The organism is Sphaerochaeta sp. (assembly GCF_050256055.1).
In the GTDB taxonomy this organism is placed as follows: Bacteria; Spirochaetota; Spirochaetia; order Sphaerochaetales; family Sphaerochaetaceae; genus Sphaerochaeta.
Genome location: NZ_JBFWIJ010000010.1, coordinates 1 through 57671, shown reverse-complemented (window position 1 = coordinate 57671; position 57671 = coordinate 1). Strand labels below are relative to the sequence as shown.

At 51.7% G+C, this 57671-nt stretch carries 45 protein-coding genes and 1 tRNA gene (1 of these 46 running past the window's edge); 29 read left to right on the top strand and 17 right to left on the bottom strand.

The annotated features are described in order from the left end of the window. The 3 genes from AB7C91_RS05855 to AB7C91_RS05845 form a co-directional block, all read left to right on the top strand. Positions 1–1035, top strand: the 3' portion of a protein-coding gene (locus AB7C91_RS05855) for an acetate kinase (protein WP_332447876.1). 303 nt of this gene lie to the left of the window's left edge; the window shows 1035 of its 1338 coding nt (coding positions 304–1338); its start codon lies off the left edge, out of view; it ends in the stop codon at positions 1033–1035. A gap of 135 nt (positions 1036–1170) precedes the next feature. Next, positions 1171–1842 carry a response regulator transcription factor gene (locus AB7C91_RS05850; RefSeq protein ID WP_428589836.1) on the top strand — a complete coding sequence of 224 codons (672 nt, stop codon included), beginning with the start codon at positions 1171–1173 and terminating at the stop codon, positions 1840–1842. A gap of 4 nt (positions 1843–1846) precedes the next feature. Beyond that, the gene (locus tag AB7C91_RS05845; protein WP_332447878.1) at positions 1847–3571 is read left to right on the top strand and encodes a HAMP domain-containing sensor histidine kinase; all 1725 of its coding nucleotides are present in this window, start codon (positions 1847–1849) and stop codon (positions 3569–3571) included. Here AB7C91_RS05845 and AB7C91_RS05840 read toward each other — a convergent pair. Beyond that, entirely contained in the window at positions 3565–4191 is a 627-nt protein-coding gene (locus AB7C91_RS05840) for a hypothetical protein (protein WP_332447879.1), read from the bottom strand. The two genes, AB7C91_RS05845 and AB7C91_RS05840, sit on opposite strands and share 7 nt — an antisense overlap. A 91-nt stretch (positions 4192–4282) precedes the next feature. Here AB7C91_RS05840 and yqeC point away from each other — a divergent pair, with 91 nt between their 5' ends. From yqeC to AB7C91_RS05825, 3 genes are all read left to right on the top strand, one after another. Continuing rightward, on the top strand, positions 4283–4987 hold the full coding sequence (gene yqeC / locus AB7C91_RS05835; protein ID WP_332447880.1) for a selenium cofactor biosynthesis protein YqeC: 705 nt from the start codon (positions 4283–4285) through the stop codon (positions 4985–4987). After that, the gene (gene yqeB / locus AB7C91_RS05830; RefSeq protein WP_332447881.1) at positions 4984–6786 is read left to right on the top strand and encodes a selenium-dependent molybdenum cofactor biosynthesis protein YqeB; all 1803 of its coding nucleotides are present in this window, start codon (positions 4984–4986) and stop codon (positions 6784–6786) included. The genes yqeC and yqeB overlap by 4 nt, the downstream gene beginning before the upstream one ends. Positions 6787–6887: 101 nt before the next feature. Further along, positions 6888–7856 carry an XdhC family protein gene (locus AB7C91_RS05825; protein ID WP_428589831.1) on the top strand — a complete coding sequence of 323 codons (969 nt, stop codon included), beginning with the start codon at positions 6888–6890 and terminating at the stop codon, positions 7854–7856. On the opposite strand, the gene AB7C91_RS05820 is transcribed toward AB7C91_RS05825, so the two are convergent. From AB7C91_RS05820 to AB7C91_RS05795, 6 genes are all read right to left on the bottom strand, one after another. Beyond that, positions 7844–8917, bottom strand: a complete 1074-nt coding sequence (locus AB7C91_RS05820) for a lipid II:glycine glycyltransferase FemX (protein ID WP_428589828.1) — start codon at positions 8915–8917, stop codon at positions 7844–7846. The genes AB7C91_RS05825 and AB7C91_RS05820 overlap by 13 nt on opposite strands. A gap of 63 nt (positions 8918–8980) precedes the next feature. Next, complete coding sequence (gene phoU, locus AB7C91_RS05815) at positions 8981–9634, bottom strand: phosphate signaling complex protein PhoU (RefSeq protein WP_428589825.1); 654 nt, start codon at positions 9632–9634, stop codon at positions 8981–8983. Between the two features lie 26 nt (positions 9635–9660). After that, positions 9661–10425, bottom strand: coding sequence for a phosphate ABC transporter ATP-binding protein PstB (gene pstB / locus AB7C91_RS05810; RefSeq protein ID WP_332447885.1), 765 nt, complete (start codon positions 10423–10425; stop codon positions 9661–9663). After that, the gene (pstA, locus tag AB7C91_RS05805; protein ID WP_428589821.1) at positions 10422–11861 is read right to left on the bottom strand and encodes a phosphate ABC transporter permease PstA; all 1440 of its coding nucleotides are present in this window, start codon (positions 11859–11861) and stop codon (positions 10422–10424) included. Before pstA ends, pstB begins: the two co-directional genes overlap by 4 nt. Further along, positions 11854–12714, bottom strand: coding sequence for a phosphate ABC transporter permease subunit PstC (gene pstC, locus AB7C91_RS05800; RefSeq protein WP_332447887.1), 861 nt, complete (start codon positions 12712–12714; stop codon positions 11854–11856). Before pstC ends, pstA begins: the two co-directional genes overlap by 8 nt. Positions 12715–12723: 9 nt before the next feature. Beyond that, positions 12724–13554: a phosphate ABC transporter substrate-binding protein gene (locus AB7C91_RS05795; protein ID WP_332447888.1), complete on the bottom strand. Its 831-nt coding sequence runs from the start codon at positions 13552–13554 to the stop codon at positions 12724–12726. Between the two features lie 131 nt (positions 13555–13685). Between AB7C91_RS05795 and AB7C91_RS05790 the strand changes: the two genes are divergently transcribed. The 3 genes from AB7C91_RS05790 (at position 13686) to AB7C91_RS05780 (ending at position 15866) form a co-directional block, all read left to right on the top strand. Then, entirely contained in the window at positions 13686–14063 is a 378-nt protein-coding gene (locus AB7C91_RS05790; RefSeq protein WP_332447889.1) for a desulfoferrodoxin family protein, read from the top strand. A 4-nt stretch (positions 14064–14067) separates the two neighbouring features. Next, positions 14068–14571: an isochorismatase family cysteine hydrolase gene (locus tag AB7C91_RS05785; RefSeq protein WP_332447890.1), complete on the top strand. Its 504-nt coding sequence runs from the start codon at positions 14068–14070 to the stop codon at positions 14569–14571. Between the two features lie 83 nt (positions 14572–14654). After that, positions 14655–15866, top strand: coding sequence for a nucleoside-diphosphate kinase (locus AB7C91_RS05780; RefSeq protein WP_332447891.1), 1212 nt, complete (start codon positions 14655–14657; stop codon positions 15864–15866). On the opposite strand, the gene AB7C91_RS05775 is transcribed toward AB7C91_RS05780, so the two are convergent. Then, positions 15814–16923, bottom strand: coding sequence for a PAS domain-containing protein (locus AB7C91_RS05775; RefSeq protein WP_428589815.1), 1110 nt, complete (start codon positions 16921–16923; stop codon positions 15814–15816). The genes AB7C91_RS05780 and AB7C91_RS05775 overlap by 53 nt on opposite strands. Positions 16924–17085: 162 nt before the next feature. Here AB7C91_RS05775 and AB7C91_RS05770 point away from each other — a divergent pair, with 162 nt between their 5' ends. From AB7C91_RS05770 to AB7C91_RS05755, 4 genes are all read left to right on the top strand, one after another. Beyond that, entirely contained in the window at positions 17086–17907 is an 822-nt protein-coding gene (locus AB7C91_RS05770; protein ID WP_332447893.1) for an LCCL domain-containing protein, read from the top strand. Positions 17908–17996: 89 nt separating this feature from the next. Beyond that, positions 17997–18746: a CPBP family glutamic-type intramembrane protease gene (locus AB7C91_RS05765; protein ID WP_428589812.1), complete on the top strand. Its 750-nt coding sequence runs from the start codon at positions 17997–17999 to the stop codon at positions 18744–18746. 3 nt (positions 18747–18749) lie between these two features. Beyond that, the gene (locus AB7C91_RS05760; RefSeq protein WP_428589809.1) at positions 18750–19697 is read left to right on the top strand and encodes an alpha/beta hydrolase fold domain-containing protein; all 948 of its coding nucleotides are present in this window, start codon (positions 18750–18752) and stop codon (positions 19695–19697) included. Next, positions 19694–19987, top strand: coding sequence for a hypothetical protein (locus AB7C91_RS05755; protein WP_428589806.1), 294 nt, complete (start codon positions 19694–19696; stop codon positions 19985–19987). The genes AB7C91_RS05760 and AB7C91_RS05755 overlap by 4 nt, the downstream gene beginning before the upstream one ends. Here the strand turns inward: AB7C91_RS05755 and AB7C91_RS05750 are convergent. Then, complete coding sequence (locus tag AB7C91_RS05750) at positions 19956–22082, bottom strand: putative bifunctional diguanylate cyclase/phosphodiesterase (RefSeq protein ID WP_428589803.1); 2127 nt, start codon at positions 22080–22082, stop codon at positions 19956–19958. The two genes, AB7C91_RS05755 and AB7C91_RS05750, sit on opposite strands and share 32 nt — an antisense overlap. 125 nt (positions 22083–22207) lie before the next feature. On the opposite strand from AB7C91_RS05750, the gene AB7C91_RS05745 reads away from it, so the two are divergent. Both AB7C91_RS05745 and AB7C91_RS05740 read left to right on the top strand, forming a co-directional pair. Continuing rightward, the gene (locus tag AB7C91_RS05745; protein WP_332447898.1) at positions 22208–22672 is read left to right on the top strand and encodes a hypothetical protein; all 465 of its coding nucleotides are present in this window, start codon (positions 22208–22210) and stop codon (positions 22670–22672) included. Between the two features lie 51 nt (positions 22673–22723). Beyond that, positions 22724–23605 carry an AEC family transporter gene (locus AB7C91_RS05740; protein ID WP_332447899.1) on the top strand — a complete coding sequence of 294 codons (882 nt, stop codon included), beginning with the start codon at positions 22724–22726 and terminating at the stop codon, positions 23603–23605. On the opposite strand, the gene AB7C91_RS05735 is transcribed toward AB7C91_RS05740, so the two are convergent. Beyond that, positions 23594–25138 carry a 4Fe-4S binding protein gene (locus tag AB7C91_RS05735; protein ID WP_332447900.1) on the bottom strand — a complete coding sequence of 515 codons (1545 nt, stop codon included), beginning with the start codon at positions 25136–25138 and terminating at the stop codon, positions 23594–23596. The genes AB7C91_RS05740 and AB7C91_RS05735 overlap by 12 nt on opposite strands. A 131-nt stretch (positions 25139–25269) precedes the next feature. Between AB7C91_RS05735 and AB7C91_RS05730 the strand changes: the two genes are divergently transcribed. Genes AB7C91_RS05730 through AB7C91_RS05720 form a run of 3 tightly spaced genes read left to right on the top strand, consistent with a single transcriptional unit; the run spans position 25270 to position 29039 of the window. Further along, positions 25270–26472 (top strand): serpin family protein, encoded by a 1203-nt coding sequence (locus AB7C91_RS05730; protein ID WP_428589799.1) that lies wholly within the window; start codon positions 25270–25272, stop codon positions 26470–26472. Positions 26473–26529: 57 nt separating this feature from the next. After that, positions 26530–27858 (top strand): MFS transporter, encoded by a 1329-nt coding sequence (locus AB7C91_RS05725; RefSeq protein ID WP_428589900.1) that lies wholly within the window; start codon positions 26530–26532, stop codon positions 27856–27858. Then, entirely contained in the window at positions 27855–29039 is a 1185-nt protein-coding gene (locus AB7C91_RS05720) for a hypothetical protein (protein WP_428589796.1), read from the top strand. Before AB7C91_RS05725 ends, AB7C91_RS05720 begins: the two co-directional genes overlap by 4 nt. Here the strand turns inward: AB7C91_RS05720 and AB7C91_RS05715 are convergent. After that, a complete protein-coding gene (locus AB7C91_RS05715) occupies positions 29029–29703 on the bottom strand; it encodes a lysophospholipid acyltransferase family protein (RefSeq protein WP_332447903.1) in 675 nt (224 codons plus the stop codon). The genes AB7C91_RS05720 and AB7C91_RS05715 overlap by 11 nt on opposite strands. A 46-nt stretch (positions 29704–29749) precedes the next feature. Next, the gene (locus AB7C91_RS05710; protein ID WP_332447904.1) at positions 29750–30958 is read right to left on the bottom strand and encodes an MFS transporter; all 1209 of its coding nucleotides are present in this window, start codon (positions 30956–30958) and stop codon (positions 29750–29752) included. 212 nt (positions 30959–31170) lie between these two features. Here AB7C91_RS05710 and AB7C91_RS05705 point away from each other — a divergent pair, with 212 nt between their 5' ends. Genes AB7C91_RS05705 through AB7C91_RS05690 form a run of 4 tightly spaced genes read left to right on the top strand, consistent with a single transcriptional unit; the run spans position 31171 to position 35885 of the window. Then, the gene (locus AB7C91_RS05705; RefSeq protein WP_332447905.1) at positions 31171–32301 is read left to right on the top strand and encodes an aldo/keto reductase; all 1131 of its coding nucleotides are present in this window, start codon (positions 31171–31173) and stop codon (positions 32299–32301) included. Between the two features lie 58 nt (positions 32302–32359). After that, a complete protein-coding gene (locus tag AB7C91_RS05700; protein WP_428589792.1) occupies positions 32360–33283 on the top strand; it encodes an ADP-ribosylglycohydrolase family protein in 924 nt (307 codons plus the stop codon). A 17-nt stretch (positions 33284–33300) separates the two neighbouring features. After that, positions 33301–34272: an aldo/keto reductase gene (locus tag AB7C91_RS05695; protein ID WP_428589789.1), complete on the top strand. Its 972-nt coding sequence runs from the start codon at positions 33301–33303 to the stop codon at positions 34270–34272. A 32-nt stretch (positions 34273–34304) separates the two neighbouring features. Next, positions 34305–35885: a RecQ family ATP-dependent DNA helicase gene (locus AB7C91_RS05690; protein ID WP_428589786.1), complete on the top strand. Its 1581-nt coding sequence runs from the start codon at positions 34305–34307 to the stop codon at positions 35883–35885. Here AB7C91_RS05690 and AB7C91_RS05685 read toward each other — a convergent pair. Next, positions 35879–36856, bottom strand: coding sequence for a LacI family DNA-binding transcriptional regulator (locus AB7C91_RS05685; RefSeq protein ID WP_332447909.1), 978 nt, complete (start codon positions 36854–36856; stop codon positions 35879–35881). The genes AB7C91_RS05690 and AB7C91_RS05685 overlap by 7 nt on opposite strands. A gap of 86 nt (positions 36857–36942) precedes the next feature. Here AB7C91_RS05685 and AB7C91_RS05680 point away from each other — a divergent pair, with 86 nt between their 5' ends. The 5 genes from AB7C91_RS05680 (at position 36943) to AB7C91_RS05660 (ending at position 52158) form a co-directional block, all read left to right on the top strand. Next, positions 36943–37995 (top strand): UDP-glucose--hexose-1-phosphate uridylyltransferase, encoded by a 1053-nt coding sequence (locus AB7C91_RS05680; protein WP_428589783.1) that lies wholly within the window; start codon positions 36943–36945, stop codon positions 37993–37995. Continuing rightward, a complete protein-coding gene (locus AB7C91_RS05675) occupies positions 37995–39269 on the top strand; it encodes a galactokinase (protein ID WP_332447910.1) in 1275 nt (424 codons plus the stop codon). The genes AB7C91_RS05680 and AB7C91_RS05675 overlap by 1 nt, the downstream gene beginning before the upstream one ends. A 701-nt stretch (positions 39270–39970) precedes the next feature. After that, positions 39971–47377, top strand: a complete 7407-nt coding sequence (locus tag AB7C91_RS05670) for a hypothetical protein (protein WP_428589780.1) — start codon at positions 39971–39973, stop codon at positions 47375–47377. A gap of 12 nt (positions 47378–47389) precedes the next feature. Continuing rightward, positions 47390–49960, top strand: coding sequence for a hypothetical protein (locus tag AB7C91_RS05665; protein WP_428589777.1), 2571 nt, complete (start codon positions 47390–47392; stop codon positions 49958–49960). A gap of 575 nt (positions 49961–50535) precedes the next feature. After that, complete coding sequence (locus AB7C91_RS05660; RefSeq protein WP_332447913.1) at positions 50536–52158, top strand: InlB B-repeat-containing protein; 1623 nt, start codon at positions 50536–50538, stop codon at positions 52156–52158. A 79-nt stretch (positions 52159–52237) separates the two neighbouring features. On the opposite strand, the gene thrC is transcribed toward AB7C91_RS05660, so the two are convergent. From thrC to rpmB, 3 genes are all read right to left on the bottom strand, one after another. After that, on the bottom strand, positions 52238–53506 hold the full coding sequence (gene thrC / locus AB7C91_RS05655) for a threonine synthase (protein ID WP_428589774.1): 1269 nt from the start codon (positions 53504–53506) through the stop codon (positions 52238–52240). Between the two features lie 9 nt (positions 53507–53515). Beyond that, positions 53516–55912 carry a bifunctional aspartate kinase/homoserine dehydrogenase I gene (gene thrA / locus AB7C91_RS05650; protein WP_428589771.1) on the bottom strand — a complete coding sequence of 799 codons (2397 nt, stop codon included), beginning with the start codon at positions 55910–55912 and terminating at the stop codon, positions 53516–53518. A 117-nt stretch (positions 55913–56029) separates the two neighbouring features. Further along, positions 56030–56260 carry a 50S ribosomal protein L28 gene (gene rpmB / locus AB7C91_RS05645; RefSeq protein ID WP_332448089.1) on the bottom strand — a complete coding sequence of 77 codons (231 nt, stop codon included), beginning with the start codon at positions 56258–56260 and terminating at the stop codon, positions 56030–56032. A 233-nt stretch (positions 56261–56493) separates the two neighbouring features. Between rpmB and AB7C91_RS05640 the strand changes: the two genes are divergently transcribed. Continuing rightward, positions 56494–57000, top strand: coding sequence for a hypothetical protein (locus AB7C91_RS05640; protein WP_428589768.1), 507 nt, complete (start codon positions 56494–56496; stop codon positions 56998–57000). Here AB7C91_RS05640 and AB7C91_RS05635 read toward each other — a convergent pair. After that, positions 56888–57529, bottom strand: a complete 642-nt coding sequence (locus tag AB7C91_RS05635) for an endonuclease III (RefSeq protein WP_332448087.1) — start codon at positions 57527–57529, stop codon at positions 56888–56890. The two genes, AB7C91_RS05640 and AB7C91_RS05635, sit on opposite strands and share 113 nt — an antisense overlap. 61 nt (positions 57530–57590) lie before the next feature. On the opposite strand from AB7C91_RS05635, the gene AB7C91_RS05630 reads away from it, so the two are divergent. Next, positions 57591–57663: transfer RNA gene (locus tag AB7C91_RS05630), tRNA-Pro, on the top strand. The last annotated feature ends 8 nt before the right edge of the window (positions 57664–57671 follow it).

Sequence of the window (57671 nt, the reverse complement as noted above, 5' to 3'; positions counted from 1 at the left end):
TCAGCTTTGGTCACCGATGAAGTCATTGAGCAATTAAAGAAGGTGATTCCCCTCGGACCACTGCACATGCCGGCCAACATCATGGGCATCGAAGCCGCACGCAAGGCCATGCCCGATGTTCCGCAGGCGATCATCCTTGACACTGCCTGGCACCAGACCATGCCCGAGGAAGCCTTCATGTATGCCGTCCCGTACGAATGGTACACCAAGTACAACGTCCGACGCTACGGGTTCCATGGAACCAGCCATCTGTACTGCGCAAAACGTGCAGCGGTACTGCTCGGCAAGGAGAATAAGGACACCAACGTCATCATCTGCCACATCGGCAACGGAGCTTCCGTCTGTGCAGTGAAAAACGGCGTATGCATCGACACCTCCATGGGGCTGACCCCGCTTGAAGGGTTGGTCATGGGATCACGATCCGGAGATATCGATCCTGCAATCATCCCCTACATGATGGAAAACACCGGGATGAGTGCCAAGGAGATGGATACGGCACTGAACAAGAAAAGCGGTTTGATCGGCCTTTGCGGCAAGAGTGACCGTCGAGATGTCCTGAAAGCCAGCCAGGAAGGGGACAGGAAAGCCAAGCTTGCCATCGACATGGAATGCCGGAGGATCAAGAAATACATCGGCGGTTACGCCACGCTGCTTGGCGGTACGTTGGATGCGATTGTATTCACTGCAGGCGTGGGAGAAATGGCGCGTCACATCCGACTTGGTTCCTGCGAAGGTCTTGAAGCCATCGGCGCAAAGCTCGATGCGCACAAGAATGAGGTTTGCTTCAGCCGCAACGGAGAATTCGAGATCAACACCGATGATTCCAAGGTAAAGATTTTCGTCATTCCCACCGATGAGGAACTGGTGATGACCGAAGATGCCTACGCTTTGATGAACGGTACCTACGATGTGCATACCAACTTCCATTACTCCTTCGAGGAAAAGGATTATGTAAACAAGGGAAGGGAACGGGATCTCAAGAAGAACCTGGAGAAAAACCCTGAGCTTGCGACCATCATGGTCAAAGTCCACTGATTCACAGTTGCTACTGCGCAGATATCTGGCGGGACGCTTTCGAGCGTCCCGATTTTATTATCCAACTATGAATAAAGTGTGAATTCCTTCCCCCCTCTCTTGCTTCAAGGCAGTGCTCTATACTACCGTTGGTGTATGAGTACTATCTTGGTAGTTGAAGACGATCTGGACATCCGGCAGTTGGAACGCTATGCCCTTTCCAACAATGGATATACCGTGCTTGAAGCTGAGCACGGCAGCAAGGCTTTGGAACTTCTTTCCTCCCATGAAGTGGATTTGGTGATCCTCGACATCATGATGCCGGTCATGGATGGACTGACCACCATCAAGGCGATCCGCTATTCTCTGGAATCGCAGGTCCCGATCATCGTGGTGTCTGCAAAAAGTGAAGAAAGCGATATCATCACTGCATTGGAGCTGGGAGCAGACGATTATTTAACCAAACCATTCAGCATGAACGTACTGAAAAGCAAGATACGCGCGGTACTGCGCCGCTTCACCGAAAAGCCGACCAGCAGCCAAGTCCACCAAGCAGGATTGTTCATGGATTTGAACAAGCATCAGTGCTTGATCGATGATGAGCAAGTGGAATTGACCGCCACGGAATTCGCACTCTTATATCTACTTGCTTCAAACCCCGAACAAGTTTTTACCAGAAACCAGATGATAACCCGAGTCAAAGGAAACGATTACCCTGTCACGGATCGTTCCATTGATGTGCAGATTGCTACGCTCCGAAAGAAATTGGGAAGCATAGGAACCCGGATCAAAACGGTCTGGGGAATCGGGTACACCTACAAGGAGTAACGAGGTGCGTACACGCCATTCACTGAAAACAAATTTGCTGCTCTCCAGTCTCATCATTGTCATCCTTGCCCTCTTGTCGAGCGGATTGCTCTCTCTGTTCAATTTCCGGAACTTTGAGATCAAACAGGAGGAGAACCGGCTCATCAACCATGCTTCCTATTTGCGTGACAAGCAATTGACCCAATCCGAACTTGCCGCCTACGCACAAGCTTTTTCCGTCAGGATCACCAATATCCGGGAAAACGGCGAGGTAAGCTATGATAGTGCGGTAAACCTTGATGCACTGGACAACCACCGCTACCGGGAAGAAGTCAAACAGGCTTTTGCACAAGGAATCGGAATGAGTATCCGTTCTTCCTCCCATATCGGGGAAACCTTGGTCTATGTAGCGGTTCGCACTGATGCCAACGACATCATCCGTGTCAGTCGATCCTTCTCCTTCATCCAGGCATGGACCAAGCAATACCTGGTGGAGATCATCTTTGCATTCGTAGCCCTGGCTATCCTTTCCGCATTGGTGGTAACCTTGAACATCCGGCACACCACCAAAGCCCTTACCATCCTCACCGACACTGCAGAACAATACAAGGCAGGCAATCTGTCACATCACAGCCGAATCATCTTCCCGGTTGAGTACGCATTGCTCTGCGACACGTTGAACAGCATGGCAACCCAACTGCAGGAACAATTCCAGGAATTGGCGGCGAGCAGTCTGGAATACCAGACCCTGCTCAATGCCATGCATGAAGGGGTGATCCTGTTGGATAAGAACCACGTCATCCAATTCTCGAACACCACCTTCGACACCATGTTCGCCGAACGCGAACAGGCAAAAGGCCACAAGTTTGAACACTTGATCGCAAGTGATGACATCCTCCCCGCAATCGATCAGGCCTTCAGGGGTATCGCAACCTCAGAGGATCTGTTCTATACCACCACCGAAGCGCACAGCAAAAAGCAATACCAGGTTCGACTCGCTCCGGTACTCAAGCACGGACAAGGGGTATACGCACTGGTTCTGACCTTCTTCGATATCACCAGAATCAGAAAGCTGGAAGATATCCGTAAGGATTTCGTTGCCAATGTGAGCCATGAATTGAAGACGCCGCTTACAGCGATTGCAGGGTTTGCAGAGCTAGCCAACCAAGAGGAAACGCCGGTCGAGGAAGTCAGGCAATTTGCCTCCATCATCTACAACAACACCAAGAGAATGCAGTCGCTCGTCGAGGACCTTTTGCTCCTCGCTTCCCTTGAGGACCATAAGCGGGAGGTTCCCTTGATGGCGTGCACCGTCAAGTCATTGCTGGACCAAGCCTACGATGCCTGCCGTCATGTCGCTGAAGCGAAGCAGATCCAAATCAGTTTGGCAGCCGAGCCGTCCCTATCCTGCAAGGTCAACGAAGGCTTGATCGTCCAGGCATTGATCAATCTGATGATGAACGCCCTGCAATACAGTGAAAACGGCACCCACATCACCGCCCGTGCGTACCAAGTGGGGAATAAGGTCAGCTTTTCCGTGCAGGATGAAGGATGCGGTATCGCCAAAGCAGATCAGGACCGGATTTTCGAACGGTTCTACCGGGTCGACAAAGCACGCAGCAGAAAGGAAGGTGGTACCGGCTTGGGCTTGTCCATCGTCAAGCACATCGCTTCCATCCACCACGGGACAGTGGGTGTGACCAGCACTCCCGGGCAGGGTTCCACGTTCGTACTGACCATCCTTCAATGAATTGAGGAGAGCAATCGATACAGCTGGGCCAAAAAGCTCGTATCCTGCTCATTGAACAGGGGAAGTTCTGGGTCTTTTGGGTCCGCTTCATCCATAAGGAGGACTTTTTTGCTGTCTTGCTCCAGCTTCAGGGCTGCGTCCCAATCCTGCATGCCTGCTTTCCTCTCCAAAACCTGGCCGGCAAGCTGTTGTGACCGGTTCCCGATGTCCTTGATCCGCTGCAGTTCCTTTGCTTGATAGGCGAACAATTCGAGCTGTTGAGCTACGGTCATCTCGGTAGGCGGAAAGCATACCGAACGTAGTACCAATGCGGCGAACCGCGCCATAGGCTCTCCTCGCTCGATCCCTGCACGTTCCCAGATGGCGTAGTCCAGTTCGGCATCCTTGATGGTGATGCGTTGTTCACCCAGCGTATGGAGCGCCAAGGTCGCCAAGGGACTTGAGGGAAGCAACGCCACAGAATCATCAGGAAGCAAGGAGAAGAACTTCTTCTGCCCCGATGCCGTATCCACCCGACCATGGTAATACCTTGGTTGTTTTCCCGCTTTGTTCAAGATGCACATGCTGTACCGCTGTGCCTGAATATCCATTCCCACTACTGATACCAACTTTTGTTCCATACCCTCGAGCATGACATACATTGAGGGAAAAACCAGTGCATAAAGAAATCCTGTGGTTGCAAAGCACCATGGGTGGTGATACATTGCTTCTATGGTCGACCTCATCAGCGCCTTGCTTGCAGAATTTTCCGGATATGAACAGTGCATCAGCATTACCGGAAGCGGGGGAAAGACCACTGCCCTCATTGCCCTTGCTGCGGCCTATGCCGAGACAGGCAAGCGTGTTTTGGTCTCCACCACCACCAAGCTTGAACTCCCGGAACAGAGGGCATATGGGTGCGACCGATATGTTTTCGACGGTTCGGTGCTGGAGTACCGTCCGCTGGCGGGACAACGTGTGTTTTATGCGTTGCAAGGAACACACAAAGCCCTGGCCCCTCCGATTGATGAACTACAGCGTTTGCTCCAATTCTATGATGTTCTGTTGTTGGAAGCTGACGGAGCTTTGCATAAGCAACTCAAACTGCACACCGAACGCGACCCGGTCGTCCCGTATTTCACCACTGCCACCTTGGCTGTGGTCGGCTTTGGGGCGATGGGGAAAAGCCTTCGGCAAACCTGTTATGGATGCGAATCGCTTGTTGATGGGACGGTTGATTGGCAGACCTATCGAATGCTGCTCACCCATCCCCAAGGAATTACCAAGAACATGAAAGGGAAAAAAGTCATTCTCTGCAATGAAGCCCAAAACACCGACGCAAGTGATATCCAGGCCTTGAGCCATGCCTGCGCCGACCTCCCGCTTTGGTTCGGATCACTCTCGACCAATGCACTCTTACAAAGGAACAAGGTATGAAAGAAGCCGTATTTTCACGCGCTGTGACGTTGAGCGAACAGCTCATTCCCTTCATTCTGGTTACGATTCTCAAGACCGAGGGATCGACCAGCCGTAACCAGGGCTACATGCTTGTCGAGTCGGATGGTCGGATGAGCGGCACAATCGGAGGGGGTGCACTCGAGGCCTATGCCCAGAGCCAAGCCATCGATCTGCTCAGTGGTGAAGAAACCTACCGGCACCTACAGTTCCGTGTCGATCAAGGGGCCATCCGGGATGCGGGGACCGTATATATGTATTTGCTCAAGTGCAATACCGAAGCAACCAGAGCCGCCTTCCCTTCTCTCTTGCTCTGGCAAAAACAGGATCGCTTCCATGTCCTGGGCATACAAATTCTGCCTGAACCGGCATTGTTGGGACTCTGCGAGGGAGGAGCCACCATCGGAGCTGTGCATCCGCGTTTCTTATCAGAGGCAAAGGAAGTGCTAATGACCCATACCTATCGATACATCGAGGATCCTGCATGGACTTGCCTTCTCAGTCTTCCTCTCAACGCGCATACATTGGTGTTGGTAGGAGGAGGACATGTCAACCAAGCAATAGCAGAATTGGCCTATTTTCTGGGCATTCCCTACCAAGTGGTGGAAACCCGTATAGAATTCGCCACGATACAACGCTTTCCCCATGCGCGTGCCTTGGTTGTCGAACCGACGCTTGCTGAAGCCCTGGCCCAGGTAGAGACAAACGCTCGTACGGCGGTCATCATCGCTTCCCATGCATTCAACGAAGAAACTGCCCGGGCCTTGCTAAGGCGGGACATTCCGTATCTAGGTGTCCTGGGTTCCCGTCACAAGGCTAAGCAGCTGTTGACCAAACTGCAGCTTTCTCGCACCGACCTCAAGCGCTTATATTGCCCGATCGGTTTGGATTTGGGGACGGAAACTCCACAGGAAATAGCACTCTCGGTGCTTAGCGAAGTCATGAAAGTCTTCAACCACCGCTCCGGTTCCAGTCTGAAGCACCAAGCACGTCAATTGGTGGTGGTTCGCGGTGGCGGGGATCTTGCAACCGGGGTCATCCTCCGTCTCCACAGAGGCGGATATCGTGTCATCGTTCTGGAAGTGGAGCAGCCGACGGTCATCCGTACCACCGTAAGTTTCGCACAAGCCATGTTCACCAAAACGACCTCGGTGGAAGGCGTAGAAGCAAAAAAATGCACAGACATCAATGAAGCCTTCGATGCATTGGAAAACGGAATCATTCCCCTCCTGAGTGATCCAAACGGAGAAAGCATACAGGCGATCAATCCGATCTGCGTGGTGGATGCCATCATGGCAAAGCGGAATCTGGGGACACGGATTGATGATGCACCCTTGGTCATTGCGCTCGGTCCCGGATTCGAGGCGGGAACGGATTGCGACTTGGTCATCGAGACCATGCGGGGACACAGTCTGGCTAGAATCCTGCACCAGGGCTCTGCACGACCCAATACCGGTGTTCCGGGTCTCATTGAGGGATTCGGAGAAGAGCGTGTGCTGCACAGCAGTCAGGAGGGAATCTTCAATTCCCCGCACAAAGTGGGTGATCTGGTCAAGAAGGGGGATGTCATCGCTACCGTCGGAGACTCGCAGGTGGTCGCTGAAATCGACGGCAAGCTGCGTGGATTGCTCAATAGCGGTTTGTATGTGAGCAGCCATTTCAAAATTGCCGATATCGACCCCAGGGGAGAAAAAGCAGACCATACAACCGTCAGCGAAAAGGCCATGGCGATCGGCGGTTCGGTTTTAGAGGCGATCGACGGATTCGTGCGTTTTGCCTAATCCATTAGTTTTTCAATAGCGTAATGGATTTTTCCTTTTTGGTACGCTACACTCAAATCATGCACATCGGCCTATGTGCAAATTCCATCAAGGAGTAGAGCATGCATGCAAAATCCTATTACACTAGTCTGATAGATACCCTGCACCAAGGGGATGTACAACGAAGAACCGTTCTCAGTGGGCCGAATCTGGGAGCCGAGGCTTTGTTTGTGGAGGATCGTTTGATTGCCTCCCTACCGGAAGTCGAGCAAGACTGGCAGGACGAGCAACTCTTGCGCGAGCATTTGTCCTGTGCTGTGGAACTGGTAGTCTTCGGTGGTGGACATGTCGCATTGGAGCTTTATCGGCTTGCCACGGTGATGGGATACCATCTGACCATTGTTGATGAGCGAGAGGAATACTGCAATTCGGATCGTTTTCCCCAGGCCAAGTGTCTCTGCCAGATGTTTGAGACCGTATTCAAGGAAGATCACCCATGGATCCGTCCCTATTTTGTCATCATCACCCGGGGTCATAGTTTCGACCAAGTGTGTCTGGAGCATTGTCTGAGACTCCCCCACTCCTACATCGGCATGATCGGAAGCAGGGCGAAAGTCTCCAAAACCTTTGCAGCAATGCAAGAAAAAGGGTTTACGAAAGCAGAACTGAGCGAGGTTTGCGCCCCCATCGGGTTGGACATCAATGCCGTCACCGCCATGGAGATCGCCCTTTCCATCCTCGCTCAGATCGTGCAATACAGCAGGGCGGGAGTGCAAACGGTACAGCTGGACTCCCAACTTCTGCAACGCCAGACACTCAGCGAATCCTATATTGTCGCACGTGTCGTGGAAAAGCATGGATCCTCGCCATGCGAGGTAGGCTTTCAGCTGGCCATGTTCGAGGACGGTACGTTCAGCGGAACCGTCGGTGGAGGAGAAATGGAAGCAAGGGTGCTGTCCGAAACCGATGCCATGCTGAAAAACGATGCAATCGAGAACCACATGACCACCTTCATTCTGGACAAGGAAAAAGCCGGTGCCCTGGGTATGATCTGTGGAGGTCAGGCAACGGTGTTGTTTCAGCGCAGGTGATATCCATCACCCACCATCTCATAGGCAAACAGCTGGCGGGCTTCCTGGGCATGGAAGGTAAAGTCCCAACAACCCATCCGGTGCAACAAATCACCACCGAATCCCTTCTTGAAGGTATACAGGCCCTGCATCGGATGATTTTTGTGTAAAGAAGGGGAAACACCGAACAGGTCATATTCCCGACAACCCCACTGCTTCGCCAGTTGGATGGCCTTCCATTGCAGCGCATAGGTGCTCATGGTATTGCGTAACGCAGAGGATGATGCGCCGTACAGGTAGGTGGCGCGTTGCGAGGAACGGCTGAGAAACATTGAACTGAGGGGACGGCTCTCGAAGTAAGCCATCAGCAAGGTTACCCCGGCATGCTCATCCTCCGGTCCGAACAACGCCTCGAAAAATGAACGGTCATGCAATTGGATATGATTACGCTCGCATGTTTCTTCATACAGCGCATAAAAAACATCCAACTGGTCGTGACCGACCTGTCTGACCTCAACGCCTTTGCGTAACGCCAGATTGATGTTGTATCGCGTCTTATGATGCATGTTGGCAAGAATATCCTCTTCACTGCCGCTAAGATCGATGAACATGGTGTCACTGGGCAGTTGATTGGATACGGAACGGCTGAGTGACCGGCTCTGGGTACCCCAATTCAACCGGATATTCTGCAATTCGACGGAAAGTTCATCATCATCCCAAACAGTTTCCCAAGGCAGATCGTACCGAAGGAGGATGCAATGGGAAGGAAGCCTCTTTTGCACATGCAAGGAGAGCTCCTCCAGAAACGGTCCCATATTCTGCTGGTCAGGATGGAGAAGCGGACCATAGGGAACATAGCCGATGGTATGTTCCCTATTGATCGGAATAAGCTGTACAAGCATATCGTCAAGCAAGAATGACGAGGTTGCTCCCCGCTGTACATCAGCTTGACGGACTTTGATGTCAAAGGCTTTGGTCTCGTAGCCTTGATTCTGTTTGACTTGCGACCAAAAGAAGGATTGGTGCAAGAGCGGGGTATCAAAAAGGTTTGCAGGATCTTTTTCCTGCACACTGAGGTTCATCGCAAACTCCCGACAGGTATGGTTTCAAAACCATACCATGAAACGGGTTTCTTTGAAAGGGCCTCAGTTCAGCTTGGGTCTGACGCCTTCTACCGTGTAGACCATCCACTCGCAGATGTTGGTGATATGGTCGCCCAATCGTTCCATTTCCTTGGTCAGGTAGTAGCATGCATAGAAAGCCCTGCGCTCCGATTCATCAGAAGCGGGGGTGCGCCCCAAGAGATCATTGATCAGGTATCGTTTTGCATCGATGTCGTCGTCCATCTTTGCGACGACCCGTGCGGGATCGCTCTGCCCCTCATCCAAAGTCTTTTGTACCATCTTGATCATCTGCACCGCTGAGCTTGCCATTTCACAGACCAAGGTGATAATCGTATCCACCTCTTTGGTGTGGATCAACGAAGCACCCACATGGGCAAGATGACTCGCATAATCCCCCATCCGTTCAATCTCACCGGTAATTTTCAGACCGGCGACAGCCTGTCGCAAATAATGAGCATACGGCGCCTCGGTGACGAGGATCATCACCCCGTCATGTTCGGCCATATCTCGAAGCCGATTGATGCTGATGTCGTGCTGCACGATGTTTGCAGCCAATTCCTGGTCACGATTTTCGACAGCCTGTATGCTGAGCAGCAAGGCCTGTTCCACTTCCTTGAGCATGCGGATCAACAAATCCTTGTATAAATCCAGTTTCTCTTCCAATCTGCTGTGCATGGTGTGTTCCTCCTTCTTGGTATGCATCAACCGAACCGACCGTTGATATACTGTTCGGTTCTTGTGTCCTTCGGGTTGAAGAATACTTCCTGTGTCTTCCCCGACTCCACCAGATATCCCCTTCGCTCGGCATCCACCAGGAAAAATGCCACGTCATCGCTGACACGGGAAGCCTGCTGCATGTTGTGGGTCACCACAATGATGGTATATCGCTCTTTGAGCTCAACCATCAACTCTTCAATTTTTGCCGTAGATATGGGATCGAGTGCACTGGTCGGTTCATCCATGAGGATTACCTCCGGATTACTCGCCAAGGTCCTGGCAAGACACAACCGTTGCTGCTGTCCTCCAGAGAGGGAGAGCGCACTGGCTTTCAATCTATCTTTCACATCGTCGAAGAGTGCACTCTGACGCAGACTCTCCTCTACGAGGTCGGCAAGCTGGGCACGGGTATGGCGCTTGAGCAACCGCGGACCGTAGGCGACGTTATCGAAAATACTCATCGGAAACGGATTCGGTTTTTGGAATACCATACCCACCCGCCTGCGCAGTTCCATGGCATCGTAATCAGTATGCAGGTCCTTTCCTTCAAAGCGGACGCTGCCGGTTATCTTCACGCCTTCGATGATTTCATTCATTCGGTTCAGCACCCTTAGGAAGGTTGATTTTCCACATCCTGAAGGCCCGATGAAGGCGGTGATCTTTTTTTCCTCTATTGAGAGGTTCACGTCTTTGAGCGCCTGTTTGTCCCCATAGAACAAATCCAGATGCTCGACTTCAAACAAACTCATCTTTTCTCCTTCCTGGACAATACTTTCGCCACCATATTGGTAAACAGCACCACGATCATCAGGATCAAGGAGGCGGCGAAGGCTCCTTCCAATCCTTTTCCCTCAACGACCAGCAGGTAAATATGCATGGAGAGCGATCGAGCCGGGCTGAGCAGGGTATGGGCTACGTCCGTTCCGCTTCCAATGGTATACAACAAGGCTGCTGTTTCACCGGCGGCACGTCCGATTGCCAAAATCAGGCCCGATACAATTCCGTCTCGAGCCGATGGCAGGCAAATCTTGCCGATCGTCTCGATCTTCGTTGCCCCGAGGGCGATCGAACCGTCAATGATGGAACGGTCGACCTGCTTCAAGGCTTCCTGGCTGGTCCGCACGATCGTCGGAATGATCATGAGTCCGACGGTCAGACTGCCGCTGGCCAAGGAAAAACTCCACCCGAGGAATTGGACGAAGATCAACATTCCGAACAAACCGTAGATGATCGAAGGTACTGAAGCCAGCAGATCTACGGCACTTTGGATGATCATACGCATCCGCCCTTGTTTGGCGTATTCGACCAAGTAGATTGCCGTCCCGATTCCGATAGGGGTTGCCAGCAGGGCGGAGAGTAGAATCATCAGCAGGGTGTTGATGATGATGGTTCCCACCCCTCCGTAGCGTCCCCCTTGGACGGAGGGAGCGAAAATGTATTTCCAGCTCAAATTGGCAACGGTATGCTGCAAGCGCACCTGCAGCGTTGCTGCATCCGAAGCATCTACATTGTCATATACCCGATACGCCCCATCCTGAGAGGTAACTGCCTGGGAGGAAGCCACTGCATGTGCCTGCAAATCCGGTCCTCCGATCTGGCTCCAATTCGTTACGCTGCCCCCCAGCAATGCAGAAAGCTGCTCTTCAGAGAGAATCGAAAGCTTTTTGTTGTTGTACAAGGCAGTAACCGAAGGATTGACCTGAACAACCGTATTGCGTACCCCGATCGGCTTGAAACCGGAAGGTTTCGCGGCTGCGGGATCGGTGAACACATAAATCCCTGCTTTGGACGACAGCTTTTCACCAGGGGTGTAGAGAGTCGTATTCTCTTTGATCGTCGCCGCATCGAGAGCAAGCGAGGAAGACAGGGCATCGACAATCGAGCTTTGCACATATACGGTCACCGGATCGTCATATCCGCTGAGGGTGCGCATCCGGTACAGGTTTCCTTCAAGCAGGTCCTGCAACTGTTTCCGATCCAAGGAAGCAGGTTGCGAGGCTCCCGAATAGACCCGGAAGGGTGCATGTTCTGTCGGAAGATATGCACTGACGGTGACATCCGTGCGGACAAGCCCCCTGAATACCAAGTACCCAAGAAGCAGAGCCATCAACAGGATGGTAGAAAAGGAAAGGACTTTGATCACCAGCAAGGCGATCGCATTATGTTGTTTCCGTCGATCAACCATGGTGTGCCTCTTTTCCGATGCGCATAACCAGAAGGTTGAGCGCTAACACGCAGATGAACAGTACGATGGACGTGGCGAAGAGTGCATTGAGGTGCACGCCCTCCGCATAGCTCATATCTGTGACGATATTCATGGTAAGCGTCCTGCCTTGGTCGGCAAGACTTCCGGGGAAGAGGGGCGAATTTCCGCCGACCAACAGGACTGCGGTTGTTTCTCCCATCGCCCTTCCCAATCCCATGACCATTGCCGTGACCAAGCCGCTGCGGGCTGCAGGAAGCAGTGCGGTGCGGATCATCTGGAACGTGGTGGCTCCCATGGCCAGGCTCGCCCACTTCAAGTCTTCGCTGACCGCACGTATGGCGACCTCACTCACACTGATGATAGTGGGAAGGATCATGACCGAGAGGATGATCGCACAGGCAAGCAAGCTGTATCCCGAACCACCGAAGAGCGAGCGTATCAGCGGCACCACCGTGACCATTCCGACCAACCCGAAGATGATCGAGGGAATGGAAGCGAGCAATTCAACCGAGGTTCTGATCAGATTCGCCAACGCTCCCTTTGCAAACAACGCCAAATAGATGGCTGTGCACAGGGAGATGGGAAGCGCCAATACCAGGGAGAGCAAAGTCACCACGGCCGTATTGAAGAAGAACGTGAGAATGCCATAGGTAGGAACGGCATCGGTCGGTCCCCAATGGGTTGAAAACAAAAACTGGACCAGACTCACATCCTTGAAGAGCGGCAGTCCTTCTGAGAGGATGAACCCTCCCAGAAGGATGATCGAGAGACTGCAAACGATGGCGCTGATGAAGATCAATCGGCGCGCGAATGTATCAAAGAGTATTCGCATCACTCTGCCTTACAGCCGTACGTATCCAGATTCGCTGACCAATGCCTGTCCTTCCTTGGAAAGGACGAAGTCCACGAATCGCTTTTCAACGGTCCCTTCCTTCAGAGTCCCGTCGCTGACCAAGTACAGGCTGCGGCTGATCGGATAGGAATTGTCGCGTACCGTTTTCTCCGAAGGCAGAATCTTGTCGATCGAAAGGATCGTACCGCCTTGTTCGGTAACCAGGTGGTTGAAGGCCATCCCGATATATCCGATGGAATCGGCGGTGGAGGCAATCTTGGCTGCCAGCTCCCCGTTCTCGCGGGCTACGATGGCATCCTTGCTCCCACTCTTCTTATGGGCATCCAACACGATTTCCTTGAAGGATCCATAGGTACCGCTGCTCTCATCACGTACGATGAGGATGATTGGACGATCGGGTCCCCCGACTTCCTTCCAATTCTTGATTTCTCCACTGAAGATCGCCGCCAATTCATTCATGCTGAGATTGGAAATGCCGACTGAAGCATTCACGGCGACGCTGATCGCATCAAGCCCGATGGTGGTGGGAATCAAACCGGCTTCGAGTTCAGAACTCTTCAGTTCACGGCTTGAGCCGGCCAACGTGAGGGTTTTATCCATCAACGCCTTGATACCCACCGAGGAACCAAGGGTCTCATAACTCAGTTTGACATCTGCATTCTTTTCCTGGAACGCCTCGATGGCGGCCAACGCAACCGGAGCAACCGTGGAGGAACCTCCGAAGGTAGCACTCGTGATTTGTTTGGTTTCCTTGTTTCCCGTAGCCCAAAGAGCGGATGCAAGCACCAGTACCGAAAGCATGATAAGAAGTTTTTTCATAGATTTTTTTTCTCCTTGAGCGCATCATCAGATCAAGGTGCGAGAAGAACTTCAAAAAACTGTGAAAAAAGTGTGAATCTCTCTTTCTTCTTTTCATCTTCCTCAGTACTGTAGAGAAAGAAGGAGTGCCTATGGCAAAAAAACTAGCTCTGTATAGATGTCCTGTCTGTCATTCGCTCTCTGAGCTCATCGACAGTGGGAATCACACGTTTTCCTGTTGTGGACAACCGATGCAACAACTTTCAGTCAAATCAGATGCAGAAACCGATGTATATCATCTTCCCGTACTCACCCATCGAAACGGTCTGTTGTATGTGGAAGTCGGAAGCAAACCGCATCCACAAAGCGAGGAGCATCATATCAGCTGCATTTTCTTCGTCACCAAACAGACGGTCCGTAGAAGCGACATCCGTAAGGAAAGCCCTGCCACCGCCGTCTTCACCGATAAGGAACATGGAGATGTCTATGCCTACTGCAATGTCCACGGATTGTTCAAAACCTCATTCTAAATATTTGCTGGTCGTCATCGATATGCAAAAGGACTTTGTCACCGGCTCTCTCGGTACCAAGGAGGCTGTTTCCATCGTTGAATCGGTGGTACGCAAGGTACAAGACCATTCAGGTTTGCTTGCCTACACGCTTGACACCCATGATGAGAACTACCTGCAAAGCAGGGAAGGAATGTTGCTTCCTGTTGTACATTGCATCAAAGGAGAGTCGGGGCATGAACTGGTTGATGAACTGAAACAACCACTGCAAGGCGCTCTCGTTTTTGAGAAACCGACCTTCGCCTCGGTTGCCCTCGCATCCTGGATAGCTTCCCAGCAAGATTTGGAGGAAGTTGAATTGGTCGGTGTCTGTACCGATATCTGCGTGGTCTCGAATGCACTCATGATCAAGGCGATGCGTCCGGAGTTGGTGATCAGGGTGGATGCTGCCTGCTGTGCCGGTTCCACCGTCAGAAGGCATGAAGCCGCTTTGGAAACCCTGCGGTCCTGTCAAATCGAAGTATTTTAGTAGCTTTCCCGGTATTCCGATAGACAAAGTCCAGTTCCGCCTTGTAGGATACGTCATACAGACATCCTAGAAGGAGGCTGCTCATGGAACAGTCCTTATCGTATGTTCTGGTAACACCCTACACCGTTGCAAAAAGCAGAACCGGTGGCGTGTTGTCCAGACTTCTCTCCCGCATTTCCTTGGAATTGGTGGGTGCTCAGATGATCGCAATGGATCAGAGCCTCGCAGAGGAATATGCCGACATCATCAGAACCCGTACAAAGGTGGAAGGTCAGAAAATCTCTGAACTCCTCGCGTCCTATATCGAACAGAGCATGGGCCCTTCCGGGGGCATACGGCATCGTTCGTTGCTCTTGCTGTTCAAAGGCGAGAACCCCTCTGAGCAACTTGCTTCAGTCGTTGGAGCGTTCCAGAAGGAAACAGGAAGCGTAGAAACGGTCACCGGGGAATCAATCAGAGATACCTATGCCGATCTGATCTTCAGCGATGAAAGCCAGAACGAAGTACACTACTTTGAACCGGCGGTCATCACCGCCCAGACACAGGCGGAGGCTGACAGCACCCTTGCCTTGTTTGCTTCCTGGCTTCCCGGTCAGAGCAATCTCATTGTCAACCGACCTCCTGAGTATTACCAGAACACTGAACGGACACTGGTCATCATCAAGCCGGACAACTGGAGATATGCCTCAAGCCGCCCGGGTATGATCATCGACATGTTCAGCAGAAGCGGGTTGCGTATTGTTGCCATCAAGGTGCTGAAAATGTCCGTTGAGCAGGCGCTCAATTTCTACGGCCCGACCAAGGATGGGTTGAAGGCGAAACTGGCACCCATCTACGGCATGCAGGCCCGTGAATTGCTGGAGAATGAATTCAACGTCCACCTTGACAACAAGTTGCAGGATATCCTTACCGAAAGTTTCGGGGACATGTATTCCGAGGACCAGTTCGAACGGATCGTCGAATTCATGGCAGGCATCAAACCCAGCGACTGCAAGGCTGAGGATTTGGATAAACCCGGTTTGGTCAAGTGCATGGTGCTGGTTTATGAAGGCAAGGACGCCGTCCAGAAGATTAGAACCATTCTTGGCGCCACCGACCCGAATAAAGCCACTGCCGGTACCATCCGCAGGGAGTTCGGCTCCAACATCCGCGTCAACGCCGCCCACGCTTCCGATTCCACAGAAAATGCGAAACGCGAAATGGGCATCCTCAAGGCGGAGGAAAATTTCTGCTCCACCTTGCTCACCGATTATCTTGCTTCCCAAGCAACCGCTTCTCGCCCGTCAACGACCTGAGATGAGTGGCATCCTGGGTGACCTCCATGGTTCCCAGATAGACTCCATCCGTACTACGCACTGCGTAGTACTGGATGTGGACGAAGGTCCCTTTCATAACCAAAAAGAACTCAGCCGAATCCTCCCTCCCCTCCTTGAAGGAGTCGAGGATGGCTTGGACGGTGGCCACGCTCTTCGGCGGATGGCAATTCTGGACCAGCCTACCGATTACCTCCGGGCTTCTGGGAAAAATACGATGCGGTGGGTCGGAGTAGAACTTCACCCGATCATCGGATCCGATGAACGCAATATCAAAGGGAAGTACGGAGAAAATACGCTCCAGTTCCTCATGGCTCAAGAAGCCGGTTTTCGAGACGAACCCTCCGAAATCAGAAGAGGAAACTGATTGATCCATTGCGGGTGCATGCTGCAGTGCACGATAAGCGACCGGATAGAGGATATAGTGCTCCCGGTAACGCAGGATCTCCACATTGGTATAAAACCGACCGAATACCGTGAAGAATGATTGCGCTGAAGTTCCCTCGAAGGCTGTCACCTGTTTCTGGAAATCCAATACGTTGTCTTGGATCAACCACATCAATTTCACGCAGGCATGCTGCTCGCTCGCTCGCTCGAAGCGTGGGAACAATTCATTCTGCAGCCTACGATAATGCTCTTTGAGTAATGTCAAACCCGCCACTTTTTTCTGAATTGCGGAAACAGGGAGCGGCTGGGTTTTGCTCAGCATCTGCAGTTCTTGCATGACCGTTGCAATCCGCTGGTTCTCCTCCTGCAGGGATGCAAACAGCGAGGAAGACGGATACTCGGGAAGTGAATAGCTCTCCAGGCCCTTTCCAACCGAACGGATGAATCGAGCAACGCTGATCTGCATCGAGGCGAGATCATCACAATCACAGAGCAACGCATCAAGTACTCGATTGACTTCATGAGGTGTGGCAGTGGAAAGCACCGCTTGGTAGGATTCGTAGATTTCCTTCTTCGTTTGTCCCTGCAACAGTACGGCAAGGTACGCTTTCAGGTGTTTCTCTCGTTCGTCGGCATTGTGCAGTAGTTCCATATGTTCGCTCCTGAAAGCAAGTGTGAAACAAGTCGATCATGCTTGCAAGAGCCAATTACAGAAAAACAGGAGGAGAAACACTTTCGAATATGACCATATGGGATTATGCTTTTTCTTAGAGTCACAAATGGTACCATATCAAGGTATCCAAAGGGGGTGAACGTGAATAAACAGGGAGTATGGGTATGCGTGTTCGCTTTGATTCTTTCGTTGGTCGGATGCACATCCGGATCCTTCGAATTGGGAGCGGGAGGTCCCAACCTCTCCTTGGAATACTCAAGCGAGGCGGCGAACCAACCGAAGGAGGAAGCACAGCCGGAAAGTACACAACCGACAGCAAAAGGTACGCTTCCCTCGCAGGATGCCTGGGAACAGACGGCCGGTGATTATTCGAACGTTTTGGGTGATCGTATCACCATCGTTCTGCCACCGAACGGCTATGCTTCCTCCCTCTGGGGTGTAGGCATCTATACCACCGACAGTTCCATTGGAAGTGCAGCGGTACAGATGGGATTGATCAGTTTCGAGCAAGGGGGCGAAGTTACCATCCAAATTACGGAAGGCCGACCCTATTATGGAGGCCTGTTGGTCAACGATGTAGCATCGACGCCGTATGACAGTTGGCCGTTGAGTTTCCAGTTCGTCGGCAAGAACGGAACCTTGTTGGACAGCACCGCTCTGCAACCGATTCCGATCAATTACCTGACTACTGTGGTGGCGTTGGGATTGACCAGCGGACAATCGCTGCAGGTAGCCCTCCCTGCGGGAGGTTCCAGTCGGGACGTATGGGGAAGCAATCCCTATTCCAATGACAGCAGCATCGGCAGTGCTGCCGTGCATGCAGGTTTGATCACCTTCGCCCAAGGAGGCGTGGTAACCGTAAAACAATTGGGAAAGATGGATGCCTTCCTGGGTTCCGAGGCCAATGGAGTGGAGACCTACGACTATGAAGGGGCTCTTGAAGCCTTCACCTTCCGTAAATGATGTCATTTCACTTTGAGGGCCGTTCAAACGACCCTCTTCTCTTGTATGAAGCACAACCACGTTGTAGAGTCGCAGGTAAGGAGTCAACTATGAAACTGCATCCCAAAGCAATTCGGTTTGCGCTTGCATTCTTTCCCATTGGCTTGGTATGTGCCCTCTACCTTTCACTTTCGAACATCAATGCGCTGAAGCAAGCCGGGATGGACATGGCTCCCTGGTTGCTCATTCTACTCTCCATCGTACAAATCGGCGTCGTATATTCGGTCGTACTGGCCTATTTCGGGTATTTGCTCAGTGAGCGGGTGCATGTATACAAACCGTTTCATTTTGAGAAACACGATATCATCGTCGCGCTGACCGTCGGTCTGGTCTGTGCCGTCATCATGGCAAGTGATTACTATGTGTTCGCCCCGTACATTCCACAGGTGCAGCAAGCATATGAAAACGCCCCATTCAATCCAGTTTCGTTATTGTTCGCCATGCTGTACGGCGGCATCCTCGAAGAGATTATGCTCAGGCTTTTCTTTTTATCCCTACTGGTATTCATCCTCGACCTGCTGTTCAGACGGACCAAACGCAATCTTCCGATCACCCCGATTTTCTATGTCACTGCCAATATCCTCGCAGCCGCCTTTTTTGCGCTCGGTCATCTGCCGGCGACCAAGGCTGCGTTCGGATCTCTGACCGGGTTGCTCATCCTCCGTTCGTTCGTGCTCAACGGGGTGTTGGGGTATCTTTTCGGGATGCTCTACATCAAGAAAGGTCTCCACTATGCAATGGTGGCCCACGCATCGACCCACCTGTTCAACCAGGTCATTCTCTATTTGTTGATACTCTAGCCTATGGAATGGTTGGCATTGGTGCTTAGTCTTCTGCCTCTTTTCTGTTTTGCCCGGTTCATCCGTACAAAACAGGAGCGGAGCTTGTCCAGTTTTTTTGCAGAACAACTGCTTGAGCTGAGGATCAAGCAAAGCCTGGTTCCCACCCACAAGAGTCTGGAAGAACTCAGCGAGATAAACCGCAGGACCTATACCCTTCCTCCGGGGTTGGAACAACTCTGGCAAATACAGGAATCCATGTTTGAAGCAATGCAGGTGTTCACGTTGGGGCCTAAGCAATCGGATACGGTGCTGTATTTCCTCCATGGCGGTGCGTACGTCGAGCAACCCTCGCTCGCCCATTGGGTGTTCCTTACCAGACTGCTTCGTCTGTATCCCTGCCGCATCGTCGTACCGATCTATCCCAAGGCTCCGGATCACCAGGTAGAGGAGGTGTTCGCCCTGCTTGTCCGGCATTTGCAAGCCTTTCAGAAAAACAGGTTGCTGCTTGCCGGCGATTCTGCAGGAGGCGGTCTTGCCCTCGGCCTCGCCCAACACCTGTTGGTGCAGCAATCGCCGTTGCCTGAACAGTTGCTGCTTTTCTCTCCATGGCTGGACATCTCACTGTCCAATCCTTCGGTTTCCTACCTGCAAGCACGGGACCCCATGCTCAACAAGGAATCCTTGATCGAATACGGCAAGGCATGGAGAGGAGCGACTCCGGAACGTGACCCAAGGGTCAGCCCTCTGTTCGGGCCACTTGCCGGTCTCTGTCCGGTTACTTTATTCGTGGGAACCCATGAACTCTTTCTTTCGGATGCCAGGATACTCCTCTCCCGCGCCAGGAAGGAAGGCTTGTCCATTGAATATCATGAAGGGAAACGAATGAACCATGACTATCCGATTTTTCCGATCCCTGAAGCCAAACGGGTTCGGATGCGCGTTGCCGCAATCTTAGGAGGTACCCCATGAAATCAAAACGTTCGGTGATACTGTTGGTTACGGTCAGTCTGTTTTTGCTCACTTCCTGTTTTGCCACCGTCGTCGAGAACAGCGATCACCCGGCGGGGTTTTTACTCGGCATCTGGCATGGGTGGATTGCTCCCATAGCTCTGATCGGCCGTCTTTTCGACCCGACGATCAGGATCTACGAAGTCAACAATACCGGATGGTGGTATGAATTCGGGTTCTACATCGCCATCATCAGTGGATTCGGTACCATTTCCCTGGTCAGGAAAAACACCGGGGGCGGTCGTCGATAAGCAACTCTTCGTAGTGGGCTATACTCAACGGCTGACTGAAAAAGAATCCTTGCACCACGTCACACCCAAACGAAGCGAGCATATCAACCTGTTGTTGTGTTTCCACCCCTTCTGCGACCGTGGTAATCCCCAGATCCTTGGCCAAGGCAATGACGTGCTTTACCACCCGCATCCCTTGATCCCGTGCATCGGTTCCCACCAAGAAGCCTTGGTCCATCTTGATCACATCAATCTTCACATCCTTGAGCATTGCAAGGGACGAATAGCCTGATCCAAAATCATCAAGGGAGACCAAAAAGGATTGCCGACGCAAGGAAGCGAGCACCCGGGAAAGGTGTTTGACATCATGCATGAACAGACTTTCCGTCAATTCAAACTCCATCAGATGATGGGGGATCTGATATCGGTCGACCAACTGGACCAAGGTGTTTTCATAATGGGCGTTGAAGAGATGCGAACGCGATTGATTCACCGATATCGGCAAAAGCGGTTTGCCTTCCTGTTTCCATCGCACAAACAGTTTGCAGACTTGCTCCAGCACGAACATATCCAAGGCAACCAACAAATTGTGCTTCTCCAACAGCGGGATGAATTGGGATGGCGGAAGCAATCCTTTGGTCGGATGGTTCCAGCGTACCAGTGCTTCGGCTCCGACCAAATGCTTGGTGGCCAAGGAGTATTTGGGTTGCAGGAGTATGAAGAACTCTCCTCTGGACAATGCCAGGGAGAATACCTTCTCCAATTCACTTTCCTCCAGTAGCTGCTGTTTCAACACATCGTCATAATACAAATAGGAGACATCAGGATGCTCCTTGAGAGCCGAGAGGGCAAACAGCGAGTGGTCGATCGCAGCTTCGATGGAACTCTGTTCCCCATTAATCAAGGAGACTCCCACCAGAATATCCAGTTGGAAGGGAGATGAACCGGGGAAGGTGAAGCGTTTCAATTCGGCCAGGATGATATCCATCCTGCGTTCCAGAACCTCCTTCTCCCGATAACTGACCAGCAGCAGGAACTTGTCCCCGGAAAACCGGGCACAGATGCCGTCCTTGGTTGTATAGCGGGGAAGCACCTTGGCACAATACAGAAGCAAGGAATCGCCGAAAGAATAGCCGAAGTGGTCGTTGATCAGCTTGAATTTTCCGATATCCATTACAATGACCGCATAGGGACTGCGGGCACGATCGAGCAATTTGTGCGCCTCCTTGATGAAGAGGTTCTTGTTCGGCAGCCCGGTCAATTCGTCACGGAACGCAAGTTTCATCAAGGATTGTTCATATTGATGATCGCGATACAAGAGATAGAAAAGTAGGGTGAGCAGCAGCAGGGAAACCAAGACAGCCAAAGTGAGCGATGCCTGCAAAATGGTCAGATACGCCTTCTGCAACAATCCATCCTCGCTTTCCAATACCAAATACCCATATCCCCCTCCCAGTTCAGCGAGCGCCATATAGGACGCTGAACTGGTGATGAGGCCCCCACTCTGCCGTTTTTGTTGCCACAACGGCAATACATCATCGAGGGTTGAGAACGCGAATGATCGGATTCCTTTCTCATAATTCCAGAGGATATTGCCTTGTTCATCAGTCCATATCAATCGCCTGGGTTCTGACTCCGGGAAATCGAAGAACGCATGGTAGGTCGTAACCGGGGTGATGATCTGGAGGCATCCCTGCTTCCCATCAGAGAAAACAATGGAATGTGATTGGATGACAGTACCATCCTTTACGGCAAACAGAGAAGCATCTTGTGCTTCGGAAAAACACACATGCAATCTCGGTGCATCCAAGCCAGCGAGCAGGTTCTTCGTTTGTTCACTGGAAAAATGTTTCAGGGAATTTGCCAAGAGCGCAAGGGTATTCCCGTCCAGTTCGATCTGGCTTTTAATCAGGTGCGCATATTCCTGTGCCTGCCGCTGATATTGCGCTTGCTTTTCCTGATCAAGCAAGGATTCCAACCGGACATAGAACAACACGAAAGCAACACTGACCAAAACCAGGATCGGGAGGGCAAGCATAACCATGCGGAAAGCCATCGAATGGCGATTGCTGGTTTGTTGTAGCTTCCATCCTAAGGAAGAGTGTCTTTTTCGCATGATGCTCCTAATCAGATGAGGCTGTATGCTTAGTATATCCGAACAGAAAAAGGAATCAAGAAGCTGTAGGAATTTTCGTACACGATCAGAGCACGTCTGGAGTATACTGCACTCAGGCGGCCTGTATGCGTACACTTGCCGGTTTGTTCGTGATGTGCTTCCTGTATCTTTCATCTGCCTGCAACCTGGTGTATCCGTTATCCGACCAGCAACTGCTTGTCCGACAGATTCTGACAACCTATGGAGCAATCAAGGATGCAACCGAGGCGAACCAGCAACAGGAAGGAACCTTCACCATCACGAGAGACGGGATCCGACCTGTTTGTTTCACCAACAATGGGATCCTCATGCCTGATGGAAGGTACTGGGACGGGTCCGACCGCATGACCTTTTCAAGCACCTCAGGTTTGGTCGAAACCGGAACGATGGATATATCCATCAGAGAGGGTGAAGGAGGCACAACCCATCATGTCTCTTGGGAGATGGTGCGCATTGGGACTAAGGCGACCTATCCGGTGTTCACCATCGATGCAGTGGATTATACCGAATATTCGGCGGAATTGAAGGATTTCTATGAAACCGGACCTTGACGAAGGGAGAGAAGCTTGAGCTGTACCGTCCTTTCGCCTATAGTTGCCACCATGATCCTCACCTCATTTTCCCAAATGCTCCCCATCCTTTTGGTCATCCTTGCCGGTTATATCGCCGGTAGCAAGAAAGTAGTCGGATCCGAGCAGGTCGTGCCCATCGTCGCCGACTTCTTCATGCCCGCCCTGATCTTCATCTCCCTTGCCGAAAGCGAGCTGAACCTCACGTCCATCGGCTCCATGGCAAAAGCTTCCGCATTGGTCTGTCTTTCCTTGTTCGTCTTGGCCTTGCTCTGGGCTCAGGCGGCAAAACAACCCATATCCGATACAGTGCCTGCCCTGGTTTTCATGAACTCAGGTTTTTTGGGCATCCCCCTCATGCAGCTATATGGAGGCAGTGAAGCGATGAACCTCATTCTCATCTTTGACCAGATCCAAGGAATTTTCATGTTCACCCTCGGGGTGCTGGTCATTACCGGAGGCTTACATCGACAGGCAATGCAGGCAATGGTCCGCTCCCCCATCCTTTGGGCCGTGGCAGCAGGATTCATCATCCATTTCACCCAACTCCCTATTCCCACCGCCCTTTCAACCAGTTTTCGTTTCGCAGGAGAAGCAGCCTCGCCATTGGCAGCCTTCGTATTGGGACTGTCCTTGCACTCGGTGCAATTCTCCTTCGATCGGCATCTGGCAGGTGCATTGCTGGTTCGGTTTGCAGGGGGTTTTGGTATCGGCTTCCTGGTCGCCACCCTGTTTGGGTTGGAAGGCTTGGTCAGGACGGTGGTCATCGTTGCAGCCGCATTGCCTTCGGCTGTCTTCACCAGCGTCCTTCCCTTGCGTTATGGACGATCCAATACCTTTGCCAGCACGATGGTCATCACCTCCACCCTGCTGGGAATCCTGACGATTCCCCTTTCGTTCATGCTAGCGGTGTAACGGAAGGGCGGAAATTGCCGCTTTGATCTCGGAGAAACTCAATCCTTTTGACTCGACGATCGTTTTCACTACGGCAGCCGTACTGGGGATAGGGCCGACCAATGCTTCCAAATCCTCCTTCGCATACCCTGCATCCAGCAATTCCTTGAATGTACTCTTTCCGGTAACGGTAAAGGTTCCCGTTGTTTCCTCATCCCTGACGGTGGGGACCGCAACAGGGGTATCCGAAAGGCTGACGGCATGGTCCTGCAATACCGCAAAGCGTGGATCGGTCGTTTTCCCCTCTGCCTTGAGTACCACAATGGCACTTTGGGGAAGCAAGGTGCCCTCTTCCGTTTCATAGGGAAGACCGGTATACAACGCAACGAACAGGCGTACCGAATCCGTTCCAAGCTCCGTACCCTCTGGAATGACGGAAAGATACCGCTCCTCAAGGGACTTCACCTGCTCAGACCCATCTGCAGCACCGAAGGCCTGTACCAAGATTGCAGACGACACCGGGAAAGCTTCGGAAATATCGTTGTACGTGTAGGAACCTCGGATATCCGCTGGGTTGCTGTACCCGGCGAATTCGCCTTCACTGATGCGTGCGGGTACCTTGGACGAGGTCGTTTTCCACCATCCTAACGCCACCGAAAGCAGGATTCCCGCTGCCAGAATGCCGATGGCAAGCAATCCGATCGTCCTGGGACGGATGGGTCTGCGCTTTTGGGAGAAACCGGTCACCACCGTCTCTGCTACGGGACAAGCTTGTTCGCTGGTGCACTGCATGCAGGAAATACATTGATGGGAAGACACCACATGCTTCGAAGAGACTTCGATGTTCATCGGGCAGGCGCGGTCGCAGGCGGAACAATGGATGCAGGTCTGTTCTGCACGTCTGATTCTGAAGATTCTGAACTTGTTGAAGATTCCAAGAAATGCACCATATGGGCAGGCATACTTACAGAACGGGCGTTCCACGAACAAGGTTAGCAACACTACGATGCCCAGAATGATGAGTCCGGAAACGGAAACTTCGTTGCGAAGGATGGAGAACAGGGCGTAATAGGGATCATAGGGTTCAAACACCAAGGTCAGGGACAAGGCGGTCATGACCAGGACCCAAGCCAGGACGACGTAGCGCAGATACCGCAATACCACATCGAGCTTCTTGGGCACAAAGGTGTTGTACCGACGCTTGAACAACTTTTTCCCCAAGCGACCCACCCACTCCTGGAACGTCCCGAAGGGACAGATCCATCCACAAAACACCGGTCCGAAGAATACCGCGAGCACGACGCCCAAGCCGGCAAGTACCACCGCTGAATCATGGATTTTCTTGACCATGATTCCGTCCTTGATGAGATTGTACAAAGTCACCACCCCACCGAACGGACAGATGGCATGCAATGACACGCTTTCCGCAATGAAGGGAATATCGTAGCCGTTTTCCACCGCCTCACTGAGCAGGACGACTGCAACCACCCAAAGAAAGAACACGGTCTGAACAATGGACCGGACGCGAGTGCGCTTGTGTTTCTGAATCTTCATGATTCCTCTCCTCATAGATAGGCAAAGACTAGAAGCGAGGTGTGTGAATCATGTGAAGCTTAGCTTCAGAATGCATAAAACATATGAGAACAGCAACCTATATGCTACACTGCAAGAAAATGGAGGCAGCGATGCGCATCTCTACTGTTTGCATCATGCTTTGTTTGGTCTCCTCGTTTTTGGGTGCCATGCCCATCGTCGAACAAACCGAAAAGCCTTGGACGGAGGAAGATTTTTCGCAAACGGTGCAAACCTTCGCCGATGCCCTCTTTTCCGTGGAAACCGGCCGGGAAGAGAACCGGATGCTCTGTCCCCCCTCGGCGCTGCTGGCCCTATCGATGGCTGCCAACGGCGCAACGGGAAAAACCAAGGCCGAGATGGTATCGGTATTGACCGACGGCAGGCTCTCCCTGGATCAACTTAATGAAGCCGGCACGTGGTATCTGGACAACCTTCCCCGTTCGGTTCGGATAGCCGACAGTCTGTGGGTGAACGACCGGTACCGTCTCGCATCGATGTTCCAAACATCGATGGAGCAATCCTATCAGGCTCGCATCACCAACCTTGACTTTTCTAAGCCGGAGAACAGCAAGACCATCAACAGCTGGGTCAAAGAAGCAAGCGGCGGCGCCATCGATGCCGTCATCGATGCTGTTCGACCTGAGATGGTGCTTTTTTTGGTGAATGTGTTCAGCTTCAAGGATGACTGGCTTTCCCCCTTCGATGCTCGGTCCACCAAACAAGGGGTGTTTCATACTCCGTATGCCGATACACACACGTCCTTCCTCAACAAGGATGCGTATATCCAATACACAAGATTGGATGATGCGTCTCTGGTGGTACTGCCCTACAAAGATGATCGAATCGTCATGGCTTTGTTGTTGGTTGATGAAACACAGACACTCAACCAATGGCTGGAGAAGCATCCTTCAGCAAGCACGGTAATGTTGCAAACCCTTTCCTCGACGAAGCGCACCCATCTTTCGCTCAGCATTCCAACCTTTGCCAGCCGATATGAAACGAGTCTGGTCAAGGATCTGGGGAGGTTGGGCATGATTCGCTGTTTTTCTTCGGAAGCAGCGGATTTTTCCAGGATGCTCGCTGATCAGGACCAGCAGGTCTTCATCGATGAGGTGCTGCACAAAACCTATATCAAGGTGGACGAAGCGGGAACAGAAGCCGCCGCCGTCACCGTAGTGGGTATGCGTGCAACCAGCATTGCAGAACCACCTTCCCTTGCTCTGGTTTTCGATCGACCCTTCCTGTTCGTCCTCTTCGATACCAAACAAACTATTCCGCTTTTCATCGGGGCGTTGTACAACCCGCTCGTTTGATTCTTGTTGAGAACCCGATCGCCGTACAGTACACTCTAGGCAACAAGGAGGCAGCATATCACACACCTAACCAAACGAACCAAGTTCGGCTTCGGCATCGGGGACTTGGGAGGAAACCTTTTTTTCACGATCATGGGATTCTACTTGCTCTATTACTTCACCGATGTCGTCGGATTGCTGCCTGCTTTGGCAGGAACCGCGTTGATGATCGGAAAGGTCTGGGATGCCATAACCGATCCGATCACCGGATATGTCAGCGACCGCACGCATTCCAAATGGGGACGCAGACGCCCCTACATGTTCGTTGGTGCGATCATCTCCTTCTTCTGTATGACACTCATCTTCACCCCGATCCACCTGAGTACCCAACTTTTATTGTTCATATACGTTACGTTCGTCTATTGTTTGCTGAATACCGCCTATACCTTGGTGAACATTCCCTATGCAGCCCTTTTGCCTGAACTGACGGAGGATTACCACCAGCGGACCATTCTTACCGGATATCGGATGAGTTTCGCCGTGGTCGGAACATTCATCGGGGCGGCATTGGTCATGCCGATCATCTCACTGTTCTCTTCCCAGACAATGGGATGGTCGATGATGGGCACGTTCATGGGTTCTGTCATGTTGTTCTCCACCTTGGCTACCGTGTATGCGATCAAGGAACCGGAGCATCATGCCTTTGTCGTACAGAACGGATTCTTTTCCACATTCTCTGAGGTGCTCAAGGACAAGGTCTTTCTCTCCGCTCTGCTTCCCTGGACGTTCTTCATCACCGGAACTTCGATGGTCCAAGGTGCCTTGGTATATTATTTTGCCTATATCTTCGGAAACGAAGGACTTTTCCAACTTGCCTTGGTGGCGCTTTTGTCCTTCAGTCTGCTCTTCATCCCACTTTGGGTGCGCATCGCCGGTCGTATCGGCAAGAAGCGCTGTTACATGATCGGTATGTCAATCATGGCTGTAGCAGTCTTGCTCTTCAGTCTGTTGGGAGCAAAGCTTGGTCCGATCTATGGCGTGGTGGTCATGGGGCTTGCCGGCATCGGTCTTTCCACCCACTATGTCATGCCGCATGCAATCCTTCCGGATATCGTCGAGTACGATGCGATCAAACAGAAGCGGGGTCGTCGCGAAGGCGTGTTCTCCAGTCTTTGGACGTTCTCCAGCAAGCTCGGCCAAGCCTTTGCATTGGCTCTCAACGGTTGGATCCTTGCTCTTTTCGGATATCAGAGCAGTTCGGTCGGCCCGCTTGCAAAAATCGGGATCATCCTGCTTTGCGGTCCACTGCCGTTGCTTTGGTATATTGTAGGATTGTGGATTCTGCGCCACTACCCGATCGACAAGGCGTATTATGAAAAATTGCTTGATGAGCGGGTTTCGGTATGAGTCAGGACCGAAGGTTTCCCCCACCCAAGTACAACCCCTTGGTTGAGAAGCTTGCCCGTCTTTTCGGGAGGCTCTATCTCCGATTCGCCTTGGGAATCGATGTACTGACCATGCTTGACGAAGCGGTGCTCAAGGCGGAAACCGAAGCGTTTCGGACCGGAAAACAAAATCTGATCATTGCATTCCGCCATACGGCGAAGGAAGATGCCCCTGCCCTTTTACTCGGGAGCAAGGGCCAGCACCTGCGTTTTTTATATGGAAGGGATGTGTTGAATTGGGCGGGACGCAGTACCCGTTTCCTCTTTCCCCGCCTGGGGTTCGTCGCCATCCAGAACCGACATTCCAACACCAACGGCATGCGCCTGCTCCGCAAGGAAATGCAAAACGGACGGTTCCCGATCGCCCTCGCCCCCGAAGGGCAGGTCACCTACCACATGTTCCAGACTGATGTGCTGCAGTCGGGTGTGGCGAATCTTGCTGAATGGGCGTTGCAGACGAAACAGGAAGCAACCATACTCCCAATCGCCATTGCATACCGATATCCCGAGCCCCTCACATCGTTGTTGCATGCTTGGGAGCAGAAAAGCGGGATGACACTTCAGGGGGAACACCCCCTCGACCAAGCCTGTTGGTCGACCTTGGATGTGGTAGCATCGCACTTCCATCTGGAATGTCGGACACATGGCAGCTATGCCGAGAAACGTGACGATCTTTGTGCCAAATTGTTGAGACTCGGTGAGCATGAGGCAGGTTTGGAAGATCATGAGGGATCCATCTTGGATCGGCTGTTTCGTCTTCGCTTTGCCGGTGAAGACGCCTTGTTCACCGAGCATCCCGACAGGGGGAAACAGCAAAGCGCCCTTCAGTATTTGCAGTATGCCCAGACGGTCGATGTCCTTGAGTACATCAATCCCTCCTACCTGCTTGCGGGTAATCGGGAAATCAGGGAAAAGGAAGTGGTTCTGAACCTTTTAGATGTACTTAATCGCCTGGATGGAGGGTCGATCAACACTCGGTATTCACCCAAACACAAACAAGCCTTCCTCTTGGCAGGAGAACCGATCCGGCTCAGAACAATAGTAAGGCCTGAACTCAGCAGAAAAGAGAGGATCCAGTTCATCCAACAACAGGTTGCACTCGGTTTACAGGAAACCAGTGAAGCGCTTGAATCTAGGATGTGACGGTCTGCGTCAAATGGAAGGAAATGGGAGTACCCTGATAGAACCCACGTTTTTCCTCAGGCATGAGCGAGGCAAGACGAAGCATGATCTCGTCAGCCAAAGCCTGACGGGTATCGGCATCGATCCGCCCGCCCTTCTGGATGATCTCAAAGCATTCTCCGACCCGGATGGTGATTTTCGTTCGTCGTAAGCGCCTGATGTTGTGCTTGTACTGTTCAAATCCCATCACCGCAACGCTGATCATCGGGGCGTCTTTTTTATGGGCGATGAATGCAATCCCCCCTTTGCCTTGCTGGAGCGTGCCGTCCTTGCTGCGGGTTCCCTCGGGGGCTATGGCCAGAATCGCCCCATCATCCAGAACCTTGAAACAGGCATCCATGGTACTACGGCCCATATTCTGCCGATCTACGGGAATACTTCCCCATAGATTCATCAAATATGCCATGAACCGATGATCCCAGAGTTCCTGTTTGGCGATGGCCCGCATATTGCGCGGTTGCAAAAAGGCATACAGCATGGGACCTTCCAGGTTTGATGTATGGTTGACCATCATCAACAAGGGACCGGTAGTCGGAACGTTTTTCAGCTCGCTGCGATCAATACGGAAAAACAAGCGAAAGTAGGTTCTGAGCAATACATTGATTATGGGTTTTGCGATGTTCATTGGATTATGATACCAGAGCGGCCTGAACCTGCCAAGCAGGCCGACCTCACCTGCGCTTTCTTTTCTGCCGCGCCAGTTGTACCAGATAGGATGCAGTCAGGAGGGAAGCAAAAACGGCAAGCAGGGTGAAGGCAAACGGCAATGAGGCGACCGAACCGATATACCCCACGATGGGAAATATAAGAATCATGAAGAGACTATAGACCATACTTTGGAAACTGAGGATCGTCGAACGCAAGGATGAAGGGATCAGATGATTCAGGTACGTGGAAATGGTGGGTGCCAACAAGCCTTCCAGAACACCGCTGAATACATAGAATGAACGTGAATACGGACTGAGAGCAACTCCCCACAATGTGCAGAGCAACAACAGTGGACAAATGACGAGAATCCCTGTCTGGGTCAAAAGACGCTCAAGGCGTTGGGCGTTGACCGAAACCAACGCGGCCAAGGCGGCATGCAGGGAAAACACCACGCCGATATCGGTGGGGGTGAACCCAAGATTGGTCCAATGGTTCTGAAGATAAAAGAACAGACAGATCATGAACGCAAACAGCGATTCACTGAAGATGATCAAGTAGGCGATGCTTGGACTCTTTCGCACGGTCGCCAGGCTTCCCTGTATCTGCGCAGCTATGGAGGCGAGAATTCGAGCTCCATAACCGGACAATACGAGGCGTTGTGTCCGTTCAATGGCAGGCTCCCGGAAAAACAGCGCGACAGTGAACGCCAGAATGTTGGTCAGAATGGTCAGGCCGAATGCAAACAGGTAATTGCAGCTCGCCAGATATCCACCCAGAAGAAAGGAAAGGATGTTACTGACTTGGTAGAACAGCTCGTCCTTACCTTTGATCTGCAGATACCGCTCCTCCGCTCGGTCGAGCAGCAGGGAATCGAACAACAAGGCCTCGCCCGCTCCTGATTCAAGGTTATACCCTAATGCACTGAAGATAAAGGATAGGATCTGGACGGGGAAGCTTGAACCGAAATACATAAGTACCAAGCTGAGACTGAAGCTGATCCGACCGGCTATCCTGCTTGCCTTGCGTCCCCAGATATCGGCCACCGATCCGGTGGGAACCTCCATCAAAAAGGAGGTGACGTGGAATATTGCCTCCAAAGCACCCAACTGCAACAAGGAAAAACCGCGTGAAGCAAGAAAGATCATCCAGATGCCATGCGTGAAGGAAAGATTCATCAGCGTGGTGAAGGCATAGGACAAACCAATATTCCGTGTATAGCGTTTTTGCGACATGTGCTCTCCCCACAATCTTTTGTATCATACGCATCTTTTTCAGACTGAACAAGTGTATAGAAAAATTTGTCTTCAGTTAAATTGGATTTTCATGCCATTTGTACCCAACCGTTGTGCGCATTCCTCAGTATCCTACGCCCTTTCAGTTCATTTCCCCAAACCGAAGAAAGTATGGTAAGGTACTAGGTATTGTTTTCTGGAGGGACGCATTTATGGAAACACGCTATTTCGAAAACCTTGATACCAAGACCTCGTTGCTCGGGTTCGGAGCCATGCGATTGCCGCTCGATGCCGAAGGGAACATAGACAGGGGCCGTGCCGAAGCTATGATGGTGCATGCGTATGAGCAGGGGGTTACCTATTTCGATACCGCCTATCCCTATCACAATGGCGAGAGTGAACCCTTCGTCGGACACGTTCTGAAACGCTATCCTCGTTCCAGGTATCTGCTGGCAACCAAGCTTCCCCAATGGCTGATAAGTACGCTTGCGGATGCAAAACGGATTTTTTCCGAACAGCTCGCACGTTTGGAACATTCCTACATCGATTTCTATCTGATCCATTCCATCGACAAGAAAGCATTCGTAAGAATGGTGGATTTAGGTGTGGTTTCCTACCTCGAGGAAGAACAGAAACGGGGAAGGATCAAGCACCTGGGATTTTCGTTCCATTCAATCTATGAGGATTTCGAATATATAGCGACCGCTCGGAAGTGGGACTTCTGCCAAATCCAGTACAACTACCTCGATACCGAGGAACAGGCTGGGGACAAGGGGTATGCACTGTGCAGACGACTCGGCATTCCGGTCATAGTAATGGAACCCATCAAGGGGGGCGCGCTCGCAAACCTCCCTCCCGATTTGTCTGCCAAACTGGAGGCACTCGATCGCGGGCAGACCAGTGCATCCTACGCGCTGCGGTGGGTCGCCGATCATGACCAGGTCAAGGTGATTCTCAGTGGAATGTCGACCATGGAGCAACTGGTGGAAAATTTGAAGACCTTCGATGCGTATACACCGCTTTCTGAAACCGAACAGACGACGCTTGCCCAGATCGGCTCAACCATGCGCCAGCGTGTGGGCAACGGGTGCACCGGATGCAAGTATTGCATGCCCTGCCCGTTCGGTGTCGACATCCCCGGCAATTTTTCCCTTTGGAACAAGTTCCGCATGTTTGAATCCTATCAGGTGGTTAAAAACCAATGGGAAAATCCTAAGGAACAGGAGAAACGGCCACCTTCCTGCACCGAATGTGGACATTGCATCCCCTTGTGCCCCCAGCATATCAACATTCCATTCGACCTGCAAAAAGCTCAGACGGAATTGGCCGGGGCAAAACGATAGGAGGGCCTCGTCTTTTTTGGGAAGCTCGTGTATCGTGAACGGAGGAGCGACAAAGGCAATGGATACACAGACGCGCGTATACGCCGCATTGTTGGGATGGTTCGTCGGGGATGGATTCGCAAGCCAAACCGATGGGATGGAAAGCGAAAAAGTTCAAGAGCTGTGCAATGGATCACTCACTGAAGTATATACGTTGGAACAGGAGCGCTCTCTCTCGGGAATGACCAGTGATGTCAGCGACTTGTGCGTATTGCTTGGAATGAGCGTACTTTCCAACAAGGCATATGACCGTGACCATGCAAAAGCGGCCTACCGGAAGTATTGCAGGGAAGCGGGAGAGGATGGGGAGCTCGTGGGCAAACTGTTGGAGGATGCACCCTCCAATAGTGATCAGACCCGGAGTCTCTCGCGCGTTCCCATCGTTGGATTGCTTGGCTTCCTGTTCGGCGAGCGCATCCAGCAGAAAGCGGCGGTCGAGGAAGCGGGGATGTTCAGCTCAGATGACGTATGCACGCAATCTTCCCTGTTGATCAGCCAGGCATTCGCACTCGTTTTCAAAGACGAAGCAGAGGATGTTCCTTCCTTGGTACGTATGCTGGACAAATATGCGAGCAGGCAAGGACTGGGAGACACGGCATATCTACATACCTCAAAAATGCCGCACGGTACGACAAAACAAACATATGCCACAGTGATGCTGTTGCAGACGGTATTTGCGATGCTGCATGCCCAAACAACCTTCGAAGAGGGGATCAGCACCATCGCCATGAATGGGGGGAACGCCCGCCTGACGTGTGCGCTCTACGGTGCTCTCAAGGCGGCTCTGGATGGACCGTCATGCATAAGTGAGCGTTGGATTGACGAAATTTTCCCATCGCCTGCGCTCGAGACCATGATCAAGAAACAGACGCTCTACAAACGGGAGACCATCAAGATTGAAAAGCTGGCGGCTTCCTTGGCAAAGGATTTGCTGCAGCTCTGATTCTCAAGGAGGCATTCATGCAATACAAGTCATTGGGGAAAACCGGCATCAAGGTATCCCAACTTTGTTTCGGCACCATGTCCTTTGGATCTCGTGCAGACGAAGCGCAATCGCAGGCCATGTACCATATGTGCAGAGAACAGGGGATCAATTTCTTCGACTGTGCCAATGTGTATCAGAAAGGGATTGCAGAAGAATATCTGGGACGCTGCATTGCCAGCGAACGCGACAAGGTGGTCATCACGACCAAAGCCTTCAGCCCTATGTCGGATGAAGTGAATGACCGAGGTTCCTCGGCCAAGAATCTGCGCCATTCCTTGGAGCGAAGCCTCAAAAGGCTGGGCACCGACTATGTCGACTTGTTCTTCATCCACGGCTTCGACCCGACGGTCGCAGAGGAAGAGCTGTTGCGGACGCTTCAGAATTTCGTGCAGGAAGGAAAAGTCCTGGCCTTGGGGGTGAGCAACTATGCAGCGTATCAGGTGGAACGACTTCTCTGGACAAGCTATCTGAAGAATTTGGTGCCGATACACTGCATCCAACCCATGTACAATATCGCCAAACGGCAGGCTGAGGTTGAGTTGCTTCCGATGGCTCAGAAAGAAGCTCTGGGGGTGATCACCTACAGTCCTTTGGGTGGAGGATTGCTTTCGGGCAAGTACAAGGATGGGTTTGGGGTCACTGCAGGGCGCCTGGTCGAAAATGAGAAATACAAGATGCGCTACAACGGGATGTTCTATGAGCGGTTGGCAAAGGAGTTTTCTGTTTTGAGCACGCGATACCAAGTAGCAGAGGCTACCTTGGCTGTTGCATGGGTCATGCACCACCAAGCGGTGACAGCGCCGATCATCGGGGCAGCAAACACGCAGCAACTTGCCCCATCCCTCAACGCGATCTCCTTTACGCCGGATGACACCTTGCTCAAAGCAATCGACGATATCAGCCCTCCACCACCGGTGGCAACCGACCGAAGTGAAGAACGATTCTGAAGCAATATCCCAAGCCAGGGCCCTGATAGGGTATGACGGACATCGATCGCTTGGCGGCAACGTTTTTCTCCATCCATGCGCTTCGTCCGTTCCAGCAGTTGGTGATCCACCATATTCTGGAGCATGACCGAAGTACGGCAGACCATGACGGTACCTTGGTGACACTTCCGACGGGAAGCGGCAAGAGCATCTGCTTCATGTTGCCTTCCCTGTTGGTCGAAGGGCTGACGGTCATCGTCTATCCCCTGCTTTCCCTGATGCAGGATCAACGGCGAAGATTTGCCCAGGCCAACATCCCCTGCATCTGTTTGCGCGGAGGGCAGACGAAAGAACAGCGTCGCCTGTTGTTTGCCCGACTGCCCGAAACCAAGGTGGTCATCACCAATGCCGAATGCCTGTGCCAAACCCAGGTGTTTTCTATCCTGGCACAGTTCACGATCAGTCTGCTTGTGCTTGACGAAGCACACACCATCGTACGTTGGGGTGAGGGTTTCCGACCAATTCTTGCTTCGGTGGGGACCATCCTCGCCCATCTTCCGATCCGTCAGCTTTTATGTTTCACCGCTACCGCCGACCAACCGGTGGTCCAAGGATTGGATCGATTGGTCTTTCATCATCGTCCTGTCTATCGCGTAAAAGGGAGTGTGGATCGCCAGAACATCAGCTATCATGTAGTGCGTACATTGTGCAAGGAACATGCGATCGCCCGACTACTGGGAAATGCTGCACTTCGTCCGGCATTGGTATTCTGTCCTACCAGAGGTGAATCCGAGCATGGTGCATATGATTTCCTGCTCTCCCATCCAGGTGTTCCGGTCCGTTACTATCATGCCGGATTGACCAGCCAGGCAAGAAATCATCTGGAGGAATGGTTTCTAAAGCAATCGGATGGGGTACTCTATGCGACCAATGCCTTCGGAATGGGGGTCGATAAAAAGAACATCAGAACGGTCGTCCATCATACGCTTCCTTCGGATATCTTGGCCTTCCTCCAGGAAAGCGGGAGAGCTGGAAGAGACGGAAGGCCGGCAGTTTCCATCATTCTCCTGGACGAGCGTGAGCGATCCTCTCCGACTGCCTCCATATTCTCAAATACGACCACTTGCTTCCGCATGCAGTTGGTCGGAGCCCTCGACGAGACGCTTGAATCATGCAGTGGATGCGATATCTGCAACGGAACCCTTGGCCTACGTCGGGAAGGGCAATCCAGTATCATCCAAGCCGTAGGATTGCATCCGTTTCAGTTCAGCCCGGGAAGCCTGACTGCATATTTGCAGCAGGGGGGTGTGGCTTTCCGGGAGAAGCACCTTCGCAAGGCGATCGGTTCATTACTCGATCAACATATCCTCTGTTGTACAAACAAGAACCGGAGGCGATTGTATCTTCCCATAAGAACATACCTTGCCTGCTTGACAGGAGCCTCTGCGTCATTGATGCTGAAGAAAGGAGGAACACATGATGCTCAAGCAAAAGCCTCCCAGACATTACCCGACCCTTCCCCGACCGTTTCTTCCCCCGAAGCTGCTGGAAGAACCACCGAAGACCGAGCACAAGAAACAAAAACGATCCTGGAAGAAGTTGTTTCTGATGCTCTGCCCCTGGCTGTTCATTGATCGATCTGATCGGGTGTAAGCAATCGGGGAAGCACCGTCTGACTGTCCGGCTCTTTTCCTTTGAGCAGGCCGAGGAGTTTGAGGGCTGCTTGTTTGTACAATGCTCCACTTTGGATATCCACACTTGCAAAGGTGTGGGGGGAAAGAGTGAAGAACGGCGAAGCATCATACCCGACTGCAGGATACCGTTTTCCAAGGCGCATCAACAGGGAAAACAGGGTCAGATCATTCACAGCGGCTATCCCGTCGAATGCACGGTTTTCTGCTAGATCCTGCACCTCTTTCAAAATACACTCGATCGCATCGCTTCTGCCGATATTGGTGGTGATCACCTTCGCATCGGGGAACAGGGAAAGAAATCCCTCTGTTCGCTCCCGGTGCGGCTGGACGCTCTCACAGTACCCGGTAAGATACAAAGGGGAATTACAGTGTTGCTGTTTCAGGTATTCCGCCTGGAGTACTCCCCCCGCCCGGTTGTCGGTACACACGCATGCTATCGATCCTTCTGCCTTGAGGTGATGGGCAAGCACATACGGGATATTTACCGCATGAAACAGAGCCTGCTCCTCAGGGGTATCCACATCATATGCCAGTATTCCATCACACTGCTTGGGAATGTCCAGTAGGGAAGCTTTGTCATGGATCGTGTAGAAGCGTAGCTGGTAGGAACTTTGTGCGATGGCCTGCTGCACGCCACGCAGGGCGCGACCGAAGAACCAGTCGAAACTGGAGAGATTTCCCCAATAATACGGTCGTTTTTCTTTCGCAAATTCAACAAAGGCAATGGTACCCGTCCCGTTTCTTCTCAACGTTGCCGCCATGCTGTTGGGCACATACCCCAATTCCTCGGCCGCCCGATACACCCGTTTCCTGAGTTCAGGGGAAACCGAATCGGGATCATTGTATACCCTGGATACGGTTGCACTGCTCACCTGTGCGGCTGCGGCCACTGTGTCGCGTGTAATCTTCATTTCCGGCATCTTCCTTCATTGACAAAGCCTGCTTCGGGGTATAGTGTACACGTGTACATTCAAGTTTGCAAGTACAGGGAGTTTATATGGATCTACAATTTGATACCCACAATCGGTACAATCCCCTGTTGGGGGAATGGGTGAAGGTTTCACCACATCGCACCAAGCGCCCGTGGAATGGCCAAGTGGAGAAACCACACGAAACCGCACTCGAAGCGTATGACCCGACCTGTTATCTCTGTCCGAACAATCTCCGTTCAGGAGGGATCCGGAATCCGGATTACCAGGATGTGTACGTCTTTGACAATGACTTTGCTTCCTTGCTGGAAGATACTCCGTCCGGGGAACAAAAAAACGGGCCTCATGGGCTTCTGACGGCACATGCTGAGAAAGGCCGCTGCCGCGTGGTATGTTTTTCCCCTCGGCACGATCTCACCCTCAGCAGGATGGAGATTCCTTCGATTATGCAGGTGATTTCGGTTTGGAAGCACGAGTATGAATCCCTTGGTGCATTGCAGATGATCAACTATGTCCAGATCTTCGAGAACAGGGGGGCCATCATGGGGTGTTCCAACCCGCACCCCCATTCCCAGATCTGGAGCGAAGAGATCATTCCCGATATTCCCACCAAGGAATTGCAGAAGCAAAAGGAGTATTACCAGCAATATGGAAGCGCCATGCTGCTCGACTATGCCCGATACGAAACCGACTGTAAAGAACGCATCATCCACCAGGATGCACATTTCATCGCGGTGGTTCCCTTCTGGGCTGTCTGGCCGTTTGAAGCTCTGATCATTCCCTTCAGGCGGGGTATCCAGAGCCTTTCCGAACTGACCGCGGAGGAAACCGAATCATTGGCGCGGACCATGCAACAACTCGGCATACGGTATGACAACCTGTTTGAAACCAGCTTCCCCTATTCGATGGGAATCCATCAATTGCCCACCGACGCACAGCCCTACCCCGGATCGATGCTGCATTTGCATTACTTCCCGCCGTTGCTACGCAGTGCTTCAGTGAAGAAATTCATGGTAGGATATGAGATGATGGCGATGCCCCAGCGTGACATCACCGCCGAGAAAGCGGCCCAGATGCTCAGAACGCTCAATTCGGTACATTACAGTCAAGGAGGAAACTAATGGCCACAACCCAAGCGATACGACAAGGCCTTCTGCATGAAGGATATCCACAGATATATGGCAATACGTATGCAACAGAGGATATGGACGCAAGGTTCATCACATTGCTCGAGCAACACAAAACGTTGTTCGGCCAAACTGATGCCACTCTCTTTTCCACAGCCGGACGGACGGAGCTGGGCGGAAATCATACCGACCATAATCATGGAAGGGTTCTTGCTGCTACGATCAACCTCGATACGATCGCTGCCGTCAGTTTGAGAACAGACCACAAAGTTGTATTGGTCAGCGAGGGGTATCCTTCGGTGGAAGTCGACCTCTCCTCGCTCGATCCGCTTGAGCACGAACACAACACCACCGAGGCGTTGGTCAGAGGCGTAGCAGATGCATTCAACAAGCGTGGTTTGAAGATCGGTGGATGGCAAGCCAATACATCCAGTCGGGTCCTCAAGGGATCGGGGCTTTCTTCCTCGGCTGCCGTGGAGGTACTTTGCGGTACGATTTTCAATCATTTGTATAACCAAGATGCGCTTTCTCCGGTTGACCTGGCGATCATCGGGAAGTACAGCGAAAATGTGTATTTCGGCAAACCCTCAGGCTTGATGGACCAGATGGCATGCGCCTACGGAGGTATCATCGGCATAGATTTCGCCGACGAAAATCGGCCGGTGATCAAACCGGTCCAATATTCGTTTGCCCAAAAGGGATATCACCTGGTTATTGTTGATACCGGGGGAAACCATGCAGACCTGACCGGTGAGTATTCATCCATTCCCAAGGAAATGCGCCAAGTGGCCGCCTTTTTCGGAAAACAGCAACTCAGGGAAGTGGAGAGCAAGCTGTTCTTCAGCAATATCAAGGAACTGAGAAAAACGCTGGGTAATGACCGGGCGGTTTTGCGAGCCATCCATTTTTTCCAGGAAAACGAACGAGTGGAACAGATGCTCATTGCCCTGGAAAACAACGATATGGAACAGTATCTTTCCTTGGTTTCCAGCAGTGGAGAGAGTTCTTTCTGCTTTCTGCAGAACCTGTATCCTGCAGCATTTCCTCAAGAACAAGGACTCAGCCTAGCCATTTCGTTGACCAAGGCCATTCTAGGAGACCGCACGACAGTCAGGGTGCATGGCGGAGGATTCGCCGGAACCATCCAGACCTATGTGCTGGATGCTGATATCAAATACTACACGCAGCATATGGAAGCGATCTTTGGGAAAGGCAGCGTTACAGTCATTGCAATCCGTAGCAAACCGACGTGCTGCATCGCCGATTGATTACGCTCTGTAAATGAAAGCAGGCTTTCAAAGGCCTGCTTTTTCTATGCCTTTTTCGGAAAGTTATATCATTCTGACCGGGTTCATAATCATTCCATGCCAATAGGTTCACAATGTTTCTTCATCGTACACTTCACGGATTTTTCTGGGTGAGAAAACAAATTTCGCTGAATAGAGTGAATTGCCAAGTAGCCTCAAGCTCTGTCACATCTTCTACTTGTTTCGCGGTTACTTGCATTTCCCTTGGATTTCCTCCAAAAAAAAACTGCAACCACCTGTTTTGCAAGTATCCTGATTATGCCAGAAATTACTTCATTGTTTTTCATGGTTCTTCATAATTCTTTGACATAATAGTGCTGATATACACAATTTTAATACATTTGCTCACACAGCATCCAAATAAAAAGTGCATTACCGGACAGTTTGCAAAGATTGACAAAACATATTTCGTGTCTGAGGATGAAGTATGAAGAAGGAAAATCAGGAAAAACGGAGAATCCTTGGGCTGTTGGGAACCCAGCTGGATTCGGTGTGGAACCTTCTTCTCCCTACAATACGCCATCATCTCAACCCTATTGCCCGCTCAATAGATATGTCATCAGTGAGGAAGCTCCTCTGGACTTCCCCTTTTATACGCTTCGGGATGTGTTCATGTACATCTCACCACCGGATTCCGCTCTGCTCTACACTTGGAGGTTGGTATGAAACGAAGGTCATTTACTGTCGTCCTGTTGATGGTTCTGTTGATGGTGCTTGCCGTCAATCCACTTTCTGCAAAAGTGAAGAGGGTTACCAGTAGAGCACTGAAAGCCCCCTCGGTTACGGTGACCAGCCGGAAAGCCAATTTCAAGATGGGGGATATTCTCGACACCCCGATGCTTTCCATGACCATATCCAATGACAATACAAGCAGTCCTTATTTGTTGCTGGTCCTTCAACTCGATATTGATGATTCGGATGCGGGAACCACGCTTACGGGAACCGCAGAATTTGAAAAACAATTCGCAATCAACGAGACCTTCACTTTCACCAATACCGATATCCTCGATTATGTCAGCAATGTTCGGGGAGGAAGCGCCTCCGATGACATGAAACAAACGTTTGGGATCAGTGGGGGGATGAGCTCCATAACCGAGAGCTTCTTCACCAATGCTAATTTGAGCATCCCCGAAGGTTCCTACACGCTTTCCTTGAAAGCATACGAGATTGCAAAGAAAGGCGATCCGATCAGCTCAGGAACGTTGAAAGGGCAAAACTCCCTTACCTTCAATGTCATCAATGTCGGCTCCATCGCCGTGTTGAAGAGCCCGAGCCCTTCGGACAAGACCATGACCTTCAGAGTACCTGAAATTCCATACTACAGTGATTCCAGCATTCCCACCACCTCTACCACGAGCATCACCATTACCGGAGCGGGCGTAACGCAGAGCAAAACAAAGCAACACACCCGGGTAGTCAAATCCTTGGGATCGAACATCAAGGGGTATCCGGGCGACCTTGCCGACGGCGAAGTGACCTATGACCTTTCCGATGTAAAATTCCGTGCCGGGGAATCGTATACCATTGCCATCATGTTCAAGGATTCCTATGGGTATGAAATTGCCTCGGATACCATGGAAGTCAAATTCCCCACTCCGAAATTCGCAGCCCAGATAGACACCAGTTCCCCCTACAAACCCGAGTTCAGTTGGTATTTCAATGATGATTATGACTCTTGGGCAAAAGAATACCGTATCTACCTCAACAACCAGTACGTGGGATACACTACCGGCAACAGTTATACTCCTTCCACCACCCTCCTTCCCAACACCACCTACTCGTGGTATGTCATGCCCATCAATCAGGATGGCTCGAATTTCTTCGCCTCCACATCCTCCTTGTCCAAGAGCTTTACCACAAAAGCCCATACCGATCTCACGTTGAATGTGGATACTCCCCGCAACCAAGCGGTCCTCATCACCGGCCAAAACTACGAATTTGCTTCCAATCCGACATTCAGCGATGATGCTTCGCTGAAAAGCGCGACCTGGCGAATCGGAGTGGATACAAAAAACGGAGAAACCGTAACCTATTTACCTGCCAAACGATATGTATCAGGCAGTCTGCTTGCCTATCTTACCGTAGTCGATTCCCTGAATCTCACCAAACGATCGGACAACCTGTACCTTACCGTTCTCGATCCTGCCTTGGTTTTGCAAGGCGGGACCTCCCGTACCGTAGACACCAACCGGGAGGTGTATTTTGCCTTGGATATGACCAAGACGCAAGATATCCAAACGGTCCAATGGCTGATCAACGGCAGTCCGGTCGGAGAAGGAAATACATTCAGCTATACATTTGAGCAGAGCGGCACCTACTCGGTTGCCGCACTCGGCACGTCCGCTTCCGACAGCAACGGCTATCAGAAGGAAGTGAGGTCAGCTGTCCAACAGGTTACTGCCGTCGGCGAAGGCCCTACCGCAGCCATCACCCAACCTGAGCAGGTGGTGGAAATGGTTGTCGGGACGTCTTTGGATCTCAAAGGCGAGATTACTTTCGACAACCAACAGAAAAGCATAGGCTGGACCTACGGGGGTGCTGCAACAGGGACACTGGCATCTGGCACGGGAAATGCCACATTCTCCCCGACGGTTGCAGGTGACTATACGATCACTCTCACGGCAACCGACATCCACCAAAAGCAAAGCACAGCCTCCATCCGTGTGCTGGTCCTCGACCCACAACTCCAAGTTAGTTATCCTACCAGCAATGCGATATTCTCCCTACAGGATACATTGACGCCGGTGGTCAACGCTCCCAATGCATCATCGGTCACCTATCGGCTCAACGGCCGGCAGGTGGAAACCCCGTTTGCACTTTCCACTCTGGGAAGCGGCACCTACTCCCTGGTTGCAAGAGCATCCTGGGATGTCGTCGACCAGCAAGGAAAACCAAGAATTCATACCAAGGATTCAAATTCGATTACCATTGTGGTGAAGGATCTGCAACCGCCTTCGGTTTCGATCGCCTTCCCGCAACGGGATATGCTTTTCAAGACAGGAATCGCCTACCGTCTGGAAGCAAATGCAGCAAGTATCTCGCCCTTGAGGGAAAGCTGGTGGGACGTAGACGGAACCCGTCTTTCGACAAACACCTATACCCCTCCTGTCTCCACAACCAAGAAGCTGGTAAAACTCACCTACCATGCCATAAACCAGGATGGCGTGGAAGGCAAACAATCGGTTGAGATCAAGCTGGCGAATCCCTCTGTTTATTTGAAAGCGCCGCAGCAGAACCGCTACCTGTCCGCTTCAGTGATTCCCATTGCAGCGGCAGCAGTCGACGGCCAGTTGTATTGGCTGGTTGACGGAGTAGAGATTCCCAGTTGGGACAAGACCATCGAACAAAGCGGAAGCCATACCATCCAGGCCGGATGGAGGATGGAAGCCTATGACGGACAAGGGAATTTGAGAACGTATGAAGGACAATCGGAAAAAGCGACCGTCACCATTTACAGTGACAAGCCCCCGATGATCACTTCGTTCTCGCCCAATACTTCGATCATCCATCAGCGTTCAGGCACTCCGGTCATTTTCGCTGTGCAGGCATCTAGTGAAAATTCACTGCAGACCACCTTGTGGAACATTTACAGTGGTTCGGATTCCATCAGGGAAACCGCGGCTGCAAGCATCAGCCACCAAAGCTGGCTACCCGGACTCTATACCGTCCGAGCACAGGTAAAGGATGAATATGGACAGGCAGTAACCCAGGATTGGACGGTCAAGATCATCGATCCAAAGGTTGTCATCACCTTCCCGCAACCCGATATGCGGTTCGCCGTCCAGCAAGTTCCCAAACCGGTTGTTGAAAGCAGCGATGTCTCTTCGGTAACCATGACATTGAATGGGACCGCCATCACCGATCAGTTTGATTGGAACACCCTCAAACCGGGAGCCTACACGTTGTCTGTCGTTGGTACCTATACCGTTACGGGAACGACACAATTACAAAACACCCCTGCACAAAACGTTTCCTTCAGGATTGAGGACCGGACGCCGCCACGCTTTACGGTGCATGGCATCGCCGACAACGACCGATTGGTCGCAGGGCTCACCTATCATCTGATCGTCGACAGTCAGGCGGATGAGCAAATTACCTGGCTGATTGACGGAGCTATAGCCAAGCAAGGCAAGACCTTCGAATTCACCCCGAACAAGCAACAAAAATCGATTACGCTTACGGTTCGGGCGGTGCGCAACAACATTACGGTGGACAGTCCGTTCAAACTCAGGATCATCGACCCATACATCAACCTCTTGATCCCTGCAAACTTGGCATTCGAAGGTTTGTATGCTCCCAACATGCCGATTCCATTGCTCTATGAGAGCCGCGACATCGACCGGGTGCAGTGGACGGTTGACCTGAAGCCTTTCACGGGCTCGGCGGTACGTTTCCAACCGGGGATGCACAGCATAGACTTGGTAGGATTCGCCTCCTCAGTTCGTCTTGTCGACGCCACCTTGGGAGATTACCAATCCATTGGTGCGATCACAAGTCGGGATATACAGGTTGCCGAGGCGCAGACGGTGCTGTCCATCAAAGCACCGGAGTATGTGCTCAGCTCTCAGAGTTTCCCCTTGGAGGCATCCGTACAGCAACAAGGGACAACGGACCTCATTGCATCCTTGAGCTATCGCATCGATGGGGCCGTCTATCGTGAGGAAAAACGGCCGGCACCGCGAACGATCACAGTATCAGGCCTCCCCTCCGGTACGCATACCCTTTCAGTCGTTTCAACGGATGTCTTTGGGAATACCCAACGGGTGGAGAAACCGATCACGGTACTCCAGAACCTTGCATTTACGATCATCAGCCCGGTGGATGGGCAACGGCTCAGTCCCGATGCCAACCTGCTTGCTTCCCTCTCCCTCAACTCCGGCAACGTGGAGCTGATCACCTGGAGAGTGGACAACAACGTGGTACCCAACAGTAATGCAACCACGCTGAATCTTGGAAAGCTCGGTCCCGGACGGCACACGATCGTTGCAAGTGCGAGAGACCGGCTGGGTACTGTGGTTTCCCAACAAGTGCAGGTGGAAGTGCAGAGCGACTTCCAGCTCAATCTTGCCCAACCGTCCAAGCAGACCGAGCTGATCATCGGAAATTCGCTGACGGCTTTGGTTTCTCTGGAGAAAGTAAGCGGCTCCTCGATCGACCTCAGTGATGCTGCGTCTCGTATCCGGTGGTATATCAATGGACAGGATACCGGCTCCAATGGCTTATCCTATATCTTCCAAGCGAAGCAGGCAGGCAGCTATACCATCCAAGCCAGATATGCCAACGGGCCCATGATCCGTACGACCGGGGAACGTACGATTATCGTCAGGGACATCATCCAGCCTACGATCACCCAACCGCTGAACGGACAACGCATTACCTATACTCCGCAAAAGCGCATCAACCTTTCTGCAACCGGTGAACCGGGAGCAACCTATCAGTGGATGATCGGCGGTTCGGTTCTGGCGGTAGGTCCGCAAACTTCCTTCGATCCTGCCGGCTTGAGCGGCAACGTCCAGTTGACGTTGGTCACCACAGCCTACGATCGAACAGCCCAACGTCTGGCAAGCATCACCCTCGTAAGGAACACAAAACCGACGCTTACCCTGACCGTCCCGCCGCTGCAGTACACCAATGAGATCCTGCAATTCAGTGCCATTGCCTTCGATGTGGAGGATGCAGTACAGAACCCGAAGATCACCTATACGCTGGATGGCGTTGAACTGCCGTCAAGCGGCCAGTACAGGCTGAAAGCAGAGGATTCGGGATCGCATGTCTTGGTTGCGAAAACCGAGGATTCTGCAGGAGAAGCAACAATCCAGAATGCAGTATTCACCGTGGTACCGGCCCAAATCGACATGCAGTTGCTCTCCCCGCAGGAAGGAGGAAGTTATTTCAAGGGTTCCGAGATTGCACTGCTTGCTTCGCTTCCCAACTCCGAGCAGGGAACATTCACCTGGACGATCCAGTATGTTGATGATCCTTCCCTGGCGAAAGAAACCTTCCCGGGCAATGCCGCACGGTTCACAGCCAAGGCATCCGGTCAGCTCGATGTCTCAGTAGTCTTCAAGGATACCAACAACAGGGAACGGGCTAGGAAACACTTGATGGTGACGGTGAAGGCCCAACCGGTCGCACTGAGCATCAATTGGCCGTATGCATCGGTGGTGAACGCAGGGGTCAAGCTTCAACCGATACTTCTGGGTCTTCCTGCCGAAGCCAAGCAGACGGATGTAACGTGGTATCTGAATGGAAGTGAGGTCCGCCTCTCGGAGCTGAAGGCTCCTGAGCAGGCAGGACCGGCCACCCTGAGCGTGGTCTACGCAGCGGGTGGAACCAGTCAACAAGCCTCGGTACAATTCACGGTGAACGCCAAGCCGGTGATCACCATGCGGAACCTGCTTGAAGGCAGCGCCCATCAGATCGGCATACCGTTGGTGTTGGCTTCGACCGTCGAGGACGACCAACCATTCACCGGTACGGTAAAATGGAGTCTGGAGAATGGAAGCCCCATCGGGGAAGGCAATCCGTTGATCTATATTCCTGAAGCGACGGGCAAACAAACCATCGTCGCTACAGTCAGTGATGGATTCGGATTCCAAGGGAGTGCCAAAGTCGGACTCACCTTCTTCGCACCGGTCAAATTGCTTTCCGCTTCGGTGAACGGGGACCGCCCATCCTATCTGATCGCAGAAAATTCTACGAATTTGCAACTGAGGGCTTCTCTTGAATCCGGAATTGCACCCGAGGTGCTTTGGAGGATCAAACAAGGGAACAGGGTATTGGAAAAGAAGGGTCAGGAAACCAGCTTGCAGTATGCAGAGCTCAACCAACTCTTGCGTGAGCCCTCGGTCATCACCATGATTCTCAGCGACAAGACGGTCGGAGATGGTACATTGGTCGAAGTGGCCCGCAGGGAATTCCCCATTCTCTTCACTTCCGATGCAACTGCAGTGATCACGCAACCTACAGCAGATTCAATCCAGCATGTCGGTCAGGCGATTACGTTGCAATTGGCAATGACCGGATTCAAGGCACCGAGTTTCACCACGACGCTCAACGGTGAGAACATCCCAGTGCAATGGCAGGTCGCAGAAGGTTCCCAGACAGCCCAAGCTGTGCTTCCCTCCCAATTGTTTGCAAAGGAAGGGGTGTATGAATTGGCGGCGACGGTGACCGAACAAGGATTGGTGAGAACGGCTGCATCGAGCCTGAATTTGTACTCAAGTCGACAAGGCGTATTCGTCGATGATGTACCGGAAGTGTATGAACTTGGTACACCGTCGGTTGTGTTGCATGCCGTCATAGCCGGTCTGCAGGATGTGGAGCACATAACCTGGCTGACCGATCTTTCCACCGAACCGGTGGCAGAAGGTCCGACGTTCGATCTCAGTGCGGCGACTTGGCAAGCTGGTGATCGTTCGATCACGGTGCAATCTCATGGCAAGAGCGGCGTCCTTTCCTCTTCCACCTACCGGATGAAGGTACTCGATCAGGTCAGGGTTTCGATCGAGGGATCGAACGAAACGCTCATCCTCCAACAAGGTGCTGAAGGAGAACTGAAGGCGACAGGCTTCGACCGGGATGGAAAAGCGTTGGAGGAGGCTGCCTTCAGCTGGAAGTCACACCTCGACGGAACACTGGGAACCGGAAGCACGGTATCCTACGCGACGTTGGAAAAACTGCAGGAAGGTGAACATGCGATCACGGTGACTGCAATCGGCAGCGAAGGAGCAAGCAATGCTGCCTCCAGAACGGTCATGATCAAAGCTCAGGCGAAACAAAACCCCGCTACCGGTCAACAACAACAAGACCAACAGAACCAGCAGAACCCAGAGGATCAGACACCCCAAGGGGGACCTCCCCCGGACATGTTCAATATGGGAGCTCCCATCGACCAGATGATACCGTCCATGTATCCCGATCCATTCGGAATGGGGGGCGCTCCTCCTGATCCTGGGTTGGGAAACTATATGAACTCCTTCTTTGGAGGCATGGGTGGCGGCGGTGGATTCGGACCTCCCATGGGTGGTGGTTTCGGTGGCGGCGGTATGCCCGGAATGGGATTTTAAAGGAGGCAGGTCATGAAAATACGAAATACAATCATGGTTGTTCTTTTTTCCTTGGTGATGGCCTGTCTGTCTGCTTTGGAAGTTGATGTTCCCAATGAGATCCCGGCGTACGAAAATCTTACGATTACCCTGAAACCTTCGGCAAGTGAGGGGGAAGTCGCACAGGCACGCTTCTTCTTCGTCCAGGAGGGAAAGCGGGATCCACTGTACAGCGAATTCTCCCTGCAAAAGGGTGAATGGAAGACCAGTCTGCCCTATACGTACCTCAAAGGGGAGGAACTGACCTATTATACCGTCATGCAGAATGCTGACGGCCAATATTTCAGGGACCCGCAGATCGGAACCAGAAAAGCACGATTGTTGCAGGATACGACACCTCCCAAACTCAAGTTGATTTCTCCCAAAACCTTTGATTTGGTGCTCGACAAGGAGCAATTGGTGGTATTTGAAATCCTGGATGAAAGCGCCTTGACCGATTTCTCCATCAGCATCGATGGAGAACCGGCCTTGCGCTCCGGAGCCTTCGAGAACTACCTTTCTTTCCTGATAGAACCGAAGGAGGCAAAAGACAGCGAAATCAGTGTGAAACTTACCGATCGGTATGGGAATACCTCGATGGAGAAGTACACCTTCACAGTTGCCGGAGAAAAGGTACCGCTGTTCCTGGCAAATGCAAAATACCGAAGCAAGCTGGAACTCGAATATATGCTGGATATGGGAAAGAGTGCAAATACCACCGACATCCAGACTATGTTCGGTGATCTCGACCATACTTTGAATCTGTCCTTCCTGCTTGGGGGAGATGCATACTTGAAGGCGGGACCGATAGCTCTGGAATTGTACGGCGACCTGCAGGATACGGTTGACGTCTTCACCCTTACTGATGCATATCCCAATACCTTGCAAGCTGACTTGCAGAACATCCTGAATCTGTATAATCCGATCGACTTCGCCAACGAATTCGATTACACCGGCGAGGTTCCGAGGAAGTACGAGAACGACAATCAATTCTACGCGAAACTCTCGTTCTTCGGACCGCTTTTCACCTACCAATTCGGAGACCAGAAGGAAACATTCCAGAAGGAAACAATCAATGACATGGTGTTCAGGGGAACCTCATTGGGATTCGATACTCCGTTCTTCGCGTTCAAGGTGAGCAAGGGTCTTTCCGATCTCGGCCTCTACCAAGTCGCATGGCCGCAGAATTTTTTGGGATTCCAACTGAAGTTCAAAGCCCGCAGCGCTTGGTATCTGCAGACTAACCTCTCGTTCATCAGTTCGCTGCAGGGACGGTATGCAGACTTGAAGGTCAGTTCGGCAACTTCGGATATCGGAACGCTGTATGATCTTGGTTCTGTAATGCCGGAGCAGAACATGGTCTTGGGGTTGAGCACCGGAATAGCAACCTCGCTGGTAAATGTGGATGCGGCATTCTCCTTCACCTTGTACAACGATAATGCTTCGACGGTCCTTGACGTCAACCAATTGGCGACAGACTTGAAGGATCAGACGGGCACGGATGTCAGTACCTATGTCGGATATCTGGACAAGGTGCAGTCGGTCTTCCCGATCCTTGATTATTTCCTTCCCACAAACGGGTTGGTCTCCGGATTGGTCGATAAGGATGCTTGGGGCATCAGCTACGGAGTTGATGCAACGGTTCCCAGTCTTGGGATGGAAGCATGGGTTCGCAAGACCGATGCGACCTACAAGAGCCTCGGATCCTCAATCCCCACCGATGAGTTCACCTTCGGTGCCTCGATCGAGCGGAAACTGTTCGGTTTCGATGTTTCCGGCGGCTATTCCTATGACCAGGATGCTATCAGGGATATCCTGTTCAACGACATCATTGCGTTGGTCAAACCAGATCTGGCCCCAAGCGATGTGCCGACCTCGGCCAATGAGATCGCCCATATCGTGCATACCGGACAATTGGGCGTTGACACACCCAGCCATCCGATGCTGGGAACCGTCGGCTTGGACTACACCTTCACGTGGGAGACAACCAATGCCGATGCGCTTGCCGACAAGGCGACCGATGCTGCAGTCAAGTCAGCCATCCTCACTTCCACCGAAAATGACGTCACGCTCACCCATACCGGCGAACTGCGATATCGTAGCGGGAGGTACAAATTAGGCGATGTGACTTTGAACTTTGGGGCAAAGACCAAGGATTCATACATCACCGAGTTGAGAGTGGATGGAACCGATACCGATACCACGTTCTGGGAATTCTCCTATGCTCTCACTCCCTCGGTATCCTTCTCAAGGTATGCCATCAATCTGGGATTCGACCAGGCTTGGAGCACCCAAAGCGGGAGTTTGACCACCTATGGGTATGATGCAAAGTTTGCGATCAAGCAGACCTTCTTCGACACCATCAACCTCACCGCTTCGTTCGACCAAGCGTTCAAGACCAGCCTGGAGGCATATCGTATCGGAGGAGGTCTTTCCTTGGAGAAACGGTTCGGCCTCATCTCCACATCCGCCGCGTTGGAGGTAAGTTTCTACGATTCTCTGACCGACAATACAGAGGATGCACTCACATCCAGTCTTACGGTGAAGGGAACCTTCTCACGGTAAGAATCATATATGCTACAAGGGGGTGGATAATCCACCCCCTCTTTTTTGGCAGGTACAGTATTGACATATGAATATACTTACACAGTTCTCAACAATTGCAATAATTACTCTGTATATTCATAGATTACTTATATTTCCAAAATCATTCTCTTTTCTTATTCATGACGTATGACATATTTTTCTTTACAAAATCAAAAAAATATTTATATACTATAGGTGAATAATTTGTACTGAGGTTTATGCAGTACTTCACTACTGTGGCATACCATGTAGTATATACCTCAAGGCTTCCAAGCAATCCATTTTGGAGGTTCTATGCAGGGTGTATGGTATAGCAACAGGTTTTTCTCCTACCTGGCTTGCACTGCGAACAATGGAGAAAACCATCCACTCCATAGGTATGGCATTGGCAGGGAAGAAATCATCAACACGGATATCCCACCCCCTTTCCCTTCATACTACTGTTTTCCAATTGATGCTTGCTGTATGCAGCTAATGAATTTCATGAGCGCGGAAAACAACTGCCTGCTTTTCACTGCTGCATAGCAAATCCGATGAAGTAAGGAATGATAGGTATGAAATCAAGATATCTTCTATTGACCATTCTCATTATTTCCCTCGTATCTTTCGCGTGTGATCTGAATGTTTTGGAACAAAAAGCAGTGAAAGTAACATTTATAACCGATGAAGTATTGGAGGTAAAAACGGTCTCGGTGGGTTCCAAAGTTTCCCAACCTTCTGCGCCAAGAAGGACAGGATATTCCTTTGATGCTTGGTACACCGAGGATACATTTGAAAATCGGTATGATTTCTCCCAGGAAGTGACACAAAATCTATTGTTATATGCCAAATGGATACCGAACCAATACACCATAACATTCCAGTACAACAGCAGCCAAGCAAATGAGAACACAACCGCATCATATGACAGTCTGATCAATGCTCCCAGAGCTCCTGATGCCAATGGTACAAAAATTTTCAGTGGGTGGTACAAGAATGATACGTATCAGTACCGATGGGATTTCTCAAATGATGTGGTACGGGGGAATACAACACTCTATGCACTGTGGTTGATTGATCCGGTTTCAGTCAGCTTCGATACGCAAGGAGGCAGTTACCTTGGAGGGTATTCAATTGAGAAAGGCTCATTGCTTTCCACGCCTTCGGAACCAACGAAAGAAGGCTATGTATTTGTTGGTTGGTATTCAGATAATTCATATCAGAATAGATGGAATTTTGCATCTGATGTCATAACACAGGATTGCATCCTATTTGCAAAGTGGGATCCGAAATTTGCTTCGAACATATCGCCATATCGAGCCGCGCTTCTTTCTGATGTTCCATTGGACAACCCGGATGATCCGCCTACGCTCGAGCAGATGGATGCTGCACTGATTGCAGCGATACAAGGTTCATTTCAGGAATCACTCAAAGGAACGATTGCTTCTGTACAGTACCTGCTCAGTGACCAAGCACAGTTCCAAGCCCGATCGCTTTCCGCTCTCTTCCGTTTGAAGGTGGTTGATGAAGCCTTTGCAGTAGTCAAGGATGATACAGATATCCTTTCCGGAACCGTAGATTTTTTGGACTTGGAAATGGCAGCCAGTACATCCAAATTCCTTGAAGTACTTGAGGTGCTTTCTTCGGTTGATGCGGAGAACCCACTGGACTATTCTGCATTCAGAGATATATTGATGTCCGGGAGAATAGGCCTTTCGACATTTGCCCACATCGAGGATTCCGTTGCACTGTCTGATACCAATACGATTCCCATCGATTTGGCTACCGGGGCATTTCTGGATTTCGGCATACAGAATGCAACCTATCGCGAACCGACGGCAGACAATCCGATACCCATGGAGGGAGATGTGTATCTCGATCTTGCCTATAGCTATGCCACGAACTGTGTTTTCAACGGGAGTGAAGTCGTGCGTGCTCCTGTCCTTCTGGAAATCAAGATCAAACCGATTGCAGGTGCTCATCTTTCCCAATTGGCACCTGTATGGGACGGTCCGTCAGGGGATCTTGATCAAACTTTCTTTGAAACCGTGTGCAGTGCACTCTGGGATTCACCATATGATGATTCCACCCCGTATCTCACCCTGTCCATTACCACAGCAGAGAATGTATTGCATGTGGTTAATTTGCCTGCACTTCAGGCAATAGGCATGTTGCTTACGCCACCCGACGAGCCATAGGAACTACGTAATCACTTACATGCCAAAGCAAGCCCCATCGTTACATGGGGCTTGCTTATCAAAGCATTTTTGTTCCTGCCTATACAAACAACTGCCGATAATCACAGCCGATCTGCTTAAACGAGGAAGGCATGTTCAGAAGCTTTTCCAAGTTTTCAGGAACCTCGACGGAAGTTCCGATCAACGGTTCAACCACCTGCTCGAATTTGGCCGGATGTGCGGTAGAAACAACAATAGTGGGTTGGTCTGCAAAATGGTCCCGTCGCACCCGTTCCCCTGTAGCGGTATGCGGACAAAGAATATACCCGGTCTGTGCATACACTTCCTTGATGGTCTGCTCTATCGTCCGATCATCAACGGAATAGGCGCTGACCATTGAGCGCATGGTCTGGATGTCAGGATATAGGTTGAACAGCCGCTCCATGTTGCTCGGATTCCCGACATCCATGGCATTCGCTAGGGTTGCCACCGAATCCCGCTTCTCATAGGTTCCGCTGATCAGGTAGTCGGGGATCGTACGATTCTTGTTGACCGAAAGGATGATGCGTTCGATCGGGGAGCCCATGGTCAATGCCCAGTACGCGGCACAACTGTTGCCTACATTTCCGCTGGGAATGATGAATATGGGTTTTTTCCCATACGCTTGTTGGTACAGGTAGGAAGCATACACGTAATAGACACTCTGCGGCAGCAATCGCCCCAAGTTAATGCTGTTAGCACTGGAGAGCCCCCATTCGCGGGTGACCGCTTGGTCCATAAACGCATCTTTGACCATTTTCTGACAGTCGTCGAACGAACCATCCACCTCATAGGCCTGTATGTTGTTGCCCCAGCAGGTCAATTGTTGCTGCTGTCTTTTGCTCACCCTCCCCTTGGGGAAGAGGACCTTCACCTCAATATTCCGGCGGTTGGCGAATGCTGCGGCCACCGCACCACCGGTGTCACCGCTGGTGGCGACCAGAATGGTCAGTTTTTGCTTCTGCCGTTCGATGATGCGTTCCATGCTCGAGGCAAGGAACCGAGCACCGAAATCCTTGAAAGCCGCCGTCGGACCATGAAACAACTCCAACACCGTTTGTTCCCCTTGGATGGGGACCAAGGGTACAGGGAAATTGAATGCATCCACACAGATTTGGGCGAGATCCTCGGCAAGGATGTCCCCCTCGAAGAACGGGGAAAGCACTTCATAAGCCAATTCCGGATAGCTCGATATCTCACCGACCGGCAAGGTTGCCAGGGAGGGAAACGATTCTGGAACATACAATCCGCCGTCGACCGCCAATCCCTGGATGATCGCTTGGCTTACGGAAACTGCAGGAGCCTTCTTGCGTGTTGAAACAAACTTCATGCCTACCTCCTAAATTCTGGCCCCAAGATAGGCCGCCAGTCGTAGAATATCAGAAAACACCCCGCCTGCGGTAACGTCCCGCCCCGCACCGGGTCCCTTGATCACCAATGGTTGTTCGAAATACCGGTCAGTGGTGAAACAGATCACATTGTCGGTACCTCGGGCCTGTGCGAACGGATGGTCAGGACCAAAACTCTTCAACGAAGCACTGCACCGCCCGTTCTCTTCGACTACCCCGACATACCGCAGTCGTTCACCCTTGCGCGTCGCCTCTTGGTATGCCGATTCGATCAGGGGATCGAGTACTTCAAGATGCTGCATGAAGGATTCTATGCTCCCCTTTTCCAACGAAGCGGGGACAAGGCTTTGGATGGGTATATCCGCAACCTCGACGTCATAGCCCAATTCACGTGCCAGGATGACCGTCTTCCGTCCTACATCCATTCCCGAAAGGTCATCACGGGGATCGGGTTCGGTATAGCCCATATCCTTGGCTTTTCGAACCAAGGTACTGAACGGTACCGTGCCGTCATACGAGGAGAACAACCATGCCAGAGTACCACTTACGATACCCTCAATGCGATGGACGCGGTCTCCGGTTTGGACCAGATCCTTGAGTGTCCAGATGACCGGCAGTCCTGCCCCTACCGTAGTCTCATATAAAAATCGTCTTCCGGTCCTCAGACAGGTGTCCAGCAACTGCCGGTAATACGGCATCGGGGCAGTACCGGCTTTTTTGTTCGGCGTAATTACGTGGATCCCCATCTCAAGCCAGGTTGCATAGTGTTGGGCAAGCTGTGCACTGGTTGTACAGTCTATGATCAGTGAATGGGGGAAATACGTAGCCCCGATATGACGGGTGAAGAGATCAAGGTCCAGTTCAATTGCTTCCTGTTCAAAGCGTTGCTTCCAGTTGGCAGGGTCAATCCCATCCTGGTCAAGAATCATGCGTTTCGAATTTGCGATGCCTCTGATATGGATGTCTAATCCAAACTGTTCCTTCAGGCGCACACTCTCTCGGGAAATCTGTTTGAGCAGTGTTCCTCCGATGCTTCCCGGTCCGATCAAGCCGACAGAGAGGGCCTGTTTGGAAAGGAAGAATCGCGCATGCAAGGCACGCAGGGCCTTCTTGCTGTCCTGCGCTTTGATGACAGCACTGATATTGGTTTCGCTGGACCCTTGGGCGATGGCGATGACGTTGACAGACGCCTTGCCTAAGGAAGAAAAGAATTTGCCGGCTACTCCGGCTTGACCGGTCATCTGCTTGCCGACAGCAGCCAAAATGGCCAATCCGCCTTCGCCTTCAATGCTTTGGATGGAAGTGTTCTGCAGTTCATGGGCAAATTCCGATCGGGCGGTCAGTACTGCCTTTTCCATCTGATCTTCCGGAACAGCAAAACAGATCGAGTATTCACTGGAAGCCTGGGTGATGAGAACCACGGAAATGGATGCTTCGCGCATGGCGGAGAAAAGTCTGCCGGCAATGCCGACGACACCACTCATCCCCGCCCCCTCCACGTTGATCAAAGCAATGTCGTGGACGATGGAAAACCCCTTCACTCGGGTCGGACCATCCAAATCCCCTTCCTTGCTGATGATCGTCCCTTGATCATCCTCATGCTTCCAGCAGCGCAACTGCACGTTGATCGACTGCTCTATGGCGGGAAGCAGGGACTGCGGATGAATGATGGGAGCACCGAAGAAGGAGAGTTCAGTCGCTTCAGAATATGAAAGATTGCGAATCACCAATGCAGAAGGAACCTCGGCACTGTCGGCGTTGCGGAGCAACGAGACATTGTTCCAAAAAGTGACCCCTTCGGCATGCAGGTGGCCGGCCAGATAGGATGCCCCGTATTCACTCACCCCATCTACGGGTACTTTTCCCTCAGCCTGCGGCAGATTTCCATAGACGAACAGCAATTGTTCAGGTATTTCAGTACGGGCAAGGAGGCTTTGGTATTCAATCAAGTCTGCATGGTACGATTGGCTGCTTGCATAATGACAGAGCAGATCGGCAACCCAGCTGTCGGTAATTTTCTCAAAATAATGACGGACTCCGGTGGAGACCTCCTCCACAAGCCATACCGAATGGAGGATATCCTCCAAATCCGTAAAGCCTTGCTTGATCCGTTGCAACACCTTGCTCCCGGCGAGTTCTCCCAGCATCTGGTCGACCAATGCCGTCCAACGGGCAAACCGTTGTTCCTGCAACGACCACAATCGTTCGTCGTGCGCCTTGGCGTATCCAAGCAATCCCGCCAATTCAAACTCAACATCCTTCAAGGGAGCCAGCACGAACACGTGATGGTTTGCACCATCTTGGCGGGCGATGCGCAGCAATTGCTCGCACCCTTGCCTGCAAATGAGGTTCGAACTTTCCACTGCATGTATCCGTATACCGTCCACAGCTGATCCCTCCCGGGTTTAAGATAGTGAACAACACAGTAAACAAATGTGTTGTAAGGATATACAAAAAGAGCCCAAACCCTGGGCTCTTCGTTGATCGAGCTGAAATAGGTCTCGTTATACGAGCTTCTCGACCTTTCCGCTCCTCAAGCAACGAGTGCAAATCTTGATGGTACGGGGAGTACCGTTGACCAACGTCTTGATCGTTACGAGATTGGGGCGGAAAACGCGCTTCGTGGTAACACCGATGTGCTGACCTACACCACCATGCTTTTTGGCCTGACCTTTTCTCGGAACACTATTTCCGGCAACCGTTCCTTTTCCGCAAATCTCACATCTACGAGCCATAGCTATATCCACCTTGTCTTAATAATTCATTTTTGGCCGATCCAAGGCCTGTCAAAGTCATGGCTATCCTTGTACGGACAAGCGTTTGCCCGTGAGCAGTTGCACAAGGCTTTTGCGATGCAGACTTCAACCTTTGCCAAATTACCAGATAACGGCTTTTGTGTAAAGAGAAAGGGCTCATCTTTTCAACTTTTTCCCTTGTAGCTCGCTTCCGTCTTGGCTATGCTTCGGATATGGACACCTTGTATATCCTACGCTTACCACAGCAGATGCGCAATACCTTGACACGCGTGCGGAACGAACTCTATCAGAATAGCGGTGACAGCAGTTTCTGCAGCCTGGAAGCTTGCATCATCCTCGGTCCGGTGCAAGCCGAACCAAAGACTGGTTGGATCGATTCTCCGCCTTTGCCGTTGATCACCGAGGGGTCGGCACGCTTTTCCCATGGGATGCTCTTTCTCCCAATAGCCGAGCAGTCCTTGCAAGCCATACGGCGGCAGCTGGAAACCGATTATCCGATCAGTGGTATCTATCTGGGCAAAAGCGAGCAGCCTTTGGTACTCGAACCACTGGGCATCAAGGATCTGAGTCTTGCCCGTTTGAGCTGGGAAACCCATGCAAACCTGGTCAGGTGGAGGATTTTTTCAGAAACCCATCTCGACTCGGGCACAAATCGCCCAACGGACAGTGCTCGCACTCAGGTTTCTTTGCATGACACGTTGTCCGGCCGAACAAATTGACCGTCATGGAAAAGCGGTACTGCATCTGAGCAGCAAGCATTGTTCGTATCTGTCTCTCGACAATCACAGGGTCGTTGGAGGAAACCAGACCCAAGCGGTTGACCACCCGGGAAAAATGAGTATCGACGATGATGGCGGGTTTCCCGTAGATGTCACCGAGAACACAACTTGCGGTTTTTCTTCCGACGCCCGGCAGTTTCACCAATTCTTCCATGGTATCGGGAAGATCCTGGTCCAGCAAAGCCTGTGCACAGGCGATGATGTGCTTCGCCTTGTTGCGATAATACCCGGTGGGGAAGATAATCTGCTCGACTTGCGCTGTGGTTGCATCCGCCAAGGATTGCTTGGTGGGGAATACGGCAAACAAATCCCGTACCACTGCATTGACGATCCTATCGGTCGTCTGGGCAGAAAGGATGACGCTTATCAGGAACCGAAACGGATCACGTTGTTCGAGAAACTGGATTTCCGCCGGCAGCAGCGCATCCAGTCGATGTGCCACTTCTTCTATGAGTATGTTGCTCTCCATATGTTTGGTATGGTACCCCTTGACGTCGGCAAGCTCAAGTGCGTATACTCCAAAAACATTTCGGGGCGTAGCCCAGTGGCTAGGGCACCTGCTTTGGGAGCAGGATATCGAAGGTTCGAGTCCTTTCGCCCCGATGTATTTT

Coding starts and splice junctions, on each gene's coding strand:
- pstA (WP_428589821.1), bottom strand. CDS start 11,861: ATGGTTGATCGACGGAAACAACATAATGCGATCGCCTTGCTGGTGATC.
- AB7C91_RS05745 (WP_332447898.1), top strand. CDS start 22,208: ATGCGTACACTTGCCGGTTTGTTCGTGATGTGCTTCCTGTATCTTTCA.
- AB7C91_RS05720 (WP_428589796.1), top strand. CDS start 27,855: ATGAGTCAGGACCGAAGGTTTCCCCCACCCAAGTACAACCCCTTGGTT.
- AB7C91_RS05775 (WP_428589815.1), bottom strand. CDS start 16,923: ATGGAACTACTGCACAATGCCGACGAACGAGAGAAACACCTGAAAGCG.
- AB7C91_RS05695 (WP_428589789.1), top strand. CDS start 33,301: ATGCAATACAAGTCATTGGGGAAAACCGGCATCAAGGTATCCCAACTT.
- AB7C91_RS05850 (WP_428589836.1), top strand. CDS start 1,171: ATGAGTACTATCTTGGTAGTTGAAGACGATCTGGACATCCGGCAGTTG.
- AB7C91_RS05665 (WP_428589777.1), top strand. CDS start 47,390: ATGAAAATACGAAATACAATCATGGTTGTTCTTTTTTCCTTGGTGATG.
- AB7C91_RS05690 (WP_428589786.1), top strand. CDS start 34,305: ATGACGGACATCGATCGCTTGGCGGCAACGTTTTTCTCCATCCATGCG.
- pstB (WP_332447885.1), bottom strand. CDS start 10,425: ATGAGTTTGTTTGAAGTCGAGCATCTGGATTTGTTCTATGGGGACAAA.
- AB7C91_RS05730 (WP_428589799.1), top strand. CDS start 25,270: ATGCGCATCTCTACTGTTTGCATCATGCTTTGTTTGGTCTCCTCGTTT.
- AB7C91_RS05825 (WP_428589831.1), top strand. CDS start 6,888: ATGCATGCAAAATCCTATTACACTAGTCTGATAGATACCCTGCACCAA.
- AB7C91_RS05660 (WP_332447913.1), top strand. CDS start 50,536: ATGAAATCAAGATATCTTCTATTGACCATTCTCATTATTTCCCTCGTA.
- AB7C91_RS05755 (WP_428589806.1), top strand. CDS start 19,694: ATGAAATCAAAACGTTCGGTGATACTGTTGGTTACGGTCAGTCTGTTT.
- AB7C91_RS05675 (WP_332447910.1), top strand. CDS start 37,995: ATGGCCACAACCCAAGCGATACGACAAGGCCTTCTGCATGAAGGATAT.
- AB7C91_RS05820 (WP_428589828.1), bottom strand. CDS start 8,917: ATGAACCTCAGTGTGCAGGAAAAAGATCCTGCAAACCTTTTTGATACC.
- AB7C91_RS05795 (WP_332447888.1), bottom strand. CDS start 13,554: ATGAAAAAACTTCTTATCATGCTTTCGGTACTGGTGCTTGCATCCGCT.
- phoU (WP_428589825.1), bottom strand. CDS start 9,634: ATGCACAGCAGATTGGAAGAGAAACTGGATTTATACAAGGATTTGTTG.
- AB7C91_RS05840 (WP_332447879.1), bottom strand. CDS start 4,191: ATGGAACAAAAGTTGGTATCAGTAGTGGGAATGGATATTCAGGCACAG.
- AB7C91_RS05780 (WP_332447891.1), top strand. CDS start 14,655: ATGGAACAGTCCTTATCGTATGTTCTGGTAACACCCTACACCGTTGCA.
- AB7C91_RS05640 (WP_428589768.1), top strand. CDS start 56,494: ATGGACACCTTGTATATCCTACGCTTACCACAGCAGATGCGCAATACC.
- AB7C91_RS05700 (WP_428589792.1), top strand. CDS start 32,360: ATGGATACACAGACGCGCGTATACGCCGCATTGTTGGGATGGTTCGTC.
- AB7C91_RS05735 (WP_332447900.1), bottom strand. CDS start 25,138: ATGAAGATTCAGAAACACAAGCGCACTCGCGTCCGGTCCATTGTTCAG.
- yqeC (WP_332447880.1), top strand. CDS start 4,283: ATGGTCGACCTCATCAGCGCCTTGCTTGCAGAATTTTCCGGATATGAA.
- AB7C91_RS05715 (WP_332447903.1), bottom strand. CDS start 29,703: ATGAACATCGCAAAACCCATAATCAATGTATTGCTCAGAACCTACTTT.
- AB7C91_RS05765 (WP_428589812.1), top strand. CDS start 17,997: ATGAAACTGCATCCCAAAGCAATTCGGTTTGCGCTTGCATTCTTTCCC.
- AB7C91_RS05790 (WP_332447889.1), top strand. CDS start 13,686: ATGGCAAAAAAACTAGCTCTGTATAGATGTCCTGTCTGTCATTCGCTC.
- AB7C91_RS05705 (WP_332447905.1), top strand. CDS start 31,171: ATGGAAACACGCTATTTCGAAAACCTTGATACCAAGACCTCGTTGCTC.
- yqeB (WP_332447881.1), top strand. CDS start 4,984: ATGAAAGAAGCCGTATTTTCACGCGCTGTGACGTTGAGCGAACAGCTC.
- AB7C91_RS05710 (WP_332447904.1), bottom strand. CDS start 30,958: ATGTCGCAAAAACGCTATACACGGAATATTGGTTTGTCCTATGCCTTC.
- AB7C91_RS05670 (WP_428589780.1), top strand. CDS start 39,971: ATGAAACGAAGGTCATTTACTGTCGTCCTGTTGATGGTTCTGTTGATG.
- rpmB (WP_332448089.1), bottom strand. CDS start 56,260: ATGGCTCGTAGATGTGAGATTTGCGGAAAAGGAACGGTTGCCGGAAAT.
- AB7C91_RS05740 (WP_332447899.1), top strand. CDS start 22,724: ATGATCCTCACCTCATTTTCCCAAATGCTCCCCATCCTTTTGGTCATC.
- pstC (WP_332447887.1), bottom strand. CDS start 12,714: ATGCGAATACTCTTTGATACATTCGCGCGCCGATTGATCTTCATCAGC.
- thrC (WP_428589774.1), bottom strand. CDS start 53,506: ATGAAGTTTGTTTCAACACGCAAGAAGGCTCCTGCAGTTTCCGTAAGC.
- AB7C91_RS05750 (WP_428589803.1), bottom strand. CDS start 22,082: ATGCGAAAAAGACACTCTTCCTTAGGATGGAAGCTACAACAAACCAGC.
- AB7C91_RS05635 (WP_332448087.1), bottom strand. CDS start 57,529: ATGGAGAGCAACATACTCATAGAAGAAGTGGCACATCGACTGGATGCG.
- AB7C91_RS05760 (WP_428589809.1), top strand. CDS start 18,750: ATGGAATGGTTGGCATTGGTGCTTAGTCTTCTGCCTCTTTTCTGTTTT.
- AB7C91_RS05685 (WP_332447909.1), bottom strand. CDS start 36,856: ATGAAGATTACACGCGACACAGTGGCCGCAGCCGCACAGGTGAGCAGT.
- AB7C91_RS05680 (WP_428589783.1), top strand. CDS start 36,943: ATGGATCTACAATTTGATACCCACAATCGGTACAATCCCCTGTTGGGG.